Genomic DNA, 57,671 nt, shown 5'->3' with positions numbered 1-57,671 from the left:
AAGTGCGGCCGCATCGTTCAGCACCTGCGGCATGCCTCTCTCCCCGTTCCGGTCGAGCCTCTCAGAGCCCTCTCGCCAGCGCCTCCAATTGGCTCAGGCATGTCCCCAGCCCTCAAAGAAACCCATCTCCTCGTGCTTGACGCGGGCCGCATCATACTTATGCAGCACCAAGGCGCGGTAGAGCGTGCCGCCCGGCACAGCCTGCATCGTGAGGTCGGCGCTCATGAATGTTTCCGCATTTGGCCGGAATCCGGGCCCCAGCGCGTCGGTCCAGACAAGACGCCGCTCCGGCTCGGCCAGCAGGATGCAGCCGGGGTTTCGTCCATCTCCGCTCGCCTTGGGCGAAGCCATGACGAGCGGCCCCGTTCGGTTCGACCGGATTGAAAAGAGACAGAAGATGACCGCTTCCACCGTGCCGCAGCGCGCCGCCCTTTATCTGCGCGTTGTCCTCGACATGACGGCGCATTAGACGCCTACGGTACGGACCTATCTCGGGCGCATCCCAAGGCCCATATCCTCGCCGCCGTGCGCGACGCCGTGGGCGCCGAGGCAGCGGAGCGGATCGCGGACAAGAAGAAGCAGGAGTTGGCCGAAGCCGCCGAGCAGCTTCTTGCCGGAACCGGCTGGCTTCCGCCCGTGCTGCGCACCGAGCGGCCCGCGTGGTTGGCCGACGAACGGTCGGAGGCGCGGATCACCGAAGCTGAGGATGCGGACGATGCGGCTTTCGCCATCGCGGCGGAATGAGCGGAAGGCCGGGGCCGCGCAAGCGGTCCCGGCCTTCCATCGGAAAATCGCGGCCGCGCGGATGCCCGCGCGGCCGAATACCTCGGCAGTTCAACAACGGCCACGCCTGAAAGGTTCGACAGAACGGACAAGCATCTGCACCATGCCCAGGGTTCAGCCGTCACGACCATGACGGCACGAAAGGCGGTGCGGCAAGTAAAGGTGAGATCATGGCCGCGGTGATGTTCATGAGCATTGGCCAGACCGCCGCGCAGTTTGCTTATCAGACCGGCTCCGGCTTGATCGGCGCAGGGCTGGTCGAGCTGTTCTCCGCTGGTGTCGCCTTCGACATTTTGGCCGGACTTTTCGAGATAATCCGCTCGCCGCTACTGCGTCTGATCGTGGCGCTGATCTTCGCCGCGCCTGCCGCCGTCGCAGGCTATGCGCTGGTTCACGGAATCACTAAGGAGGCCGTGCCGTTCGACATCTGGCGGCAAATTTCTGCATCGTCGGCGGAGGATTCGTTGGCGTCGCTGCGTGGATGCGACTGGTAGCGGGCTCGGTCAGCCCGCGAGATAACGGGTTGCCCTACGGATGAGGGCGCGCCTAGCGATCTGATGGCACATTGTCTATATTGATAGCGTCGCTATCAGTAAGAGAAAGACGCCATCATATGCCCGCCGTCACCATTCGCAACCTGTCCGAAGAGGCCCATCGCGCCCTCAAGGTGCGCGCGGCCCATCATGGCCGCAGCGCGGAAGCCGAAATGCGCGACATTCTGGAAACGGCGGTTCGCCCCGCCAACCGCCTTCGCATCGGCTCAGCCCTGTCGGCATTGAGCCGGAAGGCCGGGCTGACCAATGCCGATTTTGAGGCGCTGGAACAGGACCGCGATCGGACACCCGCCATGCCCATGAGCTTTGAATGATCGTTCTGGATACGAATGTCGTCTCCGAGGCGATGAAGCCGGAGCCAGCTCCCGCCGTGCGTGACTGGCTCGACGAGCAGGCCGCCGAAACCCTCTACCTTGCCAGCGTGACCGTCGCGGAGCTGCTGTTCGGCATCGGCGCGCTGCCGGACGGGCGCCGCAAGCAAATGCTTGCCACCACGCTCGATGGGCAGCTTGCCCTGTTCGGCGGCAGAATCCTTCCCTTCGATACGGATGCTGCCCGCCGTTATGCTGACATCGCGGTTGCGGCGCGTAACGCGGGCAAGGGCTTTCCGACACCGGACGGCTATATCGCAGCCATCGCAGCCGCTCACGGCTTCGCCGTCGCCACGCGTGACACCAGCGCCTTCCACGCGGCGAACGTCCCTGTGATCGACCCGTGGAAAGCGGGACGCTGAGGACGCGTTCTGGCGATGGAAACCGCGATTATCTTGCTGCTGATCGGCTTCGGCGCCGGTTTGCGCAAGGGCATGGCCGTGACGCTGCGCGGTGGCCTGGCGCCACGCCTTCGGTGACGTCGATCCGAAGGCGACGCTCGCCTTCGCCGGATCCAGCACGTTCACCGTTGCGGGCCTGCCGATCGCGCGCGATGCAGCCATGGTCGAAGCCGGGCTCGATCTTGCCATCGCCCGTAATACGACCCTCGGCGTGAGCTATACCGGCCAGCTCGCCGAGGATGCCCAGGACCATTCCTTCAAAGGCGTGCTCGCCGTCAAGTTTTGAAGGCAATTCACACATTGTCTCGCGTCTGCACGGCAATGGAAACACACCGCCAGTCCGTCACAGCGCCCGCAAGGCCTTGTCACGACACCGCCTAAAACGAAAAAAGGCCTGGCACCGAGCGATTGGGCCGGGCAGAACGCGACCGATGATGCGCAGCGACGACGTGCCTGCCGCGTGGCTGAGCTGGGCTGCGTCTTCTCCGGATCAATCCCACCTTTTGGAAGCGAGCCAGGCAAGCACCACGACGGCCATCATACCGGCTGCGATCAAGAAGGGGTTTTCCATGTCGTCCATCTAGCGCAGGGGATCCTGCCGGCGTGTTAATTCTGGACCACCGGGTTCGTGGCAACACCTCTCATGAAGTTGACGTGCCTATCCGAATAAGCGGTAGCGAGGGCAACGTGATCTGAGCCCTTAAAACTGGATCGCTTCGGGTTAGAGTTTTCGGCGTCGTTTCCCATGGGCTGGGAGGAGCGGAAGGCGATGAAGGCTTCGAAGTTCTCGGACGCGCCGAAGGCGTTCATCCTGAAGCAAGGAGCGGACGGGATTCCGGTGGCGGAGATCTGCCGCCGGGCCGGGATCAGCCAGGCGACCTAATTCGCTTCGCGGACCTTCGGTTCAACTGGAAGAAGAAGTAAGACGGGCTACTGCCAGCCAAGATGCGCCGGCTGAAGCAGCTCGAGGACGAGAACGCGAAGCTGCGCAAGCTGGTCGCCGACCTCGCGCTGGACCGGGAGATGTTGCAGGACGTCATCCGCCGAAAGCTCTGAGGCCTGGTCGCAAGCGCGAGCTCGTCGGCAAGATGCGTGGCGAATGGCAGGTGTCGGTCCGGCGGGCAAATCGTGCCGGCCCGACCAGGCCCCCTTGGCCGCCCGGATCAAGGCGATCTGTGAGACCCGCGTTCGCTATGGCTATCGCCGCGTCGACGTGTTGCTGCGGCGCGAGGGCTGGCATGTCAATCAAAAGCGGATTCGAAGGATCTACAATGAGTTAGGTTTGCAGCTCAGGAACAAGACGCCTGGCGGAAATCGTTCTTGTCCTGCTGGCTCAAATCGGCCCCGCTCGTTCTTGGCGTAAAAGGTAGCGCCAACAGCGGCATGTTGGCTGGATCACCCCCGCTTGCCTCGCCCGTCCAGCGCCCAACGCACCTTGCGGATGTCGCCTGCTCCCTGAATGATCGCCCGCTGTTGGTTTGTGGGCTAGATGGTCACCAGCAAGACCCAATTAGCCATAAGGACCTGATCGGACCAGTCGATCTCAGCGCGGTCAGTAATGAGTTCCGGCTGCAGTAGATCGGCCATGTCGTTGCGAACCGACTCCGGTCCTCGCAAAGCCATGCTCTGCAGATCTTGAAGGCTCGGGCGGCGCTCCCTAACTCGACAGCGATGCGCGGGTGTTCCGCCCGCTCGCATCTTCATGACACCGCCAACGGAGGAGGTCCTGCCCCGCATGGCCGCTGTTTGGTTCGTCGCGGCCTTATGCCGGGCGAACCGAATTCGAGGATGCGGATCGGCCGCATCTCGATCAGGAAGCTGCGGCTCCAGTTGGGAGGTCCGGAACGACGGCCACGCCCATGCGGGTGGCCGGAGGACCTCTCCGGTAGGTGCTCATTGTCAACGCTTTGCTCGAATGAGGAGGTTTTGTCGATGAAGATTGCTCAGATCGCTCCGCTCGCGGAGTCCTGCCCGCCACGCCTCTACGGGGGCACCGAACGCATCGTGTCCTATCTGACCGATGAACTCGTCCGTCAGGGACATCAGGTCACGCTCTTTGCGAGCGCCGACTCGAAGACGAGGGCCGAGCTCGTCCCGTGCTGCGACATGGCCCTGCGCCTGAATCCGGCTGTTCGTGACCCGCTACCCTACCACATGCTCATGCTCGAACAGATCCGCCGCAGGGCAGAGGAATTCGACGTCCTGCATTTCCATATCGATTTCATGCATTACCCGCTCGCCGCCGCCTTCGGCGACCGGATGGTGACCACGCTGCACGGAAGGCTCGACTTGCCGGACCTGCCGCCATTCTACTCGGTCTTTCCCCACTATCCGCTGGTCTCGATCTCCGACGACCAGCGCCGGCCCCTGCCGAAGGTGAACTGGGTTGGCACGGTGCATCACGGCCTTCCGGAAGACCTTCTGCCTTTCAGCCCCGATCCGAAGGACGGCTACCTCGCCTTCCTCGGCCGCATCTCGCCCGAGAAGCGGCCCGACCGCGCCATCGAGATCGCCGCTCGCGCCGGCATGAAGCTGAAGATGGCGGCCAAGATCGACAAGGCCGACCAGGCCTACTGGGACACGACGATCGGGCCGATGGTGGCTTCGCATCCCAATGTCGAGTTCGTCGGGGAAATCAGCGAGCATGACAAGGCCGAATTCCTCGGCAATGCCCGCGCCCTGTTGTTCCCGATCGACTGGCCGGAGCCGTTCGGCCTCGTCATGATCGAGGCGATAGCCTGCGGCACACCGGTCATCGCCTTCCGAAACGGATCGGTACCCGAGGTGATCGAGGACGGCGTCACCGGCTTCATCGTGCGCGACCTCGACGAAGCCGTCGCCGCTGCCCGGCGCGTCCACCGGCTCGACCGCGCCGAAGTGCGCGCGACCTTCGAGGAGCGCTTCACCGCCGGGCGGATGGCGCAGGACTACCTCGCCATCTATCGCGACCTGCCGGGCCTGCGCCGCGCCGCCATGAGGCTTCCGGCCGAGATCGTCAGCGACATTGATCTGCGGGCGCTCGCCTGACGAATGGGAGGAAGCTGATGCACGGCAGCACCAGCGTGGAAGCGGTCGCCCACGCGCCGGCCCCGGCCGGCCCCGGCGCACCGCTGGCACAGTTCTTCATTCCGGCGGCCGCCTCGCTGCAGGAGCGGCGGCCACGCACCCTCAAGCACGGCGATACCTTCGCCGTGTTCGACCACAATGGTGATGCGCTCGCCGGGCCGGGTAGCCCCGAGGGCCTCTATCATCGCGACACCCGTTATCTCTCGCACCTCTACCTGACCGTTGACGGACAGCGGCCAATGCTTCTGTCCTCGACGCTGCGCGATGATAATGCGACGGCGACGTGCGACCTCACCAATCCGGACCTATTTAATGCCGAGGGCCGGCTAATCCTGGAACATGACCTTTTGCATCTGCGTCGGTCCCGCTTCCTGTGGAACGGCGCCTGCCATGAGCGTATCGCCATCCGCAATTTCGACAACCAGCTGCGGCGGGTGCGGATCGACATCGCCTTTGCCGCCGACTTCGCCGACCTGTTCGAGGTGCGCGGTACCGTGCGGGCACGCCGGGGGGTGCTGCAAGAGCCGGAGGTGGCACCAGACCGGGTCAGGCTCGCCTATCTGGGGCTCGACGGACGCCGGCGGGAGACGACGCTGCGTTTCGATCCGACGCCGCAGGAGCTCGCGGCGGACCGCGCGACATTCGTCTTTGATCTTGCTCCGCGCGAAGCGAGCACGCTCGTGCTGGAGATCGCCTGCGACAAAGTGTACGACGAGCCGGCGCGTCCCGCGTTCCTTCGCGCATTGAGGGATGCGCGCCGGGCGCTGCGTTCCTCCGCCTCACGGGCCACGGCGATCGTCAGCTCGAACGAGATCTTCAACGAGGCGGTGCGTCGCTCGGTCTCCGACCTCTACATGCTCGTCACCGACACGCCCGAGGGGCCTTATCCTTACGCGGGCATCCCGTGGTTCAGCACGGTGTTCGGACGCGACGCGCTGATCACCGCGCTGGAGACGCTGTGGCTGGATCCCGCCATCGCCCGCGGCGTGCTCCAGCATCTCGCCGCCAACCAAGCGAGGGAGTTCGACGCCGAGGCCGATGCCGAGCCCGGCAAGATCCTGCACGAGGTGCGCCACGGCGAGATGGCGGAATTGAGGGAGGTGCCGTTCCGACGCTACTACGGCAGCGTCGATTCCACCCCGCTCTTCGTCATGCTGGCGGGCGCCCATTTTGAGCGGACCGGCGATTTCGCGACGGCGCGCCGGCTCTGGCCTCATGTGCAGGCGGCGCTCGGCTGGATCGAAAAGCATGGCGATCGCGATGGCGACGGCTTCGTCGAATACGGACGGCGGACCGAAGAGGGGCTGATCAATCAAGGCTGGAAGGACAGTTACGATTCCGTCTTCCATGACGACGGTGCTCTGGCAGAGGGGCCGATCGCACTTGCCGAGGTGCAAGCCTATGTCTACGGCGCCTGGCGCGCCGCTGCCGAGATTGCCGGTGGACTCGGCCATGTGGCGGAAGCGACGCACTTCGAGCGCCGGGCGGAGCGCCTCCGGCAGAGTTTCGACGAGGCCTTCTTCGATGAAGCGCTCGGTACCTATGTGCTCGCGCTGGACGGGGAGAAGCGGCCTTGCCGGGTGCGGACGTCGAATGCCGGCCACGCACTGCTCACCGGCATCGCGCTGCCGGAGCGTGCTGCCGCGCTCACACGCACGCTGATGGGGCCGGGTCTGTTTTGCGGCTGGGGCGTGCGCACCCTGTCGAGCACGGAAGCGCGCTACAATCCGATGAGCTATCACAACGGCTCGGTCTGGCCGCACGACAATGCCCTGATTGCCGCAGGCCTCGCCCGCTACGGCTTCAAGCGCGAGGCGGCGCGAATCTTCGAAGGGCTCTTCGCCGCTTCAACCTATATCGATCTACGCCGCCTGCCGGAACTGTTCTGCGGTTTTCCCCGCCAGCATACGCGCGGGCCGACCTTCTATCCGGTGGCCTGCATGCCGCAGGCCTGGGCAGCAGCAGCGCCGCTCTTCATGCTGCAAAGCTGCCTCGGTCTTGGCTTTGACCCGGGGCGGCGGCACGTCACCTTCGATGAGCCGACGCTGCCGGAGTTCCTCGACGAGGTCACGCTGCGCAACCTCGTGCTCGACGGCGGCGGCGCCGACGTGACGCTGCGCCGCTCCGGGGCCAAGGTTGTCGTCGACGTGCTTGAGCGGCGCGGGGCCCTGCGGGTCCTAACAACGAGCTGAGCGTACCGGCGGCGACCGGTCGGGGCGCCACCGGTTTTCAATCCTCGGGGTTGATTTCCAGTGTTTCGAACAAGTCGACCAGCTCGGCGACCCGGCCGGAGGGCAAGGGGCGGCCATCATTGATCAGCGCCTCGTCCGCATTAAACCAGGCCCAGGCCTGGGCGAGCTCTTCACGCGTCGCGCCAATCTGACCGATCTCCGCGACCAGCGTCGCGTCGACCGGGCCGAGAATCGCGACGATGTCTTCGGCCGTCATGCCGGTCCTCCTCGCTTGATCCTGTTCAGGAGATAGGGGGCGAGGCGCGGCAGGTGAACCCTCCCGCCGACAAATGATATCACCGCGGCGATTTCCAGTTCTCCGGACCGGGTGGGTCGTTGCGGTTCGCAGCTCCGTCGATGGCGCGTCAGTAGCTGTTCTGAAGGTCCTTCAGCCCGAGTTTTCGCAGCGTCGCATCGGAGAAGGCATGGGCCGACCCGCCGTGCGCCGCCGGTCGCGCGCCGATCCGTTCCTCGATTGAATGACATAGAAAGGCCATTGTAATTCGGCGTAACGGACGGCCGAATGCCGCTTCGGAAAATCGAGTTCCACCTGGGTCAGCATATCCTCGCCGCTTGTCCAGCCCATCAACGGTTCGATGAAAGGCGCGCGGCACGGCACGAAGCGCAGACGCGAGCCCTTCGTCGGCGTTTTGCCCGACGTCATCACCGACCGCGACGGCCTGTAAATGCAGGCGACGGCGTCATCGGGAAAGCTCGAGCGCCCCGTCGCAAGCGGCTTTTGCCGGTTGTCGTTCGACGGCCGCCCGGCGAGGCATGCAGTTTCGTCGTTTTCTTAACCTGTCCTGTTGTCTCCATCTCATCCCTGCCGAGTCTGGCGAAGGATGCTGCCGGCGGCGGCGATCGGGCCCGCCGCCGACGCTTGCCATGCGTCAATTCTTGATGGTGATGCGCCTGACCTGAGACTGCGCTTTCTCGCTCTTGGGCAAGGTCACGGTCAGCACGCCGTTCCTGAAGCGCGCATCGACCATGTCTTCCTTGACCTCGGTGCCAAGCGGAATCCGGCGCTCGAAGCGGCCGTAGAAGCGCTCGGAGAACTGCCTGTCCTTGTCCTCCGTCTCAGAGCGCTTCTCGCCCTTCAGCGTTAGCACGCCGTCGTCGAGCAGGACCTCGATGTCCTTTTCCTCGAGCCCCGGCACCTCGGCCGTCACCTTGATCTCCTTCTCTCCATCGGAGATCTCGACGCTCGGCCAGCCCCCGCCGAAAGCAGAGGCGCCACTGAGCGACGGCAGGCCCGAACCGAAGCCGCGGAAAACGTCCTCGAACAGCCGGTTCATCTCGCGGTGCAGTGACAGGACCGGGTCGCGATCGCCGTCGCGGAAGACACTCGGAACCTGGTTGCCGTTGCCACGGCTCCAGGGGATCAGATCACGGACACTCATTGAATCACTCCTTTCCGTTCCTGTGCTGGACAATGCTGTCCCGTCGGCGCCGGACCCATCGTCCGGCGCCGCATGCGGGCACGTCGTCCGAAATGGCCTGGCCTCAGGCCGCCTGCTTCGCGGTCTCGACCGCCTTTGGTTCGACCTTGGGCAGCACCTTTCCGGTCCCGATCTCGATCCGGCGCGGCTTCATTTCCTCAGGAAGCTCGCGCCTGAGGTCGATGGTCAGCAGGCCGTTCACGAGGCTGGCATCGACGACCTTCACGTGGTCGGCGAGCTCGAAACGGCGCTGGAACGCCTGGCCAGGAATGCCGCGATGCAGATACCGCTCATCATCCACGCCGTCCTTCTGGCCCGACACGATGAGCATGTTCTGCTCCTGCGTGACGGTCAGATCGTCCTGCGAGAACCCGGCCACCGCCATCGTGATGCGATAATCGTCCTCGCCCATTTTGGCGATGTCGTAAGGCGGCCAGCTGTTGATCGGTTCAACGCGGCTCGCGGTCTCGAGAGCGTTCAGCATTCGGTCGAAGCCGATGCTCGACCGGAACAGGGAAGTTAAATCGAAAGTGGTTCCCATAGCCACATCCTCCTTTGAGCAACATGGATACAAGAGTAGGTTTACCCGGCCCCAACTGGCAGCCGGCACATTTCGATCTAGGAAAGAGCATCAAGGTTTCAAGAGGTTGAGATCTTGAGCCCGTCGCTCGCAACGGCCCTCCCCGCGATCGCAGAGCGCAGCAGGACAGGCGCTACAGCAATCCGCAAAAAATGCGACCGGCGTAGTGCGGAGACGGCGTTCAGGAGGCGGAGTTTCGATAGCCAATGTGCCCTTGAAGGCCGCCGTCAGATAACCAGATTGACAGACGCACGAGGCTTCGTACTCGCCAGAAGGAGATAGACAGGAGGCCCCGATGAGCCAAACCATGCTTTCGACCGCTCCGATCCGCGCCGGCAATGAGGACGACATCATTGACCGCCTTTTCCACCCAGCTTGCCACTACGGGCATCCCCGGGACGTGCTCACCGATGCTGCGCTTTCGTTGGCGGAGAAGCGCGCCGTGCTTTCGTCTTGGGCCTCGGACGCCTGCGCGATCGCCTCTTGCCCGCCACTGCGCCATCCGCCCTTCGCCGCTCGGGCCGTCAGCTTCGATGAGGTGATGGATGCGCTGGTCGAGCTCGATCGCGCTCCAGAGGATAGCTCCTGCCAAAAAGCTGCCGCATATGGTGGAGAGCACGAGTTCGGAAACAGGGCGATTTAGCGGTAGAATGGAGCTGCTGGGCTTCGCGACGTCTAGGCCGTTTTGGAGCCGGCTCGTCAGCTTGCCGGCTGCTGAAGAGCCGCGCTCCGGAGGTCGCCCCGATTCGAGCGTGCATCCAGCTTGTTCACCCATATCGCCCGGTGGTCTCAATGGCCAGCGCGCCGGTCGCGATCTTCATGGTTCGTCGAGCAAGGAGCACCAGCCACAGTTGCCGTGTCTGGTTCCGCTGCGCGCGCCACACAACGGCCTGCGCACCCCGACAAGCAGCTGCCGCTAGAGTCTCGTATGCTTAATCGGACGCATATCCGGCGTGTCTGAAGAGATTTCGGCACTCTGCCGGGGTGATGAGATCGCAGATGTTGCCGACGGTGAGCCAGAGGGCGTCGAAGATCGCTCTTGGCTCATCATTCGAGGAACGAGCCATCTAGCTGCGAGTATCGAATTCACGCTCAGCGAGGAGCCGGTAATGTGCCATCTGGCCTGCCGCCCAGGTCTCGAATTCCGACAAAAAGTCTGCTGAGACGGCAACGCTGCGACCACCGCGGTCGACGCTGAAACAGCCGCGTCGTTCCGCATTGGCAAAGATATTGCCGACGTGCTGCCTTGAGACGCGAAATCGCTCGGCCAGCCCGCCATAGGAGAGAGGCGCCGGCGCAGCGGCGTCCGCCAGCGCGGCATAGTGTGCGGCAAGAACGGCAGACAGAACCGGATAACCGCAGTCCTGCCCGGTGAACTCGACCACATTGCAAAAGGGCGCGAAGTAGAGATCCTCCTGCAGAAACATCTCGTAGGAGGCCCCAAGCCAATCCCCCAGCCCCGCAGGCTCCAATCGAAGCCTCGCAGCTATCGGCGACGCAGCTGGATCGAGGTGCTCGGAGGCGCCGAGAAAGGCCAGGGGTGATCGGCCGATTTCCTGAAGCAGCGTCATCGAGGGGCTCAACCGCAAAGCTCGACGGTCAGTCGGGAGCCGGCTCGCGACTAGGTAACCGCCCAGCTTGAGCGTGCCGACCAGCTCCGCGATCTGCCGGGCACTGGCTGGCGCGATACGCTGGAGCGCGGCCAGCGTCGGCGCGTCGCCGTCTCCCCGGCGCCAGCGCGCATCGAGACCGATCAGAACAAAGGAGACGAGATAGCGCAGCTTCTGGCCGAAGAATTTGTCCGCCGGCCAGGACGTTGCCAGCGGCTGGGTCATTGCGGCGCAGTACAAGCGCAAGGCATCGCGAAACCCGCTGCGGCCGATCAGGCTGGCGGCATAGGGCCACGGACCTTTGTCGATATGGAGCGCGATTGAACGATGGAGCATGCCGGCACGAGTGGCTGGTTCCGAAACATCATGCATGGCCGGATGCTTGCAGATTTTGGACTTTGCGACGTGAGGTCGGCATGGCCTTGATGCGTTTGCCCGACAACAGTTGATGAGCCAATTGATATCCCGCTATGCGAAAGATCGCTACCCGCTCAAAGGATTTAGGAGGAAGCCGGCGAGATATCGGCGGTAGCACCGTTTTGATTAAATCGGATCGCTCGACTTTCCGTGCGGCATTGATTTTGACGACGCTGCTTATACCTTTGAAGAATTTCGGGTGCGGAACTGCGCTTTCCCAGACTACTGGCAATATCGGCGGACTCGCTAACGTTTCGACTGACCAACCATTCCCTTACGACAGAGTAAAGTTCATCGGGACGGACGGACATATCCGCGCCCTGGACGATCTCAGTCTTGGTAGCCTCGTTATCATGGATACAGGTTCCATTGGTCGGCTGTCTGTCGTCTCTGGACGCTTGATGAATGTCTATTTTCACAGTTTCTTGACCGGGTCGACCGTGTATTTCGGATCGGCCTCGGATACCGGCAACATCAACTTCAATGGTTGGTACGGGACAGGTGGAATCAATCTCAATCTTGTCCTGGACGGCGGGACATTGACGGCTCTGACCGTTAAGCCTGGAAGTGCAAGCGTTCTGTCGCTCAATGCGGCGCTGAGCCTGGCCAAATCCCTTACGATCAACAATGATGCGACGCTTTATCTATCGGACGAGGCTGCCAGGATTTCCCGTCTTGAGGGCAACGGCCAGATCGGCATTGCCGGACAATCACTTACGATCGGCGGAGGAACATTTTCAACCAGCATAACGGGCGCGTCGCGCCTCATATTCACTGGCGACAGCACGTGGACCGGCACCGGCGCCAGCATCGGTACTCTCGAGGTTCGCCCCGATGCAACGTTGGCGACCAGCAACCCCGCGGCAGTGGAAAGCTCCACCAATCTGCAGATCGACGGGACGCACCAACTGAACTCTTCGCTGGCAGTGAACGGCCTCAGCGGCAGCGGGCTGATCGCACTCGGTACCGGGGCGGTTCTGACCGTTGGCTCGCAAAATGCGAACTCCTCCTTCAGCGGCGCGGTCTCGGGCAGCGACGGCGCGCTCACCAAGGAAGGCACGGGCAGGCAGACGCTGACGGGCACCAGCACCTATACAGGTGGCACGACGATTGCGGCCGGCACGCTCGCGCTGGACGGCGCCGGCAGCCTTGCCGCGAGCGGCAGCGTCCGCCTTGCCGCCGCAGGCGCCGGGTTCGACATCAGCGGGGCATCCGGCAACCGGACCATCGGTGCCTTGTCGGGTGTGGCCGGCACCGCCATCACGCTCGGCGCCAATGTGCTGACCTTCGGCAATGCGACAGATCAGACCTTCGCCGGCGCGATCGGCGGCACCGGGGGCATCGTCAAGCAGGGCTCCGGCAGGCAGACGCTGATGGACAGCACCATCTATACCGGCGGGACCACGATTGCGGCTGGCGCGCTGGCGTTGGCCGGCTCGGGCAGCCTTGCCACGAGCGGCAGCCTCCGCCTTGCCGCCGCAGGCGCTGAGTTCGACCTCGGCTTTGCCGCTTCCAACCAGACGATCGGCGCGCTCTCCGGCGTCGGCGGCAGCACCGTTACACTCGGCACGAACACGCTGACCTTCGGCAATGCGACGAACCAGGCCTTCGCCGGTTCGATCGGCGGCACGGGCGGCATCGTCAAGCAGGGCGCGGGCCGGCAGACGCTGAGCGGAACCAGCAGCTATGGCGGCACCACGACGGTTTCCGCCGGCGAGCTCCGCGTCGACGGCGCCCTGACAGGGCTCGGGGCGGTGACGGTCGCAGCCGGCGCGACCCTGTCCGGGACCGGCAGCATCGCCGGAGCCGTGACGGTGGACGGCACCATGTCGGCGGGCCACAGCCCCGGCACGCTGACGGTTGGATCGCTGACACTCAACAGCGGCTCGACCTCGGTCTTCGAGCTGAACACGCCGGGAGTGGTCGGCGGCAGCGATCCCGTCACCGGCAACGACCTCGTCGAAGTTGCCGGCAACCTGACGCTCGGCGGCGCGCTCGACGCGAGCGCTGCGGCGGCCGGCTATTATCGCCTGTTCGACTATGGCGGCACGCTCACCGGCAGCTTCGACAGCCAGAGCGTGACCTCGACCCAGGGCGGCTTCACCATCGCCAGCGCGCAAGTGGAGACGGCTGTCGCGGGACAAGTCAACTTCGCCGTGCTCGGAGCCGGCCAGAGCATGCAGTTCTGGGACGGATCCAATACCTCCGGCAACGGCACCGTCGACGGTGGCGCCGGCACCTGGTCCGGCTTCGGCAGCAATTGGACCAGCAGCACTGGCAGCGCCAATGCCGGTTGGGGCGGCTCGGTCGGCATCTTCGCCGGCAGCGCGGGCGGGGCAGTGAGCGTTGTCGGCCCGGTGGGCTTCGACACGCTGCAATTCTCGACAGACGGCTATGCGCTGAGCGGCGGCACGCTCTCGATCGCGCCGGCGAGCGGAGGAGCCGGCACCTTCAATGTCGACAATGGGGTCGTCGCCAGCATCGGCTCGACCATCGTCGATGGCAACGGCACGGCCATCGTCAAGGCGGGCGGTGGCAGGCTCATCCTCTCGGGTACCAACAGCTACACAGGCGGGACGACAATTGCCGGCGGCGTGCTCCAGGTTTCGGCCGATGCCAATCTTGGCGCGGCCGCCGGCGGCCTGAGCCTCGATGGCGGCACGCTGAGGACGACGGCGAGCTTCACCTCGGCCCGCAATGCCGTGCTCGATGCCGCAGGCGGCATAATCCAGACCGATGCGGACCTGTCCTGGTCGGGTGGCATCGGCGGCAGCGGCGCCCTGACGAAGACCGGCGGCGGCGCGCTGGTGCTGACCGGAACGAACAGCTATGCCGGCGGGACCATGATCGCCGACGGCGTCCTGCAGATCGGCGATGGCGGCACCTCGGGCTCGATCAGCGGCCCTGTCGTCGACAATCGGACGCTCGCCTTCAATCGCTCGGACGACTTTGCCTTCGCCGGTGCGATCTCGGGCACGGGCGACGTGCAGAAGCGCGGTGCCGGCTCGCTCACCTTGACCGGCGCCAACAGCTATTCCGGCGGCACATTGGTCGCGCAGGGCACGCTGATCGGCTCGGCCAGCAGCCTTGGCGTCAGCCAGATCGTGAACAATGGCGCACTCGTCATCGACCAGCCGGTGGACGCCAATTTCGCCAACGCGATCAATGGCTCCGGTTCCTTCGCCAAGCGCGGCGCGGGCAATCTCGACCTGACCGGCACGAGCGCGCTGGCCGGCGCAACCACGATCGAAGCCGGCAAGCTCTCGGTCAACGGTTCGCTCGGCTCCTCGGCGGTGACGGTGCTGAGCGGTGCGACGCTCGGTGGCTCCGGCGCGGTCGGCGGTATCGCCGCCGATGCCGGCGGCACGGTGGCACCGGGCAACTCGATCGGAACGTTGACCGTCTCGGGCAATGTCTCGTTCGCCTCGGGCTCGACCTATCAGGTCGAGGTCAACGCCTCCGGCAGCAGCGACAGGATCGCGGCCTCGGGCTCGGCGACGATCTCGGGCGGCACGGTGCAGGTACTGGCGCAGACCGGCAATTACGCGGCGGCGACCAACTACACCATCCTGACCGCCTCGGGCGGGGTCGGCGGTAGCTTCAGCGGCGTCAGCTCGAACCTCGCCTTCCTCACGCCGTCGCTGGCCTATGACAGCCAGAACGTCACGCTGACCATGACCCGCAACGCCACCGGCTTCGGCCCCGATGGCGGCGGCAGCACGGGCGGTGGGTCCGGCGGGCAGCGCCCTTACATCGCTCAGACGCGCAACCAGAGCTTCATCGCGACCGCGGCGGAGCGTCTGGGAGGCGGCAATCCGGTCTACGACACACTGATCTCGGCGACGGCGGCCGAGGCCCGTGCCGGCTTCGACCTCATTTCGGGCGAGGCACATGCTCAGGGCGTCTCGGTGATGATCGATGAGAGCCGGCTGGTGCGCGACACCATCCTTGGCCATCTGCGCAGCCCACTGCTGACGCAGGCGCCAGGCCAGGTCGCAGGCGCCTTCAGCGCCGACCTGCCGGGCAGGAAGGGTGTGATCACGATGCCGGCCCCGGTGCCACCGCCGCGTTATGCGCTCTGGGGGACGGCCTTCGGCAGCACCGGCGACAGCGATGGCGACGGCAATGCCGCGAGCCTCAACCACCGCAGCGGCGGGGCGCTGCTCGGGGCGGATCTCATGCTCTATGACGCGCCGGGCTCTTCGCTGAAGATCGGCGTAGCCGGCGGCTACAGCCAGTCGCGCTTCGACCTCAATGCACGTCTCTCCAGCGGCAGGCTCGAGAGCGGCCATGCCGCGCTCTATACCGGGGCCCGCTTCGGCAGCCTGCGCTTCGATGCCGGCGCGGCCTATTCGTGGAGCGAGAGCGACATCCGCCGTCAGGTCTCAATCCGCGGCTTCGGCGACCTCCTGCGCCTGCAGCGTCCGGGCCAGGTCGCGCAAGGCTTCGCCGAGCTCGGCTATGGCCTCGCCTTCAGCGGCTTCGCGCTCGAACCCTTCGCGCAGCTGGCGCTGATCCGGGTCAGCACGGATGCCGGCAGCGAGCGCGGCGGGGCAGCGGCCCTGCGCCTGCTCTCCAGCGACCAGACGCTGGGCTTCAGCACGCTGGGCCTGCGCGGCGAGGCACAGCTTGGGGCGGTGCCGCTGTTTGCCCGCGCCATGCTTGGCTGGCGCCACGGCTTTGGCGAGCTCATCCCGCAGGCACGCACCGCCTTCGTCGCCGGCACCACCCCGGCCACGGTCTTCGCCGCCAGGATCGACCGCGAGGCGCTCGTCGCCGAGGCCGGGCTCGACTGGCGGATATCGCAGGCCACCGTGCTCGGCTTGACCTACTCCGCCGCCATCGGTGAACGCTCCCGCGATCACGCCCTCAAGGGACGCGTCGAAATGCTGTTTTGAGGGCGGCCAAGCTCGACGTCCACTCTCGCTGACCTGTCAGATGTCGTGCGGGCTTGAGCTCACCCCGCAAGTTGCGGATGCTGGCCCGCCGCCCAGAAGCAGACCTTCGGATTGGCCGGCAACATACCGCTCAATTCCGGTGTAGTCGATCATGGAAGGTCGCTGATCTCGACCCCGTTTTGGTCTTGCCGAGCGCGATTCTCTGAAGCTCCTTTATCGCACCGGATTGCGGGTCGATGGCGTATAGCGTCGCAGAATTCGACTTCTGGCCCGCCGCGACTAGAGAGCGCCCCCGCAGGCCGATATTTAAGCCTCGCGGCTGCCTTTCGGTGGTGAAAGTGTCGGCTGGCGTCAGGAGGTCGGTCCGCGCACCCGACCGGAGTGCCGGCGTGCCTGCGCGTAGGGGTGGACAGGCCGGAACGGCAGTTGAGGACGGCGCGGCCTCGCCCGACCCGGCAGGACCGCCGTCCGGGGCGGGCCGCGCCAGCGCGCCATTCCCGGCCGCGCTCCCAGGCCGCGGTCTGGAAATTCGCAGAGCCGCGTGCTGTTTATCTGACTAGCTGGCTAGGCATGGATCGATGGGCAAACAGGCAGAGCGTGCAAGGACAGGCAAAGCATCCGGCGGCCGAGCGGCGGCCGGACGCTGGAAGCTCGAGGATGCGAAGGCCCGCTTCAGCGAGGTGGTGCGCCATGCCCGGGAGGACGGCCCGCAGCACGTGACGGTGCGGGGCCAGGACGCCGTCGTCGTCATGAGCGTCGAGGAGTTCGAGCGCCTCGCGCCAGCGAAGCCTCGCCCGCCCTTCGTCGCGTTCATGGAGAGCCTGCATCTCGGCGGCCTCGACCTGGAACGCGAGGCGGATCGCGGGCGGGATGTCGAGCTTTGAAGGGCTGGCTGCTCGATACCAATGTCGTCGCCGCTCTGATCAATCCGAAAGGCGCGCCATCGGTGAAGTCTTGGGCCGCCCGGCAGGACGAGGACACTTTCCATATTAGTGTGCTGACCCTGGCCGAGTACGATAAGGGCATCCACAACTTACCCGCGGACCACACCGCGCGGCCGCGTTACATCGCGGCGCGCGATGCGCTCGCCGAACGGTTCGGCCCCGCGTGTGCTTTCGCTTGGTGACGACGTTGTGCGGCGCTGGGGGCGAATCTCCGGTGAGGTGAAACGGGCCAGCGGACATGCGCCGCCGGTGATCGACAGGCTGCTCGCCGCATGCGCCATCGAGCATGATCTCTATCTGGTCACGCGCAATGTGAGGGACGCCAAGCCCTCCGGAGCAAGCGTGTTCGACCCGTGGAATGACGACGCAACGCATTTCCCATTGAGCCCGCGCACCAGCAGGACGCGAAGGCTCTCGGGATCCTTCAAGCGCTTCACCTGATCGCTCTTCAGGCCGCTGAACCCCTTGCGCCAACCATAACAGGTGAAGGCCATCACTCCGATCGTGCGGATCGCCTCGGCAACCGGCCGACCTTGCGACGACAACACGTCCACCTTCGCAGCTTCGCGACGATCTCTTCAGGCTTATGCTTCTTGCGCGCTATAGCGACATCCCCCAAGGCTCAAAAGCCTACTTCACAGAGGACCCCTTTTCAGCGGGCAGGCCGATCAGCTTAGAAGCAATATAAACTATTGTTATTGCACGATAATTTGATTCATCGTACTGGCGTAGCGGAAACGGGCGGCCAACCGAGCCAGTCGAAGTTCTAGGACCTTCTCCCTGGATGCAAACCCAAGCGCTCGATATCTCTGCTCTCTATCTCTCCCAGAGATTGCGGCTGCAGCGCATCATCAGACGGCTCGTCGGAAATGGCGAGGCGGCGGAAGACCTCGTGCATCAGTCGTTCGAGAAGCTGCTGGCCGCGCTCGACGCGAAGGATATCGAGAACCGTCCGGCCTATCTCACCAGCACCGCACGAAATCTAGCGCTCAATCACCTTAGGGATATCGGCCGACGCGGTGAGGTCGAGCTGGGGGACGAGCAGTTCCACGCCGTTCCCGACAGCCGGCCCTCGCCCGAACTCGTCGTGCTGCATCGTTCGGAGTTGCGGCGCGTCATGGAGGCTATCGCGGCTCTGCCGCCACGCCGGCGCGAGGTTTTCGTTCTCCATAAGTTCGAGGGCCTGAACTACGACGAGATCGCGGACCGGAAGGGCATTTCGCGCAATACGGTGATTTCCCACATCGTCCTCGCCTTGGCGGACCTCGACCGGCATTTCGTACGGTAGAGCGGAGCATCGTTCGTTCTTTCGAGCCCTCGGGTATTATAGACGTATGGGCTCCGGCTTTCTGAATCGCCAGGGCTCGCGAGGGAATCTTGGAAGGCGCATGAAGGGAGAGGCGACAGACCCGATCTTGATGGAAGCGCTCGAATGGTTCGTGCGCCTGCGCGACGAGAAGTCGACGACTGGCGATCGGCGGGCATTCGAAATCTGGCACGCCCAGAGCGCCAACCATGCTGAGGCCTGGACGCGGGCGGCCGAGATCTGGAGGCGGCTGGACGTGGTGCAGCCCGAATTCGATCGTGTGCGGCAGTCGCCCACGCGCCTCTCTCGCCGGAATATCGTCGCTGGCTCGCTCGTCCTGGCAAGCGGCCTCGCTGCCGTTTATATCGCCCAGGAATCTGGGCTATTGGCCGAGTTTAAGACGGGAGCAGGCGAACGCAAGAGCCTCAGGCTGTCGGATGGAAGTACGGTCGAGCTCGGCACCTATTCCGCCCTGTCGACACGCTTCACCGGCAGCGAACGCCGGGTTGACCTCCACCAGGGCGAGGCCTTCTTCGACGTGGCAACCGAGGGCGGTAGGCCGTTCGTGGTCGACGCCGGGCCCGGCTCGGCAAGGGCACTCGGCACGGCCTTCGACGTGAAGTTCGTGGAGGGGCAGGCCACCGTGACAGTGGCCCGGCACGCGGTCGCAGTCCGCAGCGGCGCGGCCGGTGCGTTGCGCATAGAGGAGGGCTGGCAGGTCAGCTACGATCGGGCGGGACTGCAGCAGCCGCGCAAGGCGGACCTCGCGTCGGTGGCGGCGTGGCGCCGTGACCGCATCGTCTTCGAGGACACGCCGCTGCGCCGCGTGCTCGCCGAGCTGGAGCGCTACCGGCGCGGGCGCATCATCCTGACCAGCGACAGGATCGGTTCGATCCCGGTCACTGCGGTTTTCGATACGCGCCAGACCGAGGCCGCGCTCCAGACCATCGCGGAGACGCTGCCGATCCGGATCTTCCATGCCACCGGCTACGTCGCCTTCGTATATCCGGCTTCCTGAAGTCGAATTTTTTCGGACCGAGGTTCATTGATTTGCTCCGGCCGGGTGTCTCCATCATCGGGGGCGCGTCCAGGCGCGCCTTATGAAACCGTCCCGGCAGGGGCGGCCAAGAGGCAGCCAGTTCATGCGTCGCGATTACTCCATCGATCCTTCCCGCTCCGGCCATTCGCGGTCGCTCGCCTTCGCGCTGGCCTTCGGCGCTTCGCTTGCAACGCTGTCCGTGATGACGGCATCGGCACAGCAGTCCGCTTCGGCGCGCGCGAGCTTCAACATCCGCCCGCAGCCGCTTGCACAGGCGCTGATCTCGTTCTCGAGCACGACCGGTGTGCAGCTCTTCTTCGACGCCAATCTGGTCCGCGGCAAGCAATCGCCCGGTGCCGAGGGCGCGATGAGCAGCGGCCAGGCGCTGGCGCGCATCCTTAGCGGGTCGGGTCTCAACTACCGCTTCAGCAACGCCAGCACCGTCACGATCACGGGCCCCGCGGCCGGCGGGGCGGCCGATGTCGGCGACGCGATCGCGCTCGACACCATCGACGTCCAGGGCGAGGTCGCCGGCGGCCCCGTCAATGGCTATGTCGCTCAGCAGAGCGCCACCGCGACTAAGACCGGCACGCCGCTCCTCGAGACGCCGCAGACGATCTCGGTCATCACGCGCGAGCAGATGACCGCACAGCAGGCGCAGAGCGTCCGCGACACCGTCCGCTACGCGCCGGGCGTCTATTTCAGCGACGATGCCGACTTCCGGTTCGAGCCGGTGAATGCCCGCGGATTTGCGCTCGATCCCTATGTCGACGGCCTGCGCCTCATGCCCGGCACCTGGTCGACGCCACGCGTCGACCCGTATTTTCTGGAGCGGGCCGAGGTTCTGGAAGGCCCGTCCTCGACACTGTACGGCCAGGCATCGCCCGGCGGCCTCCTCAACATGATCAGCAAGCGGCCGACCGCGACTCCACTTCACGAGGTCCAGATCCAGACCGGCAGTTTTAACCGCATCCAGGGGGCCTTCGACTTCAGCGGGCCGATAGACCCGGAAGGCAAGCTGCTCTACCGCCTCACCGGCATCGCCCGCGACACAGGCACGCAGGTGGACCATCTCGACCAGCAGCGTGTCGCCATTGCGCCGGCGCTGACCTGGAGGCCGACGGCGGACACGTCCTTCACGCTTCTCGCCAGCTATCTCCATGATCCCAAGGCAGGCTTCTGGAACATCCTGCCGCTGCGCGGCACGCTCTATCCCAATCGATATGGCTCGATCCCGCGCTCGTTCTTCGCTGGCGAGCCCAATTTCGAGAGTTTCGACTTTAACCAGGCGGCCGTCGGCTACGAACTCGAGCATCGGTTCAACGACACTCTCAAGTTCCGCCAGAACCTGCGCTTCAGCCATATCGACCTGAACTATCGGGAGGCTCAGGTTATCGGCGTAGCCGCCGACGACCGCACACTCCAGCGCCAGGCTTACATGGCCAAGGAAAACCTCAACACGGTCACGCTCGACAACCAACTGCAGGCCGATTTCGTGACCGGCCCGCTGCAGCACACGGCCATTCTCGGCCTCGATTATCAGTACAAGAAATGGGACAACTTCACCCGCTTTGGCGCGGCACCGGCGCTCGATCTGCTGAGCCCTGTCTACGGCCAGCTGATCCCGCTTCCGGGCGTCTTCCAGAATGCCGACCAGGTCCAGCGCCAGCTCGGCGTCTACGTACAGGATCAGATCAAATTCGGCGGCTTCGTCCTCTCGCTCGGCGGGCGGCAGGACTGGGTCAGCAGCAGTAACAGCAATCATGTCAACGGTATCGCGACGCAGCAGGCCAGCCACGCCTTCACTTGGCATACCGGGCTGCTCTACAAGTTCGACAACGGCCTGGCGCCCTATGTCAGCTATGCCACCTCGTTCCAGCCGACGGCGGGCACGGCTGCAACCGGCACCCCCTTCGATCCGACGAAGGGAGAGCAGTACGAGGCGGGCATCAAGTACCAGCCGGTCGGGTGGAATGCCCTACTGACGGCATCGGTGTTCAATCTTCGCCAGAAGAATGTCCTGACTGCGGATCTCGATCCGACACACCCTATCGGCAGCCAAGTGCAGACGGGCGAGGTCCGCTCGCGCGGCATCGAGTTCTCGGCTGTGGCCACCGTCGCCGAAAATTTGAGCGTCCGCGCTTCCTATACCTATCTCGACGCCGAGGTGGAGAAAGCCAATGACGGCACCGTCGGCAAGAAGCTGGCCGGCGCCCCACGCAATTTCGCCAGCCTGTGGGGCGACTACACCTTCCGCAGCGGGCCGCTCAACGGCTTCGGCTTGACGGCCGGCGCTCGCTATGTCGACTCGTTCTTCGCCACCAATGCCAACACGATCAAGATCCCGAACGTGACCTTGTTCGATGCCGGCGTGCACTACGATCTCGGCGCCGCGAGCCCGATACTCAAGGGGACTAAGCTCTCGGTCAGCGCGACCAATCTGTTCGACCGGAAATATGTCTCCACTTGCGCCGCTGTCGGCTGCCGCTGGGGCGTCGGGCGCACGGTCTACGCGACCCTGTCCTACCGGTGGTGAGGGCTTGAGCGAGAGATCAGCTCCGCAGGGCCTGACGCGCCGCGACAGCTTTCGGGTGGTGGCGGCGGCGGCCGCTCTGACGCCGCCAGCGGTGGCGTTTGCAGCGGAGACCAGAGAGCCCCGCGCCTGGGCGGCGCCGTCGCGCCTCGTCGTGCTCGATTGGGGGCTCGTCCAGACCGTGCTTGCGCTTGGCCGGGTTCCGGTCGGCGTGCCCGCGCCGGGCTGGTACGATCGTTACGCCGTCACGCCGCGGCTGCAAGCCGGTGTGACCGATGTCGGCCTATTGTTCGCCCCCAATTTTGAACTCATCCAGGAGCTGGCCCCGGACGCGATCCTGGCAACGCCGGCTCTGACACCGGCCCTGCCATTGCTCAGCCGCATTGCGCCTACGGAGCCTTTCGCGGTGTTCCAGCCCAGCCGCGAGCTGCTTGCCCGCTCGCAGCGCGAGACGGCCCGTCTGGCGGATTTTCTGGGCGTCCCGGCTGCCGCGGCCCAGCTATCACTTGCCCATGATGAAGCCATGCTCCGGGCACGCGCCAGGCTCGCGTCGTATGACGGCAGGCCGATCTACCTCGCGAGCCCGATCGACGACCGCTATGTGACGATCCATACCGCGAACGGCCTGTTCGACGCGATCCTGACAGCGCTCGGGCTCGTCAACGCCTGGAAGACGGCCTCACCCATTGGGTTCGCGCCGGTTCCACTAGCGCAGCTGACCGAAGCAGGGGCTCGTCTTCTCCTGCTTCGTACACCGCTCTTGGCAGATCCCGGCGCGCGACTGGCCAGAAGCGTCTTCTGGCAAGCACTGCGTTTCGTGCGGGAGGGGCGCATCCGCGTTGTCGAACAGGTGCTAAATAACGGCGGCCTGCCGTCCGCCACTCGCTTTGTAACCCTGCTCGCCGACGCGCTGACAGCGCCGGACGGTGCTTTATGACGGCGAACCCCGTGCGTGCCCTGCCCCGCCGCGCCATCTTGCTCGTGCTGCTGGCAGCGCCAGCCCTGTTCCTGTTCTGGTTCGATCTCACGCGGCTGGCGCCGCCGGAAGCCTGGCTGCGGATCATTCGCGCACCGGATCGGAATGCGATGGCGGAGCTGTTGTTGCGAGACGCGCTGCTTCCGCGCGCTCTCATCGCCATGCTGTGCGGCGCGGCCCTGTCGCTGGCCGGTGTCCTTTTCCAGCAGATCCTGCGCAATCCCCTGGCGGAGCCGGCAACGCTGGGCGTTTCTAGTGGAGCCTATTTGGCGATCGCAAGCGCGACCTTCTATGCCCCGACCCTGCTTGCGACGTCGCGCGAGGCCGTTGCCTTCGCCGGCGCCGCTACAGCGGGGACGCTCGTCTTCCTGCTCGGCTGGAGCCGCACGCTCTCACCAGTTCGGCTTGTTCTGGCTGGGCTCGTCGTCAACATCACCTGCGGAGCGGTGGCTACGGCGCTCGCCCTGTTCAACGATCAATCCGTGGCGGGCCTTTATCTATGGGCCAGTGGGAACCTGTCCCAGAGCGGCTGGGACGGGACGGCCTATCTGCTGCCGCGTTTCTTTGCCGCGATTCTTGCCACGGCCCTGCTGCTGAGGCCGCTGACGCTGCTGGGGCTCGATGAGGGTATGACAGCTGCTCTCGGCCTCTCTCCGGGGCTGGCCCGGTTGGCCGGGCTCGTCGTCGCCATCGCATTAACGGCCTTCGTCGTCAGCGCGGTCGGCAATATCGGCTTCGTCGGTCTCGCAGCGCCGGCCGTCACCAGGCTGGCCGGCGCGCGGCGCCTGCGCGACCAGTTCGTCTGGGCACCGCCTGTCGGGGCGGCGCTGCTCTGGCTGGCGGACGAGCTCGCATCCCGAATCGGGATCGGCGCGCAGCAACTCCCAGCGGGCACGGCGACGGCCCTCATCGGCGTGCCGCTGCTCCTGCTACTTTTGCCGCGGCTGAGCCACTCTGGTGAGTTGCCCCGCGACGGCGCCGGGCGAAATGCGCGCGCCTCCCGTCCTCTGGTTATTCTCGCGACGCTCCTTGGCCTGTGCCTGCTTGTCTTTTGCGTCGCAATCAGCTTCGCGCCGGGAGTTCGGGGCTGGCAGTGGGCGAGCGGTGCGCAACTCCACGCGCTCCTGCCCTGGCGGTGGCCTCGCGTGGCGGGCGCGCTCTCGGCCGGCGCGATGCTGGCCGGCGCAGGTTGTCTAATCCAGCGCCTGACCGGCAACCCACTCGCCAGCCCCGAGGTCCTCGGCATCGGTGCCGGCGGCATGCTGGCAATGATCGGCGCGCTGCTGCTCGACCTCCCGCTGGATCCGCTCTTTCAGACGGGTGCCTTGTTCGCGGGCGCAGTGGCAACCTTCCTGTTACTCCTGCTGCTTTCCAACCGGTCCTCTATGTCCGCTGCCCGGATGCTGCTGGCAGGGATTGCGATCAACACCGCCTTCGCGGTCGTCGTCGCTCTCTTCGTCGGCAGCGGCGACCCGCGCGGACTCGTGCTGCTTCGGCTCATCTCGGGCTCGATGTCGTTGGTACGCGAGACGATCGCTGCCGCAATGCTCGTCGCGACACCGGTCCTCTTCGTTTCGTTGCTGGCACTGGCTCGCTGGCTTGCGCTGCTGCCGCTCGGCATGCCTACGGCCAAAGCTGTGGGTGTATCGCCGGCAAGCCGCCTGCTGGTGCTGTGCGCGGCTGCCCTGCTGACGGCCTGCGGTACACTGATCGCGGGCCCGATGAGCTTCGTCGGGCTGATGGCACCGCATATGGCGAGCATGCTCGGGCTGACGCGCCCCGTGCAGCATTTAGCAGGCGCGATGCTGATGGGCGCAGGGCTGCTGATGGCGGCGGACTGGCTGGGGCGTGTCGCACTTTTTCCCAACGAGCTGCCGGCCGGCATCGTGGTGACGCTGCTGGGAAGCCCCTATTTTCTCTGGCTCCTGCGCCGGCAAAGCGTTTGACAGGCGCATGCCGTGATGGCGGGATTTTGCAGGCAGTCGCGATCAAGGGAAAATCTCTGGCTAGTAAAGGCCGTCCTCAGGTGCATGGCTTGCCGGCTTCGCGAAGTCCCTCTGAATGGCACGCGCCGTGCGCCCCCCGTGAAGGGCACGGCTGGCCTACTTGGCACGGCACGCTGGACCATCAACCGCGACGATCCAGTTGATGCCGGCTTCTTGGTCGCATGCGCGATCCACAGTGCTGGGACAGCCAGCTTGGCTGGCCCGGCGCGTTCGCAAGAATGTGCTGGATATGCGCCATAAACGTAGCTTGGGGCTTTGCCTAAACTGGACATTTGGACGCTGAGCAACGGAAGTCTCTCGCGCACGGCGCTTCACGAGCAACTTCAGGACTGTTTCGGTGTGATTTGGCTGGAAGTAACAAGCGGACGTTGAAGGACCGCCCGGCAGCAGAGGGTCTCGCCGGCGATATTTTCGAACGTGATCGATGAACGCACGTAGTGGGCCCAGCACTCCGCAACGAACCGACTCGCAAACGAGCTGGCCAAATCGCTCCTGGCGGAACTCCCTGGGCGCAGATCGGTTTGATGACAGCGGCAGGAACCGGAGCGCCAACGATGGTTTCGAGACAACCCAAGGAGCCGGAGCTACAATCGACGTTTCGACATCGCGAGCTTTACAGGGAGCGATGTCGCGACGACGACGGCAACATCTACACGGTCATAGTCTGGCAAGGCTACCCTGGCCTCGGGACCACATTCTACTCGCTGGACGATGGCACCCCGGTGCATTTCGAAGACGATTGCGTCTTCACTATCGTTCCCACCGGCGAGCAGCTAACCCGCAGCGAAGACTGACGGCGATTTCAGTAATGCGTGCCGACCCAAGATGCGGACGACGGAACACCGCAGCAACGCCGTTGCAGTACGTGCCGGAGCGTGCGGCTCGTGGCAACATTATAGACACCTCTGGGCGGTCATGATGGCCATCTCGCGCCAGTGTGTCGTTCGTCCCATCGGGAGCGCTGCCGAGTTCCGGCGTACCCTTGAACGAATTCGCGCGCTGGAAGGGACCTCGTCGGATTCAGATGCGACTGCTCGCGAGAGGGAGGCTCTTCAGAGATCCCTCGTCGAGTATCTCCAGCGGCGAGCGAAGCAGCGATCTCTCATCAATAGCGGTTGATCAACTGCTGCGGTGCCTGCCGTGCTGCCTTTTTTATCGACTGGCCGCGTTTCGGGGTCCGAGCGGAAGCTCATCAACCGCTGCGACGACTAGCCCAAAATAAAAGGCCCGGCACCGAGCGATTGGGCCGGGCAGAACGCGAACGAAGGCTCGCAGCGACCGCGTTGCCTGCCGCGTGGCTAAGCTGAGGCTGGATTTCATCTAGCCCCACCTCTTGGACGCGAGCCAGGCAAGCACCACCACGGCTATCATACCGGCTGCGATCAAGAACGGGTTTTCCATGTCGTCCATCTACCGCAAGGGTCCTGCCGCGGTGTTAATTCGCGGCAACACCGCCCACGAAGTCACGTGCCTATCCGAATAAGCGGTAGCGGGGCAACGAGCTCTTCCCCCTCGTAGAGCACGAGCCTGAAGCTATTACCGAAGCTTCCCGGGTCAACCGAGCGGATATTTCCGATAAGCGTGCCCTGACACCCCGGGCCGGACTCGTTCTGGGCGAAGCAATAACCAATAGAGAGGTCCGTGCCGTCTCGCAGGATCGACCTGCCATGGCCGGATTTCATGATGATCTCGATTTCGATTGCCGGCCGAACCGCACTCGGGCGGTGTGCCAGCGCGCAAAGGCAGCGCTGAGAATCATAGGGCGCTTCTATCACGCCGATAGCAAGGCTTCCTGCGGGACCCGCGGCCTGCGACTGCGGCTTGTCGCGACAAGTCGTTCCCAGAAGCGATGAGGAGACAACCGACAAACCGTTACCTGCCCGCTGGCCCAAGGCAAATCACGGTCAAGTTCGGCTGCCCATGATAACCACGAAACGAAAATGGCCCGGCTTCCTTTCGGAGGCCGGACCTAATCGTCGCGCGCAGGCGAACGGTCACTACTGAAATCAGTAATCTACCAGCCGATCGGACGCCGGTACATTCGCAGCTATTTGCTCGCGGTTGATCGGCAGCGTATCGACTCCCTCGGCGCACTCTCGGCATCGGGAGCGGAACGCAGATCTTGAACTTGCGACCTCGTGAACGGTTCCCACGGCGAAAAGTGCTAAGCCTATTTTTCCAGCGACCTTCATACTTGAATTCAGGCGCCGCCTTAAGCGCATCCTTTGTGGTCTCCATCCCCGCTGGCCGAAGCCAGCGGAGCCGTTGATCGATGACTGGCATCAGGGGTCGACGTGCTCCGGCATCGCCTTCAGCTCGTCCTTCGTCCAGTTCGTCACCGCGTGCACGTTTCCGTCCTCATCGCGCATGAATTCGAGCTGGTTGACCGGCACCGCGACCGGCTTGGCTCCGATCCCGAGGAAGCCGCCAACATCGATGACGGCCTGCGCCATTGGGCCGGAGCCATGGAGATGCGAGACCGAGCCGATTTTCTCGTCGCCCGGGCCATAGATGGTCGCGCCATCGAGAATGTCCGGCGTCAGGTCGGTCGTTGAAAGGCGGATATGCTGAGAATGATCCATTGTTTCCTCCGAGGGCTGTTACTCTACCAAACGGGCGGAAAGCGATCGCGTTCCTCGCAGCGCCGGCTCAAAACAAAAGGACCGCCGCTCCCGAACGACGACGATCGAAGTTAGGAAGGAGACGCCCAAGGAGGGCCGCCCCTTATGAGGGCGTGGCGACGGCGAGGATTACCGGCGATGGCGGGACGCCCACCACGGGGAGCTAGAGTCAGACTGTGCAGAGCCCATGTGGCATGCGGCAAATGATCGGCCCCCGAATGGTCACGCCATAATCCGCAGCGCGAGATTCTGACCGGAGCAACCGCTCTGACGAAAGCACCGTGCCTCCCGTACTCTCCGAAAAGAAAAAAAACCACCGGGTATCCGGCGAGGCCATACGCTCAAGCAGCCTTGCGATAGATGCCCTTGATAGCGAACTTTCCGAGTTGCTCGTCGGTCGCAGCTCTCGTCGAGGTTGCTCCAGAAGCGATGCGCGGCCATTGTGACCGAGTTGCTTCGCCCAAGCCACTAATGTGGCCGTAACGCGTGATCTCGTAACGTTCGACCGCCTGAGCTCGGATGTTTAAACACTCCTTCTCGTTTTCGGCCGGCCGCTAACCTGACGACGAAAAAGCTCTTCCATCCCAGAGCAAGGGCAGAACGTCAGACCAAGAGCGATTGACCCCGCGCCGACAGCGCGGGGTCGGAAGGCATTATTCGATGACCTGGATGATCTTGCGTGTCTTCGGCTCGACGATCACCGTTCGATCATTGACAACGGTGTAGCGATAGCCCTTCGCACCGAACTCGGCCGGGACTTCACGATAGGTCACGCCCGTCTCCGGGAGCACGGCGCCGACACGCACATCCTCTTGATAGGTATACGATGGAACTTCGTGAGCCCTGACATAGGTCTTGAAGCGCGGCGTGGCGTCGCCCGCAATACCACCGACGACGGCGCCGCCGACGCCGCCCACGACGGCCCCGACAGGCCCGCCTACGATCGCGCCACCGACGGCGCCGGTCGCCGCACCGGCGGCAGCGCCCCCACGCGCGCCTTCGGGATTCTGGGCGAACGCCAGCATCGGAGCCATCGCGACGGCGGTAACGAGAATGATCTTCTTCATCGGTCCATCTCCTGGTTATCCCCCAGATGGAGGCCCTAACTTAGAAGTCTTATAAACGGTTCCCTGAAGCATCCTCGTAATGACTTCGGAAGCTCCAGCGCGCGTCGGATCGGCTCTTGGCTCCTGAAAGAATAGTCAGTAACTTTCGCAGCAGCAGAGTTTTTCGGTGCATTTCAGAACCCCGCGCGCCAACGGCCATGATGTCTCGTCAAACGGCCAGTGACAGCTCGCGCGATCCCGCGGAAGTAGACGCGCTGTTTTGCCCCAGGTTCGGCGAGCCTGCCAGGCGATCCTCGCGCAAGGCTGGACGGAGGCGTTGCGCGAGATGCATCCCGAGGAGCGCATCTACACGTTCTGCGAGTATTTCAGGAACGCATGCGGGCGCGATGGCGGCATGCGCCTCGACCACGTGCTCCTCGGTACAAATCTGGCGGAGCAGCTGATGGCGGCCGAGGTTGACCGCCCTGTCCGCGGCTGGAACGAGGCTAGCGACCATGCACCCACCTGCATACGCCTCGCGGGAACCATGCCGAAGTAGAAGGCCGCCCGCACTCTATCGGCGTCGCGATCTCGTTTCGGCGTCGATCCCGCCTGCCTCGGACCGCTCCCAGCCAAAAACGCTTCGCCCGCCATAAGCAGGCGAACGGCGCCGTTCTTCGGCGACATATTCGCCGAGCGTCGGGCCTGTCGCGCTCCGCTCCAGCCGGCGGCTCTCGCTGTCCAGCCGCGCGATCGCGGCAAGACGGTCATCCTGACCGAGCTTCGCTTGATTGACGGCCGAGCGCAGGACGGCGATCGTCTGATCATAGACTTTGATCGGCACGGCGAAAGGCTGCCGGTCCTTGCCGCCATGGGCCAGCGAAAAACGCGCCGGATCGCTGAAACGGCAGGGCGCACCGTGCAGCACTTCGGCGACCATCGCCAAGGAACGTACCGTGCGGGCGCCGATCCCGGGCACGAGCAGGAGCTCGGAAAAATCGGCCGGGCCGCGGTCGGCCGCAGCAGCCAAAGCGCCATGGAGGCGTCGCACCATCACGTCTTGGGGCCTGACATCGTGATGCGCCGGCATCACGAGATGCGGGAGGGTCAATTGCGGAGCGCTCCGATCAGTGCTGGGGTGAGCCGGCTGCAACGCCGCCAATTCCCGAACGATCCCGTCGGGCCCCTGTTCGCGCAGCAGCGCGACCTGGGCCTCGCGCGCGTGATCTGCGCATGCATCGGTGAGGTTGATGATATTGCCTGCACTTCGCCCTTCGATCGCAGCGTGGGGCGCCTCGACAAAGCTGCCGAGCTCCTCGGAATGCCAGTGATAGCGCCGCGCCAGGCCGCTATCGCCGTTCATGCCCTGCTGCACGACTGTCCAATGGCCGTCATCGGTTACGAAGAAGCCGTGCAGATAAAGGTCAAAGCCATCCTGCACTGCCGCGCTGTCGACCTTGGCGACGAGCCGGCTTGCCTGCGCCAGGGCCGTTCCGTCGAAGCCGACCTTGGCGCCGATCTGTTCGAGCTCCGCAGGTGTGCGGCGGGATTGGTTGCCCCGTCCGCCGCAGACATGAAGCCCCAGCTCGCCGGCAAGAGGCGTCAGGCCGCGTTTCAACGCCCCGATGACGCTGGTCGTGATTCCGGAAGAATGCCAGTCCATACCCATGATCGCGCCGAAGGATTGGAACCAGAAAGGGTGCGCAAAGCGCCGTAGCAGCTCGTCCCTGCCATAGTGCTGGATGATCGCTTCGCAAATGACGCTGCCCAATCTAGCCATGCGTTCGCCGAGCCAGAGCGGAACCCGTCCGTAATGCAAAGGGAGATCGGCGCTGCCTGATCGACGTGTCATGAGACCTGGGAACGAAAAAGGAACAACCCTTATAGTCTCGCCCAGCCCGGGCGTCCATCGAGCGACCAAACATCTGAAGTCGGGATTTGAAGCAGCGATTGCAAGGCGACCTCTGGCTCTCGTGCAAATCTCCGTTGCCGACGGAACCGCAGAGCCTCTGGAGCGTCCTGATTCTGGGATCCTAGAGGTCTGACAGCATTCCAACCGGAGACGTCGAGCATGGCCAATGGCAATCATGATGCACTCAACGACCAGATCGCTCTCCTGCGCCGGCAAGTCTCGGATCTGACCGAGTTGGCGGCAGCCGCCTCAGGCTCGGCTCGCGAAGAAAATTTGCAGGAGCAGATCAACGCGAAACAGGAACGCTTGAACGAACTTCTGAAGGAGCGTGGCGACGCCACCTAGACGTCAGACCAGTTGGGCGCCACGAGAGCCGTCTTGTTGTCGGCGGGTTCGCGACGCAATCGATGTCCGCTACCCCGTCGTACGCGCGGTGGCACCACTCCCAGATCAGTTCCCGCGGCTTGAGCGGCCTGAACCGACACGCCATCTCCAGCCGCTCGCTTGCCTTGCCCGAGCTCACGACACCGGGCACCGGAGCCGCCAAAACTGCTTCTGCTATATTTGCGAGCGCGTCAGGCTTGCAAGCCAGTCGGAGAACTTTTCATTCGCCGTTCGACGTTGCCAGTCAGCCAGGGTGTAGGGTCTGGAGGCTGCGAGATCCTTGTTGAAGATTTCCACCTGGGATGCAGCGACGCCTCTGTCAAAGAAATTGACGTTGGCTTCGTCGTTGAGGCGAAGCGCGCGATCATCGATGTTTGTCGATCCGATCGACGTCCAGATATCGTCCACGATCACGAGCTTGCAGTGATAGAAGGTCGGCTGATATTCGCTGATTTTAACTCCCGCTTCCAAAAGCTCCCCCCAAAAGTGCCGTGACGCCTTCCTGACGATCCGAGCGTCGGTCTGACTGCCGGGAATTAGGATTTCGACCTGCACTCCGCGGCGGCGAGCTTCCAGAAGCTGGGCTCTCGTCATCTCGTCCGGCACGAAATAAGGGGTGGCGATACGTATACTTCGCCCTGCGGATGCCAGCGCCGTCATCAACGTCAGGTGCATCACGTTGCGCTGATGCGGTGAACTCACCACAATCTGCGCTGCGTTTTCGCCCTGTGGCACAAGCTCCGGAAAGTAGCGATTCCCCAACAGCAATTCGCCTGTGGCTTCGAGCCAATGTTCGGCAAACGCCGCCTGTAACTCGGCCGCAGCCGGTCCTTCGATCCGATAGTGATTGTCTCGCCACTCGCTTGGCGAGCGGGCATCCCCGTCCCATTCGTCCCCGATTCCGACCCCTCCAGTGAATCCCAGACGACCATCCGCGATCAGAAGTTTGCGATGAGTGCGGTTGTTGAGACGATCGACCGTGTACCAACTGACGGGCCGGAAGCGGACGACTTGCACGCCGGCTTCATGCATCCGCGTGATGAGCGCCTGATCCATGGGAATGCTTCCGACCCAATCGAGCAGGACCTTAACGCTCAAGCCCTCGCGGGCCTTGGCCGACAGAGCGTCGGCAAACTCATTTGCAACGTTGCCGCGCCAATAAATGTACGTTTCAAAGCTGATCGTTTGCTGCGCCTCGCGGATGGCCCGCAACATCGAAGGAAAGATCTGATTGCCGTTAACGAGCGTCTCCACGGAATTTCCGGGAATATAGTTCGATCCGAAAAGCGCTCCCATGGAGGTTTTGAGCTGACGATCGTCTGAAGCGAGGCTGTGCGCCAGCGGCTGACGCAGTTCCTGCGGGTCGGGCAACAGGTTCCCGATAAGGACGCTCCCCGCCACGCCAAGTGCAGCAGATACGGTGCCAATGACCATCTGACGGAGTCGGGAATTCATTTGGCCCGCAAGTTAGAGAATTGCCGCTGGAACGAGCGCAAGGCTTGCGCTCTCGAAAACTCAACGCGCGAATTCGGCCGCGAGTTTCATCGCAGTGAGCTGGGCCGCGCAGCACATCGCGGATGGCTATTCCACGCGCATATGGTTGGGCGGAACCGAGCGCGCCGTGGCGCCGGAGCAGCCACGTTTGTCCTTAACAACCAGAGGCCGTTCTCGTCCGGAAATTGTTCGAGATCCTTGCCGCCCGAGGCTGGCCCATCAGGAAAAGCTCGACCAGGCAGCGAGCGCGCAACATGATCTAAGCCTGTCGATCGATAATTTGGCTTGGAGGGGAATACGATCCAGCGGGAGTTCACTGCGGCATGTCAGACGACGATACAGCCCCGCAAAACAGTTCGTCAGTTGTGGAACTGATCATCATCCGGTAGTCCAAACGCCAAACCCGCAGAGTTAAAAGGGCCGGTTTGGCAATATGTCCCGCGAGGCCGGTTCAAAATCCTGATCTCTGCGAATAAGCTTCACAGCGTTGAAACACGCGCGGTTACATGGACTGGGCGGCAAGTGCCGTTTGCGCCTGAAGGCGGCATGATGGCCTGGACATGGGAGATTAAAGCGAAACGACTGCGGCGGAGCCGTTGGCTTCGAGGGAAAGCTGGTCCTGGAGCTGAAGGGTGAGAGACGATGTCGAGTTGGCAATGACTTGCATGTCTTGCAAATAAGATCACGTGTTCCGTTCCGCGTTTTCTCCTTTGGGTAAGAGACAGATTAGCCAGCAATTTTCCGCGGACTATCATCAGGTGCTTATATCGGGTATGATAGCGGGGTTTTCAGCGGCATTTACTTTGATCGTTGGCTTGTGAAGCGCCTCGCGCTCAGGAAGTGGAAATGCGCGCATTTCACTTCTCTATCGCTCCTCTGAGCTCCGGAGAGCAAACGGTCTACCAGTATAACCTGATGCTGCTTCGCCTTCAGGAGGCTACAACTTGGCGGATGGGCCATGACGAGAGGAACAAATTCGACCAATTGGGAATCTGCTTGCGAGCCTACGAGGCCACGCTGTGGCGAGGTGGTATGGAGGGGTACCCACTCAAATGCGCCTGAAAGGTGTTAAATAATCCGATTTCGCCGGACGTTATTCGTGCATCGACGTGAAGACGCGCATCTCCGACGCCGCCGGCCCTGGCAGCGACAGCAAGCGCGGCTACGCCGAAGCATCAAAACCTTAACGCCTTACGGTCGATATGCCCAAGAGCGGCAAGACAATCGAGCGGTGGCCGAAGGCTGAAGTGGGTCGGGATCACACCCGACTTCACATGTGGCCGCAGCTTGGTCCTGCGCCAGCTTCATGGCGAACCTATCGCCCCTCACCTGGGGAGGAAAGAAAGCAACTCTTTGCAGACTGATTCGACCGCCCGTGGAATGGGGCCAAGTCTCGACGAACTGCCCGAAGACGTCGATGAACGTCTCGGCTCGAAACGCGCTTGCAGCATTCGAGGCGACCGCTTGCGTTCGATCAATTCGAGGTCGCGCGTGCCGGCGCCTGCGTCAGCCTCCGGGCCGCTGCACGGGTGTTGACGCAATAGGCATAGAGCGAGGTCTGCGCGTAGATGATGGGCCGGCTGCGCCTGGGCATCAATCCGGATCTCGGTGATCGAGCTCCCATCCGGCGCGAAACAATGGATCGGGCGCCCGGCAAAGGTCCAGATGTTGCTGGCGGCATCGACCCAAAGCCCGTCATGAGACCGTTCGGACAGGTCGCGAACTTTGAGTTTTTCATTTGAGGTGCTTGGCCCGCGCGCACGTGACGAGGTCGTTCGTTCACACGAGAACAGGGCGCCGGGATAAGACGTTTCCCAAGTTGGACGCAAGGAGCAGGACGTGTTCAAGGGCGTCGAAATTCGTCGCCTGCGAGTAAAAGAGTACATCTTGCGTGTGACACCGACGGCATCCGCCCGCAGCTGCTGCGACATCCGCTCACGCACACGAACTGGCATCGCGTCGCCATCGCCGCGCGTCTCGGTTGATGGTTTCTCGATCATTCTGCCCCGATCTGTCGGGTGTGGCCATCATCGAAGCCGACCGATCAACCCGATCTGGTAAACTCCCGCAGACGGCAGCTGCACATCGGGGAATGCTCACGATCCACACGGAACAGATCACGATCGCGGCAGTTGCAGGGGAACGAGCGGCAACGGGCCGCCCGTTCGCCCTGGCGACTTCATCGCGATAATCATGGTGCGCCGACATTTCCGCAACGCCTGTCGGCCGCGCCCACGAGAAGTCCGACGCCTAATCGCCACGCCTGAATTCCGATCAAACCAGGAGACCAACATGGCCACCACTGCACCCAAAGTCCTCGGCGACATGTTCCACGACATGCTCAAGGACGTCTATTATGCCGAGAAGCAGATCCTGAAGGCTCTGCCGAAGATGGCCAAGGCGGCTAAGTCGCCCGAGCTCAAGAAAGCTTTCGAGACTCATAAGGCCGAGACCGAGGGGCATGTCGAGCGCCTCAGCGACGTCTTCGAGGCGATCGGCAAGGCACCCCGGGCCAAGACCTGCGATGCGATCCTTGGGATTCTAGAAGAAGGAAAGGCGGTTATGGAGGACTACGCCGATAGCCCCGCTCTCGACGCCGGCCTGGTCGCCTCCGCGCAGGCGGTCGAGCACTATGAGATGACCCGGTATGGCACTCTTAAGGCTTGGGCCCAGCAGCTCGGTCACAAGGACGCGGTCGCCCTGCTCAACGAGACGCTTGCCGAGGAGACTAAGACCGACAAGCTGCTGACGCAGCTGGGCGGGCCGGCGAACATGGCGGCCGTTGCTAAGGCCGAAGCGGCCTAACCGTAGTCCTCTAACGGAAGGCCTGTCGAGCAGCACTCGGCGGGCCTTTTGTATTCCGCTGGCCGAATCTCGGAGTATTGCTCACGATCGCGCGGGCATTTCAGGCCCGCCTTATTCGCTAAGCTGATGAACATCGCGATCAGAAGGCGCCGCGGCCTGATGTTCGATCCGTCCGCGAAGATATCCAGGACAACAACCTGGGCCAGCGCCTCCTTCAATCGATGGTCACCCACCAAACGAAGACGAAAGCGCTCTTGGGTAAAAGCGCGTCCGCCATTGGGTAACTGTCAGGTGGCCTAAGAGGCGAAAGGGTGCGATTTCGCCATTGACGTCTGCAAATTTTCTGGCGTCCGCGGCTGCGGCGAGCTGTCGAGATGTGGTGTCCCCATCTAAGCGAAATAAGGTCCGCGTCAGCGGGTCGGCGAGCAAGCCATAATATTCGTTCACGGGTATGGCTGTGACCAGAGCATGTGGCGGTTTGTCGTGCCATACTTTGAGGCCACCCATCGCATCGTGCTGCTCGATCCGGTCGGCGCCGGCCAGTCTGATTCCGTCGCCTATGACCCGGTAAAATATTCGAACCTCGCGGGTTACGCCGACAACTTGGCAGAGGTCGCGGATGAACTGGCCCTCTCCGAAGCCATCCTTGTCGGACACTCGCTGAGCGCGATGATTGGTGCGCTGGCTTCGATCGAGGCGCAGGGTCGCTTCGGGAAGCTCGTGATGGTCTGCCCATCACCTCGCTACATCGATGACGGGAACTACCGCGGGGGCTTTTCGCGGAAGCAGATCGAAGCGCTGCTCGATTTTCTCGCGCTAAATTACCAGGGCTGTGGCGACCGCGATCATGGGCAATCCTGCGCGGCCGGAGCTAGCAGCCGAGCTGAGGGCAAGTTTCTGCCGGGCGGACCCTGACATTGCGAGAGACTTCGCTCGCGTGACTTTCATGTCCGATAATCGCGCGGATCTCAGGAAAATTACGATTCCAACACTGGTGTTGCAATGCAGCGAGGATGTGATCGCTCCGTCTGAGGTCGGAGAATTTGTCCGCGATCAGATTAGCGACAGCCGATTGATCGCGCTCAAAGCGACCGGCCACTGCCCAAATCTCAGCGCGCCCGAGGAAGTGGCCGCGGCGATCCGCAGCCTTGTCTGATCTTTCGGCCCACGGCGTGCATGCAAATCCATTTGAGGACATCTATCAGAACGCGCCCAGCGGATATTTGGTTATCGCGCCAAATGGTCGGATCGCCATGGCGAATCGCACGGCGGCAGCGTGGCTAGCCTACGAGCCTGAAGGACTGATTGGACGAGGCCTGTTCGACGTCCTCACTCTAGTGGATTGAGGCGGACGCTTGGTACCCGCCGGAGGGCGCCCATACGGCTGGGGTAAGAGCGGCGGGGCCGTGCCCATTTGCAGACGTTCTGGAAAGTCGCAGGATGGGTGGGACGCTGAAGTGTGACTACGGCTGCTGAGAGCCCGCGTCCGTCTTTCCTGGCAGTGTATCGGTCCGAGATTTGGGAACGCTACGGTCAGGACCGAAGCATTTTTCACTTCGATGCTGCCATAACCGCCTGACCCGCGTCAGGAGCTAATATTGTGTCGTCTCTTTCAGTGAAGCTGCCGTTCTTCGGCTGGTATACGGTCGCAGCGACCTTTGTTCTGGCGATATTTGGGTGGGGCGTCGGTTTCTACGGGCCACCCATATACCTGCAAGTTGTCGTCGAGCGCACCGGTTGGTCGGTGGCACTGGTCTCTGCGGCTGTAACCCTGCATTTTTTGATCGGCGCGGTGGTGATCGCTAATCTGCCGCGCCTTTATCGAAGGCTGGGTGTTCCCGTGGTGACGAGTCTTGGAGCAGCCCTGCTCGCTGCCGGGGTCCTCGGCTGGGCGATTGCTGGCGAGCCGTGGCAACTGTTCTCTGCTGCTCTGTTGAGTGGCGTGGGGTGGGTCGCGATGGGAGCCGCAGCTGTCAATGCGATCATTTCTCCCTGGTTCGTGAGCTCTCGCCCTGCGGCTCTATCGATGGCCTATAACGGGGCCAGTATCGGCGGTGTGATTTTCTCCCCATTATGGGTTGCCCTCATCCTCGCCATAGGTTTTCTCAAGGCGGCGATCGTGGTCGGCACCGTAATGGCTGTCGCGATCTTTACACTTTCGATCTTTGTTTTTTCGAAATCCCCGGCACAACTAAACCAGTTCCCCGATGGCATTCGGCCGAGCGAAGTTCCGGCTGCAGTCCCCCCTTCGGCTGCGGCGGCATTGCCCAAAGGGTCGCTTTGGCGGGACCGCCGTTTCCTGACACTAGCCGCAGGGATGGCGTTTGGCTTGTTCGCCCAAATTGGCCTTCTTGCACATCTGTTTTCCTTGCTCGTCCCGGCAATCGGGCCTCAAAATGCCGGGCTGGCAATGGGGGGCGCAACAGTCGCTGCGATCGTAGGTAGGACTGTGGTCGGGCTTGTCATGCCTGCCTCAGCGGACCGTCGTCTCGTCGCTTGCGCGAGCTATGCGGTGCAGATCGGCGGATCATTGACCTTTTTGATTGCGGGCGATGCCAACGTAACCCTGATGATCATTGGCGTCGTTCTGTTTGGTGCAGGTATTGGCAATGCCACATCCCTACCGCCGCTCATCGCGCAGGCCGAATTTGCGAAGGCCGACGTTGCCAGAGTCGTCCCGCTGATCGTTGCTATCGGACAGGCGAGCTACTCTTTTGCGCCGGCAGCGTTTGGCGCTCTACGAACGATGTCGCCATCTGGAACTTCGGACTTCGACGGCACAATGCTGTTTGCGGCCGCTTCCGTGGTGCAAGGAGCCGCCATTGCGAGTTTCCTATTGGGGCGGCAAACGCGCTAGTGGATTGTGTCAAACGCCTGATGCCCTCTGGCCGCTGCCGCGATGATTTCGTCGGGGTTGGCCTTCCAGCGGAAGGGCATCGGTTCGCAGTGATGCTCGGCGAGATGCGCAACGGCTTTCCGTTCGGCAGCGGGCGTCACCACTTCTTTCCCAGGAGGTCCTTCAGCGCCACATTGTCGAGCGTGGCGTCGGCCAGAATGCGCTTGAGCTTGGCGTTTTTCGAGCGCCCGCAGCCGCACAGCTTCGGACACTTGCATGCCTTCAAGCGCAGCTTTCCACTTGACGGGGCAGCCATCGCAGACACCGTGCTTCGGCAAAGTTCCGCGACCGGAATACCGGCCTCGTGCTCCGACAGTATCCCGATGATCTGCTCGTCCGAAAAGCGGCTGCGCTTCATGCTTTGGTCCTCATCTCTGGCCAGAGCGAAATTCATGGGTTGGAGGAGCAACGTCACGCAGCTTCGTGCCCGTGGCCGTCGCAACAAGAGCTCCTGGAGCACTCTGCCGATCTCAGTCCTGCGTGGCCTAGCGCATGAGCCCTGCCGCCCGCAGCGCATGCTCGATCGCCTTTCCGACGTCTGCCGTATGATCCCGAACACGCAACTCTGGCGCCGAGATCGTACTGGCGGCTTGCTCACACATCGGGGCCGATGTCAGCCTCTCAACCGGACCGGAAAAGGAGGGCTCCGATATCGAGTCGGTCAACGTCCAAAACCGGGCGATGTGATGCGTTGACGAGATTCCTGCGTCAAGCATAAAGGCCCCGGGAGTTCCAATTTCGTCCGAGCCATCAAGTGGAGTTCCGTGCCCCATCCCCGCGATCGTGAACGCCTCGATCTTTGGAACACCGGCCTCATTGCACCAGACTCGCTGGACATGTCCGCCGAAGGCGTTCTCTTTTGGACTGACTCCTTGGGCGCCGTGGAGCCCTCGCCATTGTGCGACAATGGCATCCATGTTCGCGGGAGCTACGGTCACATCGGCAGTGCCATGCCAAACCGAGAGTGTCGGCCAAGGCCCTTGATGGCTGGAGGCGCCACGCACCATCGCCTCAAGTTGCCGTTTCGACGGAAGATTGTGGCCCCTCATCCGCTCGAACGCCTCGGGTACCGTTGTCGCGCAAGCAAAGGGCAGACCCGCAATGATTGCGCCGCTCGCGAAGAGCTCGGGATAAGTCGCGAGCATCACCGACGTCATCGCGCCGCCAGCAGACAGCCCGGTGATGAAGACCCGCTGGCTGTCAAGGCTGTGGACCTCAAGCATTCTTTTGACCATTTGCGCGATCGAGAGAGCCTCTCCGGACTCTCGCCTGATGTCTTCCGGCACGAACCAGTTGAAGCAGAGGTTCGGATTATTTGCCCGCTGCTGTTCAGGGTAGAGCAGCGCGAAGCCACGTCGGTCCGCAAGCTGAGACCAACCAGCACCGTGATCGTAGCGTGCTGCCGTCTGCGTGCAGCCATGCAGCACGACGACCAGGGGCGCGTGATCCGGCATATTTTTGGGTAAATAGCTGTACGCTCGAAGCGCGCCCGGGTTGGTACCGAACTCATTGAACTGCGATAGCCGCGATGGTGTTGCCGGGCCTGCTGCGTAACCCCTCCTCTGGTTCGATCTCAGGCTTGCAATCGTGTCGGATAGGTTGCGCATCGTGACCGTCCTAAGCAGTCATGCCGGGGTGACATGACAACAAGTCAAACTGCTGCGCACTCATAATGTTGCGTCGCACAATAAATGATCTGAACGCCAGCCGTCATCAGCTCACCCAGCGGTCGGCTGTCCTGGCGTCTAGGCGTCCACGCGGATGCGAAACGATGCTGTCGTCGGAGAGGCTGGCGGTCGTTAGCGTCACCGCCGCAGTTCTCCATTGCCATTCATGGAGCGTCCCGTTGCGATCTCGTCGGTCTACGATCAGTCAACCATGATGCCGAATGCCCCAAGGGCGATTCCCTTCTTCTTCGCGCCGGGATACTCCTTGCGGTCGGCCTGATTAGTTCATGTCGCCGTGGGCGTGAACGGGCGACGCCGGGTCCAATTGGTCTGCTGCATGGAGCTGCGAGCGACGTCATGACGGCATCCGACGCGATGAAAGGCAATGCGAAGACGGCGGGCGATCGGAGGAGTGTCGCAGCCGGAGGATTGTCATCCACGGGACGGCCGACGCGATAGTCCATCCCTTAAATGGCGAACCGGTTTTCGACGCCACACGGTCTGACGTGAGAGGTCATGGGGAGCTCGCATCCTATATCAGGTCAACGGGCGAGCGAGTGACCCACACATCGGTAGCTGCGGCCCGAGGTCGCTGCGTGCTGACAGTTCAAGGGAGCGGTTGCTCCTGGTGGACCGCTCCGGCACGTTCATTGTCCCATCGGCACCAGTGGCTTCCCGCGAGATGATCCGCTTTTTTGGAGATGCAAAGCTGACGACGGACGGAGTCCAATGCTGCTTGGCTGCAAAAGAGGAAGTCGGGGCTCGAGCGAGCCCCGACCTTCTTGATTTACCGGCCGCCGAAAAGCGATCCGAGGTCGATTTCCTCGTCGCGATGTTTGCCGCCGAGCTGAGCGGCCGTCCACGCTGCAGCGGCGCCCAGCAGCAAGACCGCCGCTGTCATGAATGCCGTAATCAAGGCAATCTTGCGGGCACGCTCGGCGGCTTGCTTGGCTGTCTCCTTCGCCTGCTCCAACTTGGCAAAGGCATCATCGACCCGCTTTTGAGCTTCGGGCTGAGGGATGTTCAACCGGGCCGCGACGCGCGAGGCGAGGTAGTCCCTATCGGCCTGCTCAAGCTTTCCCGACGTCAGGCCGGTCATGAAAATCCGTGAGGCTTCCTCGCGCTCTCCGGCGGTCGGGGGCGTCGTGCCCGTCGATCGCATGACCGAGTCCAGCGCCGATCCCAGCGGGTCGGACTGCTGAGTGATCAAAGCGGCCGCACCGCTTGAAGCGGCGGCTCCACCAGTTGCCGCGGTTTTCGCCGCGCCAAAGAGCGAGGAGCTTGCCACCATCGTGATGATCAGCGCTCCAGCCGCCCAGACCACAAGGCCGTGCGCACCATCGCGAACATTCCGTTCATGATCGCTGGCGTCAGCCGCCGGTCGACGCATCCTGCCGGCTAGGTAGCCGCCAGCACCACAAGCCGAGACAGTTATCCAGATGGCCCACAGGCCAGCTGCGATGGCGAGGGCCGTCATGCTTGAAGACCGGGTGGTGTCGGCTGAGACCAGGGACAGGCCGAGCGCGGAGCCGAACGCGGCCATGACGGTTGTGATGGCAGCCGACAAAACCGCGCCGCCGAAAATGGCACTCCACTCGAGATAGGAACCGTTCGAAGCGTTTGTCGAACCAGGAGGAGAAACAGCGATGCGTTCAGGGGTAATGGACATGGCTCAGCCCCCTATCGCAGACCGAGAAAGGACAGGATCGCCAGTACGACCACGATGAGGCCGATGATGTAAATGATGCCGTTCATGATGCCCTCCAACCCATCGCCACACATGTGACATCGACTGAACAACGGGCAGCGCATGATAGTTCCGCCCCCTAATTGAGCTCGTCGGAACCCTCGATCATTTGGCGGGTTAAGTGCGGCGGGTTGAGCAATCAAGGAGATCGTCATGGGCCGCGGAATATTGCTTTGGATGTTGGGAATTCCCCTGCCGATAATTCTTCTCCTCGCGTTTTTCCGCTGAAGCGCGACGGAGCGTAGAAGTCCTTGGTAAAATGACGCCGGCTTGACCGTGACTGGTTGAGCCGGCTCCAATGTCCTGTTGGGTGGTTCTTCGTCGATCCATCGAAAATGTAGGACATCGTCGATCATTTATCTTTTCCGGAGCAGGTCGAATTCTGACACCTTCAGTGAGCATTTTACGACCCCGAGCCCTAGTCGTTTAGAGCGGTGCTGCCTCATCCAATGCCCAGCGCAGAAGCTGGGACCTCAGCGACCATTTTGCGTTGATCGCCTTAAGAGCAAGGGTCTGCTGGCGCCAGACGACAGAAGGAGCCTTGTAAATCCGCCGCGCGATTGACGTATCCTAATCGCAACGCACCGGGAAACCCCGCGCCGTTTGCATGCAGCTCTCGATCGGTCGAAGCAACGATACAATAGCGAGAAATTGCGCGCGACGCCCCAGTCAGTTGGCCCGCCGCTTCGATTTTTGGACCTGGTCAGGTTCCCGCTCGCTCTCCAACCGCCCCTCAACTGCCTCAACGACACGACGTTCAAGTGTACGGTCGAGTTCGAGCAGGTCGGTGTTGGCGTGCTCTGCGGACGATGCGCTTCAAAAAACTCCCGCTCATAGCGGCCGTCGGAGGCATTCAAAAACGAAACGCGGATAAATCGCAGATTGCCCGCTTCGTCCGCCGCTCTGCTCATTGACCAGGATAGGAAGTGTCGATCCGTCCACTACGGCCAGCGCGACTTCTATCGAACCGCAACAGTATGCGGCGATAGATATCCAGACAGATGCCGTTGACGGCGAAGGCCTCGAGCCGCTCGATCGATGGGTCGTTGGGAACCAATCGGAGCCAGCGGCGTTTTGAAGCTTGGCGTATCTGCCGGGCGGGGAGTTGCCAGTTTCCATTTCGGCGTCGATCTTTCGGCCGGATTGAACTGTGACCCGCCGTCCATGGAAAGGTCTAAGGATGTCGAACGTTGAGGAATTCCCGTTACACCGCCAGCTCACGGAATTCGAAGCTCTCGTGGCGGCGGCTCCAACGGCGCTCGACGCGATCCCTGGGGCTGTTTATCTTTGCGATAAGGACGGATGGCTCGTCCGCTACAATTCGGAGGCGTCTGGTCTATGGGGGCGGACTCCGAGCCTCGATAGTCCGAAAGAACGCTTCTGCGGATCCTACCGCCTATTCCTTCCCGACGGCACGCCGCTTCCTGCCGACGACTGCCCGATGGCCGATGCGGTCCGCGTGGGGACCGCGACCCGGAATGCTGACGTCATCATGGAGCGCCCGGACGGCACGCAGTTCACTGCCTTGGTCAATATCCGTGCCTTGAAGGATCACAACGGCAATATTCAGGGTGCAATCAATTGTTTTCAGGATATCTCCGCGCACAAGGCAATGGAAGAAGAGGTCCGGTGCAAAACCAGCGACCTTGAAGATTTTTTCGAGAACAGCGCTGTCGGCCTTCATATCGTCAGTGGCGAAGGCATTATTTTGCGGGCCAACAAGGCAGAGCTCAATCTCCTAGGATACACAGCCGAGGAGTATGTCGGGCGCCATATTGCGGAGTTCCATGCCGATGCGCCGGTTATCGGCGACATCCTCCAAAAGCTCACGTGCGGGGAAAGGCTCGAGCGTTATCCTGCGCGTCTCCGAGCAAAGGATGGTTCGATCAAGTATGTCCTCATCACGTCGAACAGCCGGTTCAGCGATGGTAAGTTCGTCAGCACCCGCTGCTTCACGATGGATGTCACGCATATGCGGGCAGCGGAACGTGCTCGCCGCGAAAGTGAAGAGCGCTTGGCGGCGACTTATGAAGCGGCGACGGTCGGTATCGCGGAGGCCGATGAGAACGGTCGCTTGCTTCGGGTCAACGATGCTCTTTGCAAGATGCTCGGCCGTTCGCGCGATCAGCTTTTGGCCATGAGATTTTTTGATTACACGGACGAAGACGACCGCGCCGAAGATGCCGCAAACTACGGCCGCCAGGTCAGGGGCGAACTGGACAGCTACTCGATCAGAAAGCGAGCCCGCAAGCCCGACGGTGCCACGGTATTCCTGGACGTTTACGGATCCGCCGTTCGAGATGAAGAAGGACATTTCCTGTACGGCGTACGTGTGCTGCGCGACGTGACGGATGCCAAGCGTATGGAGGATCGCATTCGCGAGAGCGAGCAACATATGCGCGATCTTCTGGAGGGCTTGCCGGCCGCCGTCTATACCACCGATGCAAATGGCCGGATCACGTTCTTCAACAAGGCCTGCATCGACATGGCGGGGCGAACACCGCAACTCGGCGACGAGTGGTGCGTGACATGGCGGCTCTACACGCCGCACGGCGCGCCGCTGCCGCACGATCAATGCCCCATGGCGGTTGCCCTTAAAGAAGATCGGGCCGTTCGTGGCGTCGAGGCCATCGCGGAGCGACCTGATGGCACCTTTGTGCCCTTCATTCCGTATCCGACGCCGCTGCATGATGCGGATGGCAGGCTGATCGGCGCAATCAACATGCTCGTGGATATCACGGAGCGCAAGCAAGCGGAAAACCGCCAGAAGACGCTGATCGATGAACTGAATCACAGGGTCAAGAATACATTGGCGACCGTGCAATCCTTGGCAGCTCAGACGGCACGACATTCCGACAGCCTTCAGGATTTCAGCCAGCGATACGAAAAGCGATTGCTGGGGTTGGCCCGCGCACACGACCTGTTGACGACGCGCCATTGGGAGGATGCTCCTCTCGACTTTCTGGCCCGTGAGGTCCTTGCCCCTTTGTCGGCGAGCTTCGGCGAGAGGATCAGGATCGATGGGCCCTCGATACCCCTGAATCCGAGGGCGGCCCTCAGCCTGACTATGGTGCTGACAGAGCTGGCTACTAACGCGACGAAGTACGGCGCTCTTTCTTCAGAAACGGGTATGCTGGCGCTTGCTTGGCAGATGAGAGAAGCCACAACGCCCACACTCGATTTGCTTTGGCAGGAGAGCAAGGGACCTCTGGTTCAGGCGCCTACTCGACGCGGCTTCGGCAGTCGGCTGATTGAAAGGTGCATCGAACGCGATCTGAACGGTGAGCTCGACATGATCTTTGATCCACAAGGGTTGCGTTGCCGGATTTCTGTTCCGCTGGAATCTACCGGGAATGGATAGTCTTACTGGGTTGCGGGTTCTTGTCGTCGAGGACGAGGGCAGCGTGGCGCTCCTCATTGAGAGTATGCTCGAAGATCTGGGATGTGAAGTTGCCGTTTCAGTTGCGAGTTTGACAAAGGCGTTGAAGGCCGCCCAGACTGAAACGCTGGACTTCGCGGTTCTCGACGTCAACCTCGGTGGCGAACTTGTCTTTCCTGTCGCTGAAGTTTTACGCGGACGGCAGTTGCCCTTTATCTTCAGCACGGGATACGGCCGCGTCGGCGTGCCGGAGACCTTCAAAGACTATGAAGTTCTGAACAAGCCGTACACGATTGAAGACCTGAGAGCGACGTTGTTGTCGATGTTCAACAACGGCCGTTCCCTCAGCGACGCGTGAACTGCGCTGATCATAGCGGTTGGAGGTGCTCATGGAATTGCAAGGACTGCGTGTTTTCCTCGTTGAAGACGAAGGCCTGGTGGCTATGTCTGTCGAGGATATGTTGTCCGATCTGGGCTGTGTCGTGGCGACGCAAGCCAGTAGCTTGCCGGAAGCCATTGAAATGGCGCGAGCAGGAGGCTTTGACGTTGCGCTGCTCGACGTGAGCCTGCATGGGAAGCAGGTTTTCCCCGTCGCCGAGTTTCTTTCAGAGCAAGATATTCCGTTCGCTTTTGCGAGCGGATATGGGCGCACAGGTTTGCCCGAAGGATTTCGCAATCGACCGGTCGTCCCCAAGCCATTTGAGATCGACGAACTTTCGGCGGCGCTCACGGCAGCATTAGCACGATAGCTGGAAATCCCATCCCAGACAAAATGGCCCGCGAGCGGCGCGCACCATTCGTCTAGCTAGTGAGAAGGGCGTTCATTTGCCAGGAGGCGCTCAACCGCCCGCGCTGCTAGCGGTGGGTCCGGATCCTCGCGCCATAGCTCCAGTATGATCTCGGCCAACTGAATCCGCGCCCTGTTCCGCGACTGGGCGCCGATCGTCTCCACGCTGCTTGCGCCCATCCAGGCCGCAAAGCGGCGGCCAGCTTCGCAAGTTGCTCAGACCCGGCGATGATCGAGCAAAAGGGCATGCAGCCTTATCGCACACCGCCCTGCGCTACTGCAATCAGCAGATTGGAACGGTCACCTCCGCATTGTCAGCGCAAAACCGGTGAAAGCTGCTGCTCGATAACGGAGCGGGCAGCGGAAAAGGTGGCCATTGCGTGCGGGAGTGCCGCCTGTTGCTCTTCTAACAGAAGCAGCGCGGTCTCATACACTTCACGGATTTCGGCGGGTTGCAGGACGCCCTTCTGAACGAGGCAGCGCAGCAAAGTATGCGATGATCGCCGAGGCAACGAGGTTCCCTGCGGCCATTCCGTTCGATAGATCCGACGGCATAGCGCTCACTGTGCCGCATGCTGCGACGGCTCCGGCACTTCGTGGCCTTCCACCATGTAAAGATTGATCTTGTTGCGCAACGTGCGGACGGCAATGCCAAGCAGATCCGCGGCCTGGGTGCGATTACCCCCTGTCTCCCGCAACGTCGCGAGGATCAGATCACGTTCGACATCAGCAATAGGCAGCCCAACGAGCTGCTCCATGGCAGCCTGATCCGGGTAGAGGTCGTGCATGGCACGGTCCTTTCTGAGCCCCCCTGAGACAGGGGGCGCCTCCTCGGTTAACAAATGGTAAATTGCCTTCCGCGGCGCCGACTCTCGGGAGTCAATAGACCAGCGGCGGCGGGGCAATCAGATCTGGACTGAGGCGCTCAATGAAGGCCGCGCCCCTGTGGAGGCCATTTTGGCTAGCCCCCGAAAAACTGTTTAGAGTCCGTTTGAGAATGCTCAAGGATGGACGATCCGCCGCAGCATGAGGCTTCCGAGCGCGACATGGATCATGGCTTCGGAGACGTCGAGGCGCTGTTCATAGTCTCGGACGAGGGGTCATCCAGGCGAAGGTGCGCTCAACCACGCATCGCCTTGGCAGCACCTTGGAAGCCTGGTTCCTTGTCGGTTCGGCAGACGATCTCGATGACGAAGTCGCGATAGGCGGCGGCGTTCATGAGGGTGCGATCATAGGTGCCGTCGGCGAACAAATACTTGAGCCGGGGCCAGCGTTTGCGGATGGCGGCGACGATGTGCTGGGCGCCGGCGCTGTCGGAGATGTCGGCGGTGGTGAGATTGATCATGAGCAGCCTGCCATCTGTATCGACGGCGAAATGGCACTTGCGGCGACCACTTTCTTGCCGGCGTCAAACCCCGCTTTTCCGCCGCCGGCGCCTTGATCAACTGGCTGTCGACCACGGCCGCGGTCGGGCTCTGCTCCCGGCTCTCACGCTCGCGATCGAGCATCAGCGCGACGTCATGGATCGTTCCGAACAGCAGGCGGCGAACGAACCACCGGAACCACCAGTAGACCGTCTGCCAGGGTGGGAAATCGTTCGGCAGCCGCGAGCCGCCACCAGTTCGGGCCAGATTGCGCAGCGCCTCGAGCACCTCGCGAAGGTCCGTCGTCGGCTTGCGCCCGCGCTTCGCACGGTCGGCGGAAACGGCTCGATGAAGCGTCACTCCTCATCCGTCAGATCAGTCGGGTAGCGCTTCGCGCGCTTCTCACATCCAGCCATCCGGCCACGTCTCGCTCAGATCCACATCCCAAGCTTGAATCACGCCGCCGCTAACGCCTCAACCCATTCTCAAACGGTCCCTTAGTGGATCAAACAACGCCGCCAGACCGAAGGCCAAATTACCCGGTTCAAGCTCGTCAAGAGGCAGATGTATAGCCGAGGAAAGATCGATCTCCTCCAGGAGCGCCTATCGGCGCGAAATGACTGAAAACGTCAGCGGGATTGCGTCAGAGCCAAACTTGCACGCCGAAACACAATGAGGATTTCGCCGCTCGACCTGTTTGCAGCGTCGTGCGAGGCGAAGATGCTTAGGCGGAACGCCGGGAGGCGAGGTTCTGCGAAGCGCGCGATCGATCCAGAATCACCGCGATCTCTAACTCCGCCGTCGGCCGAAGCGGCCGGCGGCATAGGCTCATATCCTAGCGGGTTCGTTTGCGGCCGAGCGACTCAGAAAGGCCAGGGTGACCTGCTCCATGTGCTCCGCAAGCCAGTTACCCATGACCATTTCCTGCTGCAGGATGCGCTGGCAGACCGCGCTCGTCTCGGGATCACCGCAGTGATCGGCGGCTGCGATCAGGACCTTATAAGCAGCGACTTCCACATGCTCGAACGCATAGCCGGCCATGGCGCCCTTGATGACCTCGTCGGAGGCCATCATGCCGCAGACGCCCTGACCCATGGCCGCAAACCGACCGATCAAATCCTTCATGGTCGAGCTGTCGCCACCGCGCCGCTCGATGCAGGAGATCAGCATGTCCGACTGTACGCGCGTTTCCTGCAAATGCGCTTCAATCCGCGCTTTGAGCTCCGGGTAATGCTCCAGCCGGCCCGCTATGGCGGAGAGCATCGTCTCCGCCTGCTTTTCCATGGCGTGCGCGTCACGCAGCCAGTTCATGAGGTGTTCTTCGGGCGATGTCATGCCGGAACCCCTAACGCGAAGCTTTGTAGAGCTTGGTCGCGATCTCGAACATCTCTTCTGGCGCGTAATTCGGCGTGAACGCGGATGGAACACCCGTTAGCTGATGGATCTTGCCACCGTCCGGCATGCCGTCGACCACCTCGAGCTCGCCCGGCGGGTCGCCGGCCAGTGCCATTTCGCCATTGCCCCAGATGCCGGCCATCTCAGTGTAGTCGCCAGGGCTGAAGGTATAGAGACGCCGGTGCGAGCCTTCCTGCAGATACTTTTGGCATTCGGGGATCTTGTCGAGATTGATGTTGGGCGTGGGCAGCATCTTCTCGATTTCAATGCCGGTAATCTGTTTCAGAGCCAGTGCATAGGCATGGGCATGCACGGAGCCCCGAACCAAGAGGTAGCCGCAGACCTCGCGGCCGGTCGGGTCGGTCAGGGTCTCGTAGACGCGCAGCTTGTGGAGCCGGGCGCCGCATTCGAGATGAAAATTGTGGAGCAGGTCGAACACGACATTGCCCGTGGTCGTGATGAAGTCGGTGTTCCATGAAACGCCATTACTGTTGACGGGTGTCGCGCCGCCGGCATTCGACAGAAACGCTGCAGCCAACCGCATATCCGACATGTCTGCGAAAGGCGCGCCGGAGAGGTCTCCACCGTCGCCCATATCGCCGTCCTTCTTGTCGGGGCCGTTGGCGATCATGGCGACGCCGTTGCTGACCAGCTCGACATGGCCGAGTTCTTCGGCGGTGATGCTGGCGACAAGGCTGTAGAACGGCCGCAGCTTCTCCTTGCTGCGGAAATTGAAGCTCTGGAACATATAGTTTCCAAGCGTCGACATCTCACCGTATTTTCCGCCCAGCAACTCCTGCAGGGCGGCGGCGGCATTGGGGTCGGCCTTCTTGGGAGCAGGCAGTTCTGCCTGAAGCTTGTCGACGCGCATGAACATGGTTGAACCTCCGTTGCTTCCGGCAAGAACGGAAGGGACAGGCCGATGTTCCGTAAAAAAGTACTTGTTTTTCAGATATCTAAAAACGCTGCCAGCGGCGACTAGAGGTGAAGGCAAACGAAACCGTGGCCGGCAGAGCGTGTGATGCACGCCGCCGGATCATCGTCTTTAATGACGCTTTATGCGGCCTGCCTATCCGTATCAAGGCTTCAGTTCAGCTCCAGCACGCGGAGAGCCTCCGAGGAGCGTTTCACTCGCTCCTCAACACTGGTCAACGCCTAGAACACCGGCGCTTCCACGCATTTCAATCGTTTCGGACTGCCTTACGGAATGAATCCGGCACGGCGACCGTCCGGGTTGACCCGATTTTGGTCAGGACGCGACCGCGCGACTTCAAGAACATGCGCAGCTCTGTGCGCTCACCCGCTGGCAAGTGAATGGCGGCGCTGCCCATGCGCAGGACATCCCGTGCGGGGCGAAGTGGCTCCAGTCGAACTCGTCCTGCCACCGCTCGCCGCACTTGTCCTCGTTCAAAATGACGGCGGATGACTTACCGCTTCGCTCAAGAAACGAGACCGGCTGGGCCCGTGCCGCGCAGAACCATGACTGGGAGCTCGCCGAGGATGTCGTCGAGTGCACGCTCGCGATCGAAAGTCCGTTCGCCGCCGGCGAGGATGTCGCGCCACGTTCCTTCCAGATTCGCCAGCCACAACGCGTTCCGCGACCCGAGAGTATTTCGCGCTCCATCCGCGCCATTGCCCCCATGTCGCGCGACAACGACAAGCAGGCGTTCCGAGCGAAGGCGCCGTTCGAAGGCCAGCGCCGCCTGCCCAAGAGGACCTTCGACGGCTAGCGGGCGGTAATCGCCATCGGCGTACAGTCGCGGAGCTGCGCGGCGGTCTGCAAGCAATGCCTCGATAAGGCGTTGCTTGACGCGGCCGTCTTGCCAGGTAGCCATCAGATCCGGAAGGTCGGTTCGATCGTTGATCATACGATGCGCCGCGTCGTAATCGACCGGGTGGCGATTGTCGGGGTCGACAAGCGACAGGTCCCAGAGCTCGGTTCCCTGGTAGAAATCGGGCACGCCGGGCAAGGTCAGCTTGAGAACGGTACGGGCAAGGCTTTTCAGCGCACCGCGGCGCGCCAGTTGCTGCGCCAACGGACGAAAATGCTCAAAGAACGCGCTGCCGGGCACCAACGCCCTCGCAATCAGATCCTTAGTGGCCGCTTCGTATCCTTCTTGAGGATTGACCCAGCTGGTATGGCTCTTGGCCTCGCGAAGCGCCTTCTCCGCCCATCCCTGCATCCGCTGCCGAAAGGCTTCCAGCTCGTCCGTCCTGTCGCAGTCTAGCAAACTCATTGGCCAGCCGGCGAGAATCTGCTGGAGGATCAGGTGCCGATCATTTGCATCGGGAATGTCTGACGCTGCAATCTCGCGGGAAAGCCTCTGCCAGTCCTGGGCTGCGTTCGCCCATTCGGATGGCATTTCGCTCAGTGCCAGCAGGCGGGCCCGCGCATCCTCGCCTCGTTTCGTGTCATGGGTCGCGGTGGCGACCATCGCGTGGGGCCAGGACCGTGAACGTTCGATATTTGAGGCATGAAAAGCGTCAAGCGAGACCCCAAAGGCGCTTGGTTCGCCGCCGACCTCGTTCAGCGCAAGCAGCGGACAGCGGCGATAGAAGAGCGTGTCCTCGATACTCTTGGCCGCTACCGGACCGGTTAGTTGCTGGAATCGACGTCGGAAACGGCCAATATGGGCCGCCAGCAGGCTCTCCGCTTCGACTTGACGGTCGCCGAGGAGCGTCTCGGCAATGAAAGTGTGGATGGTATTGTCGGGCAGCGCGCTGCGGGCGATCGAGGCAGCGACGACCTTCTCGACCAAGGCCCTGTCTTCGGGTGCGGCTTCTTCCGAGACATAGCTGCGGTAGACCGGAAACTCCACGACAATCTCCGTAAGCGCGCGGCGCATGGCATTGACCGTATAGTCTCGCGTACGCCTGTCGGCCGCGGCGATACGGGCAAGGTCCGAGACGACCACTTCGAGCTCGCTCGCAAAGCTGCTTTCGAGGACCTCGCGCTTCGCCCGCCGCAAAGCATCTTCGTACGTCTCCTGCCGGCCGGCGGCTTGCGCATACGCCTCTTCGATCGCCTTTGCGGCGGAGCGGTCGAGCAAGACCCCGTCGATCAGGTTGAGCGCATCGTAGCCGGTCGTACCCGATATCGGCCAGCCTCGCAGCGTTTCGCCATGTCCGAGGATCTTCTCTACCAGGATGTAAAAGCCCGGCCCGACCCGCGCCTGCAACGCGCGTAGGTAGCCCTCTGGATCCGCGAGCCCGTCAACATGGTCGATGCGGAGGCCTTGCACGCGTCCGGTCTTGACGAGATCGAAGATCAGGCCGTGCGTCCTGTCGAAGACGGAAGGCTCCTCTATACGAATGCCAGCCAACGTGTTGATGTCAAAGAAGCGGCGGTAGTTGATCTCGCTTGCCGCGACCCGCCAATAGGCCAGCCGATAGCTCTGCATCTCCAGCAATCGATGCAGGGTGTCGAAGCTTTCCGGGATATCGCGCGTCCCGTTGATCAGCTCGACCGCTCGCACAGCAGCCTTCCCAAACGCGTCGGATGTGGCGAACGCTGCCGAGAGGCGGCGTTTTAGAGCTTCGCACTCCGCAATGAGCGCCACGCCCGGCATCGCTGTGACAAGCTCGGATAGGGCCCTGAGCCGCACCGAAACTGTCAGCACCTCGCGGAAGGAAGGCTCTGAGGCATCGACTAGCATGAGGATCCGGTCCAGAACGACCGGATATGTCAGAGGATTGACCGGGAAGCGATGCTCGAAGTGGTGGATGCAGAAACCGCCTTCCTCTCCATCGAAGGTCAACTTGAGCTCACCTGCCTCCAACGCTTCGCTATAACGTCTTCCGAGAAATGGCAGGACCAGTTTTCCATTGGCACCTAGCCTCTCCCAGTCGATGTCGAAGGCGATCGCGTCGGGAGAAAGCCGACCCCATTCGATCACCGACTGCCACCAGGCGTTGTCCGCACCGCCGACTCCCATGTGGTTGGGAACGATGTCGAGCAACAGACCGAGGCCATGGCTCTTCAGCGCGTCGGAGAAGCGTAGGAAGCCATCCATGCCGCCAAGTTCAGGGTTGATCTCGGCATGATCGATGATGTCGTAGCCATGTGTCGAGCCAGGCCAGGCTTTCTGAAGCGGGGAGGCGTAGATATGGCTGATGCCCAGCTTCTCCAGGTAGGGCAAGATCGGTATCGCGTCGTCGAAGGTGAAACTGGCATGGAACTGCAGACGGTAGGTGGCTCGCGGCGGCGGAGCAGCCAGTGCCATCGCGCCATGTTGCCGGCTGCTACGGCCTTCATCGGCCAGCAATGCGCCCAACCGAGCTAGGCTGCCGCCTGGCGCGACGACTTCTCGCACGTCGTGCGAGAGCTTGCGTTGCCAGTTAGGGTGCCACGTGCTCGGGCCTGGCAGATTGGCTTGATTGAGTTCGCCAACAGCATCCTCTAGCTGAATCCCGGTCAAGGCCGAGCAGGCGCGCCCGAGATAGACGGCCGCAGCCTCGACCGGAGGATCCACCGGCGGATCACCGGCCGGCAGGAGGGACTGGGAGACAAGCGCCTCCGTCAGTCTGGCCCGGTCCAGAGCCCTCTCCTCATGCATCCTTTCCGCCTCTGATGCCGACGCGCGTCCGGCCGCGTGCCGCATGTCGAGATCCAGGCCTCGCCACCAACCTCTAAACGTGGGGAGATCGTGAGTGGAGAGCACGGCGAGCGCGCGTTCGGGATAAGCCTCCGGCGCCTTGAAATACCCATTCGCCTCGCGCTCGAAAGTCAGCACGCGGTAGCTGTAGAGACCCGATGCCATGATCGCGTCCGAAAACCCCTCTGGGCTCGTCCCGAGATCCTCGGCAACGACCATGCATCGGGCGCGATGGCTTTCTAGCTTCAGCACCGCAAGCAAAGCTTCGAACGGCATCGAGACGTAGGCGCCGTCAACGGCCCGCGCGCCCTCAGGGATGAGATAAAGTCGCTGCAGCTGGAATGCGTGATCGATGCGTACCGCTCCCGCATGGCGCATATTGGCGGAAACCATTCCCCGGAAGGCCGCAAGACCAGTCTTCTCCATAACGAACGGGTCGAACGGCGGCAGGCCCCAGTTCTGCCCTTCGGGACCGAGAAGGTCGGGTGGCGCGCCGATCGATAGCCCGGTCGCAAAATGCTCAGAGGTCGACCAGACGTCGGAGCCGTCGCGATCGACGCCGACCGCGAGGTCGCGGAAAAGCCCTATGCCCATGTCGGCATTCCTGGCGGTTTGATGCGCCTCGCCCAGTTGGCGGTCCGCCTGCCATTGCAGCCAGGCATGGAAATCAATGCGGTCGCGGTGAGAGGTGATGAACTGCTTCACGGCTTGGCCGTCCGCCCGGCGGAAGGCGTCGGGCCATTCGCCTACACTGCGCGCGCCTTCTGCGGAAAAATGTTCGGACAGCGCCTCGAAGACAGCGTGCATCACGAGAGGCTGCCCAGCGGCAGAGGAGAAGTCTTCGAAGCCTCGGTCTCCGTCTCTGCGGGATGCTTGCCAGACTGCCTGCAGTATCGGAAGCTTGGCTCGCCAGCTTGCGGCACGATCGACGAGTGCTGTGTCGCGTAGTGCGGCGAGCGAGGCTTGCATCTCGGCGTCTTCAAACATCGCCTGCGCACCGCTTTCGGTGAACCCGGCAAGTCGTCTCGGATCGATCAATTGTGCGTCTAGGAAGCGTCGCGACGAGGGCGAGTAAGGTGAGTTCTTCGTCAGGTCCGCGCAAAATAACGAATGCACGGGATTGAGGCCGAGAAAATCGGCGCCTAACTCTGCCGCACCCTCCGCTAGGTCGGCCAGATCTCCATAGTCGCCGATCCCGAAATTGCCCTGCGAGCGCAGTGAATAAACCTGCGCCGTCACGCCCCAGCGCCTTGTACCTCGCGCGACCGATGCGGGCTCGAAACATCGTCGCGGTGAGCTGATCAGCAGACTCTCGCATTCGATGCCTTTCGGCGCGAGACGCAGTTGCCAGTAACCGGCCGCGAGCGCCGGCAGGACGAGGAGCCGGCCGGAACGATCCGACTGGATTCGTCCCCTACCCTCGCGCGTGGCACCAGTCTCGTCGGTCAGCACGTAATCGAGTACGTCCATGTCCTGCGAGCCGGATAACGGCACCCGCGCGATTTGACCTGCCCTAGCAAAGCAGAACGGCGACACCGGCGACGCCCGGCGTTGCTCGATGAGAGCCAGGGCTTCACGCGCATGCGCTTCTGTATCGACCTCGATGCCGAGGCCGCGCAGCACGGCGCGCCGCGCCTCAAATGAAATCTCGACTCGGACGCCCGCAGCGTCAGCGTAGAATGCCCCGATGCCGACCAGATCAGCCAGTTTCCGTACCAACGCGTCGTGGGATTTCATAACGGCCTCGCCAGCATCATGCCGGTCCAAGGCGCCAGTCGGATAGATCCCGGTTGAATTGGCTTTTTGGCCGGCCAAATCGGTTGCTCGCCCTCCGCACCGCTGAATCCGAAGGTTTCGTTACCGAAATTGGCGATGAACCTTAAGGTGCCCGCGTCAAAGCGCCAGATCACGTCGAGCACATCCGGCGCGGGCCTTGACCAACGCGCGCCGCCGAAGCCGCTTTTCGTCAGCGGCACGACCTTCTCGCGGCGGACGCGCAGAAGCTCCCGTGTCTCGGCGAGGATTTGGCTGTGGGGCGGACGATCGGGCTCGCTCCAATCGAGCAATGAGACCGAGAAAGTCTCCGATACGGTCGGGTCGGGAATGCGCTCCCGCACCAGCTCGTCCTTGAAACGGCCGAAGCTTTCGAATTCCCGCCGGCGACCCTCTCTAACGGCCTTAGTAAGTTCCGCATCCGGGAAATCCACGAAGAACTGGAAGGGAGTGCTCGCTCCCCACTCCTCGCCCATGAAGACGAGCGGGATTTGCGGGCTGAGCAGCAAACCAGCACGCGCCAACGCGAGCCTGTTCGGCTCGGCGAGATGCCCTAGTCGTTCTCCGAATGCCCGGTTGCCGATCTGGTCGTGGTTCTGGAGAAACGCGACAAAGGCCGATGGCGGGAGGTGAGCGGAAGGCTCGCCACGAGCTTTCCGCTCATGAGCCGAGATTTCGCCCTGATAGGCGAACCCCTCCGCAAGGCAACGTCCCAGATGGGCGACCGGATCGGCGTAGTCGACATAGTAGCCATCGTCCTCGCCGGTCAGCAAGCGATGCCATGCATGGTGGACGTCATCAGACCATTGTGCCGTATGTAGGCTCGGAACCCCTTTGGTTCGCTCGAGCCAGCGCGCTGAATTGTCGGCATTTTCCAAAATGAGATGGACCGGCCGTCCAACAATAGCGGACCTGATCCTCTCCGCGAGCTCGGCGACGAAATGTCTCTCGCTGTCGTCCGCAATGGCATGAACCGCGTCGAAGCGGAGTCCATCGAAATGGTATTCTTCCAGCCAGTAGAGCGCGTTGTGGATGAAGAAGTCACGGACGGCTTGTGCGCCGACCCCATCGTAGTTGATTCCCGCGCCCCAAAGAGTCCGGTGTCTGCTCGTAAAGAATTCACCGGCATAGGCTGGCAGATAGTTTCCGGACGGTCCGAAATGGTTGTAGACGACGTCGAGGATGGTCATGAGTCCCAGGCCATGGGCTCGATCCACCAGCGCCTTGAGATCGTCCGGTGTTCCGTATGTGTGATCCGGTGCGTAGGGGAGCACCCCGTCGTAACCCCAGTTGCGTTTGCCAGGAAAATCGGCGAGCGGCATTAACTCGATCGCGGTAAAGCCGAGATCGCGCAGACCTTCGAGCTTGTCTGCAAAGGCGGCGAAGGTACCTTCGGGCGTTGCGCTGCCCAGGTGAGTCTCGTAGATCACCGCCTCTTCCCAAGAACGCCCTTTCCACTCCCCGTCCGCCCAAACGTAGGCTTCCGGGTCGACGACCAGGCTTGGCCCCTCGACATCTTCGGGTTGGAAGCGGGACGCCGGATCGGGAACAAGGAGATCGTCCCGCACCCGGAATCGATATGCCTGCCCAGCCCTCGCGCCCTCTAGAACGTGGCGATGCCACCCTTCTTGGAATTCCATATCGAATTCGCCCTGCGGCGTCCAAAGGCCAACACTGGGCGTCGATGGCGCCCAAAGGCGGAATTCGACCCCGTGTGGCAGAGCGCGAGTGCCGAAGGGCATTTCATGAGATCGTCGCATGTCGCGTTCCAGGCCGAAGGCGACGGCTGAACGATCTCGGGAGCGAAAGAGTTTCCGCCGTTCGCAAAAAATGCCGTGACCGCACAATTCGGAACCTAGATGGAGCGAGCAGTTGGCCCACCGCTAGGGCCGATCCCTGGCCCCGAACCGATGTGATTCGCCATGAGCCGAAGAGCCACCGCTTTTGTCGTTCCTGGGCGGACCAGGCCGTACAGGCAACGGACTTCGCAGCAACGGCTGTAAGCGCATCGGACTTGGCGCGAAGTTGCATTGTGGCGGCACTTCACGAAGGTATCGACGTGGAAGAAATCGAGGCGGAATTTCCCAGATAGACCGAATTTTTCGCGGACGGCCTACAGGCCGAAGCCGACAGGCAGGCGAGCGACCGAGCTTTAGACGATCCCTAGCAAGTGAATCGTTAGACTTCTGGAATAACTCGCGTCACATGGCCCATCTTACGCCCCGGCCGAGCCTGTGAATTCGACGACCTTTCCGACCTTGGTCGGCGACTGGTCCGTGGCTTCCGTCACAAACATCAGCGCCGGATCGGCGTCTCGACCCGCTCGCTTTCATGTTGCCGCGCATCCTGACCACGGCTCCGACCGACCGTGTTACCCTCGTAGGGGCCGCATGGGCGTTTCCTCCCTGAACTTGCATTTCAGGCCTTTTGCAGCAGCGCGTAAAACTCGTGTCCTAGTGGATTGAGACCGGACGCTTGGTACCCGCCGGAGGGCGTCCTCAGGCCTCGGGCAAGAGCGGCGCGGTCCTGCCCGTTTGCAGACGTTCGGAAGGCCGCGGGGTGGCAAGCTGACCTTTGCCGGCCTTCCCGAAAGAGCCGCTGGCAGGCTCGCGTCGTACCGGCGTCTCGCCGTCAGAACCTGACGGCGAGGTT

Annotated in this window: 44 protein-coding genes and 7 pseudogenes (1 of these 51 running past the window's edge); 26 read left to right on the top strand and 25 right to left on the bottom strand. The window is 62.6% G+C overall.

Features of this window, described 5'->3' with window-relative positions:
- Both GGC47_RS26525 and GGC47_RS26520 read right to left on the bottom strand, forming a co-directional pair.
- Positions 1-33 carry the beginning of a uridine kinase family protein gene (locus GGC47_RS26525; protein ID WP_429069704.1) on the bottom strand. It extends 579 nt beyond the left edge of the window, so the window shows 33 of its 612 coding nt (coding positions 1-33); the start codon lies at positions 31-33; its stop codon lies beyond the left edge, outside the window.
- Between the two features lie 60 nt (positions 34-93).
- Complete coding sequence (locus GGC47_RS26520) at positions 94-351, bottom strand: SRPBCC domain-containing protein (RefSeq protein ID WP_429069703.1); 258 nt, start codon at positions 349-351, stop codon at positions 94-96.
- Positions 352-525: 174 nt separating this feature from the next.
- Between GGC47_RS26520 and GGC47_RS26515 the strand changes: the two genes are divergently transcribed.
- The 8 genes and pseudogenes from GGC47_RS26515 to GGC47_RS26480 all read left to right on the top strand — a co-directional run bounded on the left by GGC47_RS26515 (position 526) and on the right by GGC47_RS26480 (position 7,367).
- A complete protein-coding gene (locus GGC47_RS26515; RefSeq protein ID WP_429069702.1) occupies positions 526-744 on the top strand; it encodes a hypothetical protein in 219 nt (72 codons plus the stop codon).
- Positions 745-953: 209 nt separating this feature from the next.
- Complete coding sequence (locus tag GGC47_RS26510) at positions 954-1,277, top strand: hypothetical protein (protein WP_429069701.1); 324 nt, start codon at positions 954-956, stop codon at positions 1,275-1,277.
- A gap of 119 nt (positions 1,278-1,396) precedes the next feature.
- On the top strand, positions 1,397-1,651 hold the full coding sequence (locus GGC47_RS26505; RefSeq protein ID WP_038358212.1) for a FitA-like ribbon-helix-helix domain-containing protein: 255 nt from the start codon (positions 1,397-1,399) through the stop codon (positions 1,649-1,651).
- The gene (locus tag GGC47_RS26500) at positions 1,648-2,070 is read left to right on the top strand and encodes a type II toxin-antitoxin system VapC family toxin (protein ID WP_038358210.1); all 423 of its coding nucleotides are present in this window, start codon (positions 1,648-1,650) and stop codon (positions 2,068-2,070) included. The genes GGC47_RS26505 and GGC47_RS26500 overlap by 4 nt, the downstream gene beginning before the upstream one ends.
- Positions 2,071-2,161: 91 nt before the next feature.
- Positions 2,162-2,395 carry an autotransporter domain-containing protein gene (locus tag GGC47_RS26495; RefSeq protein WP_429069700.1) on the top strand — a complete coding sequence of 78 codons (234 nt, stop codon included), beginning with the start codon at positions 2,162-2,164 and terminating at the stop codon, positions 2,393-2,395.
- Positions 2,396-2,878: 483 nt separating this feature from the next.
- Positions 2,879-3,415 (top strand): annotated as a pseudogene (locus GGC47_RS26490) (IS3 family transposase); the annotation flags it as partial.
- 626 nt (positions 3,416-4,041) lie between these two features.
- Positions 4,042-5,136 carry a glycosyltransferase family 4 protein gene (locus GGC47_RS26485; protein WP_429069699.1) on the top strand — a complete coding sequence of 365 codons (1,095 nt, stop codon included), beginning with the start codon at positions 4,042-4,044 and terminating at the stop codon, positions 5,134-5,136.
- Positions 5,137-5,153: 17 nt separating this feature from the next.
- Positions 5,154-7,367, top strand: a complete 2,214-nt coding sequence (locus GGC47_RS26480; RefSeq protein WP_429069698.1) for an amylo-alpha-1,6-glucosidase — start codon at positions 5,154-5,156, stop codon at positions 7,365-7,367.
- A gap of 37 nt (positions 7,368-7,404) precedes the next feature.
- Here the strand turns inward: GGC47_RS26480 and GGC47_RS26475 are convergent, their stop codons facing one another.
- The 4 genes from GGC47_RS26475 to GGC47_RS26460 all read right to left on the bottom strand — a co-directional run bounded on the left by GGC47_RS26475 (position 7,405) and on the right by GGC47_RS26460 (position 9,386).
- Positions 7,405-7,623, bottom strand: coding sequence for a hypothetical protein (locus tag GGC47_RS26475; protein WP_112764277.1), 219 nt, complete (start codon positions 7,621-7,623; stop codon positions 7,405-7,407).
- 171 nt (positions 7,624-7,794) lie between these two features.
- Entirely contained in the window at positions 7,795-8,070 is a 276-nt protein-coding gene (locus tag GGC47_RS26470) for an NADH dehydrogenase ubiquinone Fe-S protein 4 (RefSeq protein WP_429069697.1), read from the bottom strand.
- Between the two features lie 226 nt (positions 8,071-8,296).
- A complete protein-coding gene (locus GGC47_RS26465) occupies positions 8,297-8,806 on the bottom strand; it encodes an Hsp20/alpha crystallin family protein (RefSeq protein WP_429069696.1) in 510 nt (169 codons plus the stop codon).
- A gap of 103 nt (positions 8,807-8,909) precedes the next feature.
- Positions 8,910-9,386 (bottom strand): Hsp20 family protein, encoded by a 477-nt coding sequence (locus GGC47_RS26460; protein WP_429069717.1) that lies wholly within the window; start codon positions 9,384-9,386, stop codon positions 8,910-8,912.
- A gap of 334 nt (positions 9,387-9,720) precedes the next feature.
- Here GGC47_RS26460 and GGC47_RS26455 point away from each other — a divergent pair, with 334 nt between their 5' ends.
- Positions 9,721-10,068: a hypothetical protein gene (locus tag GGC47_RS26455; RefSeq protein ID WP_429069695.1), complete on the top strand. Its 348-nt coding sequence runs from the start codon at positions 9,721-9,723 to the stop codon at positions 10,066-10,068.
- Between the two features lie 424 nt (positions 10,069-10,492).
- Here GGC47_RS26455 and GGC47_RS26450 read toward each other — a convergent pair whose 3' ends face one another.
- Positions 10,493-11,407 (bottom strand): MarR family transcriptional regulator, encoded by a 915-nt coding sequence (locus GGC47_RS26450; RefSeq protein WP_429069694.1) that lies wholly within the window; start codon positions 11,405-11,407, stop codon positions 10,493-10,495.
- Positions 11,408-12,294: 887 nt separating this feature from the next.
- Between GGC47_RS26450 and GGC47_RS26445 the strand changes: the two genes are divergently transcribed.
- Complete coding sequence (locus tag GGC47_RS26445) at positions 12,295-16,350, top strand: autotransporter outer membrane beta-barrel domain-containing protein (protein ID WP_429069693.1); 4,056 nt, start codon at positions 12,295-12,297, stop codon at positions 16,348-16,350.
- A 130-nt stretch (positions 16,351-16,480) separates the two neighbouring features.
- Here GGC47_RS26445 and GGC47_RS26440 read toward each other — a convergent pair whose 3' ends face one another.
- Positions 16,481-16,705 (bottom strand): beta-propeller fold lactonase family protein, encoded by a 225-nt coding sequence (locus GGC47_RS26440; protein WP_429069716.1) that lies wholly within the window; start codon positions 16,703-16,705, stop codon positions 16,481-16,483.
- Positions 16,706-16,928: 223 nt separating this feature from the next.
- Between GGC47_RS26440 and GGC47_RS26435 the strand changes: the two genes are divergently transcribed.
- On the top strand, positions 16,929-17,234 hold the full coding sequence (locus tag GGC47_RS26435; protein ID WP_112764270.1) for a type II toxin-antitoxin system Phd/YefM family antitoxin: 306 nt from the start codon (positions 16,929-16,931) through the stop codon (positions 17,232-17,234).
- Positions 17,231-17,735: pseudogene (locus tag GGC47_RS26430) on the top strand (PIN domain-containing protein). The gene GGC47_RS26435 and the pseudogene GGC47_RS26430 overlap by 4 nt, the downstream one beginning before the upstream one ends.
- On the opposite strand, the pseudogene GGC47_RS26425 reads toward GGC47_RS26430, so the two are convergent.
- Positions 17,708-17,898, bottom strand: a pseudogene (locus GGC47_RS26425) (IS3 family transposase); the annotation flags it as partial. The pseudogenes GGC47_RS26430 and GGC47_RS26425 sit on opposite strands and share 28 nt — an antisense overlap.
- Positions 17,899-18,078: 180 nt before the next feature.
- Here GGC47_RS26425 and GGC47_RS26420 point away from each other — a divergent pair.
- From GGC47_RS26420 to fhuB, 5 genes are all read left to right on the top strand, one after another.
- Positions 18,079-18,582 (top strand): RNA polymerase sigma factor, encoded by a 504-nt coding sequence (locus tag GGC47_RS26420; RefSeq protein WP_370955450.1) that lies wholly within the window; start codon positions 18,079-18,081, stop codon positions 18,580-18,582.
- 100 nt (positions 18,583-18,682) lie between these two features.
- On the top strand, positions 18,683-19,618 hold the full coding sequence (locus tag GGC47_RS26415) for a FecR family protein (RefSeq protein WP_429069692.1): 936 nt from the start codon (positions 18,683-18,685) through the stop codon (positions 19,616-19,618).
- Positions 19,619-19,742: 124 nt separating this feature from the next.
- Complete coding sequence (locus tag GGC47_RS26410) at positions 19,743-22,175, top strand: TonB-dependent siderophore receptor (protein WP_429069690.1); 2,433 nt, start codon at positions 19,743-19,745, stop codon at positions 22,173-22,175.
- 4 nt (positions 22,176-22,179) lie between these two features.
- The gene (locus GGC47_RS26405) at positions 22,180-23,109 is read left to right on the top strand and encodes an ABC transporter substrate-binding protein (protein WP_429069689.1); all 930 of its coding nucleotides are present in this window, start codon (positions 22,180-22,182) and stop codon (positions 23,107-23,109) included.
- Positions 23,106-25,094 (top strand): Fe(3+)-hydroxamate ABC transporter permease FhuB, encoded by a 1,989-nt coding sequence (gene fhuB / locus GGC47_RS26400; protein WP_429069687.1) that lies wholly within the window; start codon positions 23,106-23,108, stop codon positions 25,092-25,094. Before GGC47_RS26405 ends, fhuB begins: the two co-directional genes overlap by 4 nt.
- Positions 25,095-27,436: 2,342 nt before the next feature.
- On the opposite strand, the gene GGC47_RS26395 is transcribed toward fhuB, so the two are convergent.
- Positions 27,437-27,736, bottom strand: coding sequence for a PRC-barrel domain-containing protein (locus GGC47_RS26395; RefSeq protein ID WP_429069685.1), 300 nt, complete (start codon positions 27,734-27,736; stop codon positions 27,437-27,439).
- A 692-nt stretch (positions 27,737-28,428) separates the two neighbouring features.
- Positions 28,429-28,842: a DUF1236 domain-containing protein gene (locus GGC47_RS26390; protein ID WP_429069682.1), complete on the bottom strand. Its 414-nt coding sequence runs from the start codon at positions 28,840-28,842 to the stop codon at positions 28,429-28,431.
- Positions 28,843-29,158: 316 nt separating this feature from the next.
- Between GGC47_RS26390 and GGC47_RS26385 the strand changes: the two genes are divergently transcribed.
- Complete coding sequence (locus GGC47_RS26385; RefSeq protein ID WP_429069680.1) at positions 29,159-29,380, top strand: exonuclease/endonuclease/phosphatase family protein; 222 nt, start codon at positions 29,159-29,161, stop codon at positions 29,378-29,380.
- 15 nt (positions 29,381-29,395) lie between these two features.
- On the opposite strand, the gene GGC47_RS26380 is transcribed toward GGC47_RS26385, so the two are convergent.
- Complete coding sequence (locus tag GGC47_RS26380) at positions 29,396-30,673, bottom strand: DUF763 domain-containing protein (protein WP_429069677.1); 1,278 nt, start codon at positions 30,671-30,673, stop codon at positions 29,396-29,398.
- 219 nt (positions 30,674-30,892) lie between these two features.
- On the opposite strand from GGC47_RS26380, the gene GGC47_RS26375 reads away from it, so the two are divergent.
- Positions 30,893-31,078, top strand: coding sequence for a hypothetical protein (locus GGC47_RS26375; protein ID WP_429069674.1), 186 nt, complete (start codon positions 30,893-30,895; stop codon positions 31,076-31,078).
- 213 nt (positions 31,079-31,291) lie between these two features.
- Here the strand turns inward: GGC47_RS26375 and GGC47_RS26370 are convergent, their stop codons facing one another.
- On the bottom strand, positions 31,292-32,551 hold the full coding sequence (locus GGC47_RS26370; protein ID WP_429069672.1) for a phospholipase D-like domain-containing protein: 1,260 nt from the start codon (positions 32,549-32,551) through the stop codon (positions 31,292-31,294).
- 1,385 nt (positions 32,552-33,936) lie between these two features.
- Entirely contained in the window at positions 33,937-34,611 is a 675-nt protein-coding gene (locus GGC47_RS26365; RefSeq protein ID WP_429069669.1) for a hypothetical protein, read from the bottom strand.
- 292 nt (positions 34,612-34,903) lie between these two features.
- Here GGC47_RS26365 and GGC47_RS26360 point away from each other — a divergent pair, with 292 nt between their 5' ends.
- The 4 genes and pseudogenes from GGC47_RS26360 (at position 34,904) to GGC47_RS26345 (ending at position 38,273) form a co-directional block, all read left to right on the top strand.
- A complete protein-coding gene (locus GGC47_RS26360) occupies positions 34,904-35,416 on the top strand; it encodes a YciE/YciF ferroxidase family protein (protein ID WP_429069667.1) in 513 nt (170 codons plus the stop codon).
- Positions 35,417-35,795: 379 nt separating this feature from the next.
- Positions 35,796-36,572 (top strand): annotated as a pseudogene (locus GGC47_RS26355) (alpha/beta fold hydrolase).
- Positions 36,573-36,588: 16 nt separating this feature from the next.
- Entirely contained in the window at positions 36,589-36,762 is a 174-nt protein-coding gene (locus tag GGC47_RS26350; RefSeq protein ID WP_429069715.1) for a PAS domain-containing protein, read from the top strand.
- 254 nt (positions 36,763-37,016) lie between these two features.
- Positions 37,017-38,273, top strand: coding sequence for an MFS transporter (locus tag GGC47_RS26345; protein WP_429069665.1), 1,257 nt, complete (start codon positions 37,017-37,019; stop codon positions 38,271-38,273).
- 89 nt (positions 38,274-38,362) lie between these two features.
- Here GGC47_RS26345 and GGC47_RS26340 read toward each other — a convergent pair.
- The 4 genes and pseudogenes from GGC47_RS26340 to GGC47_RS26325 form a co-directional block, all read right to left on the bottom strand.
- A pseudogene (locus tag GGC47_RS26340) lies at positions 38,363-38,670 on the bottom strand (transposase); the annotation flags it as partial.
- Positions 38,671-38,797: 127 nt separating this feature from the next.
- On the bottom strand, positions 38,798-39,919 hold the full coding sequence (locus GGC47_RS26335) for an extracellular catalytic domain type 1 short-chain-length polyhydroxyalkanoate depolymerase (protein WP_429069663.1): 1,122 nt from the start codon (positions 39,917-39,919) through the stop codon (positions 38,798-38,800).
- 847 nt (positions 39,920-40,766) lie between these two features.
- On the bottom strand, positions 40,767-41,648 hold the full coding sequence (locus tag GGC47_RS26330) for a hypothetical protein (RefSeq protein ID WP_429069661.1): 882 nt from the start codon (positions 41,646-41,648) through the stop codon (positions 40,767-40,769).
- A gap of 11 nt (positions 41,649-41,659) precedes the next feature.
- On the bottom strand, positions 41,660-42,082 hold the full coding sequence (locus tag GGC47_RS26325) for a hypothetical protein (RefSeq protein WP_429069659.1): 423 nt from the start codon (positions 42,080-42,082) through the stop codon (positions 41,660-41,662).
- Positions 42,083-42,906: 824 nt separating this feature from the next.
- Between GGC47_RS26325 and GGC47_RS26320 the strand changes: the two genes are divergently transcribed.
- From GGC47_RS26320 to GGC47_RS26310, 3 genes are read left to right on the top strand one after another with little or no spacing between them, the layout of a single operon-like run.
- The gene (locus GGC47_RS26320) at positions 42,907-45,087 is read left to right on the top strand and encodes a PAS domain-containing sensor histidine kinase (RefSeq protein WP_429069656.1); all 2,181 of its coding nucleotides are present in this window, start codon (positions 42,907-42,909) and stop codon (positions 45,085-45,087) included.
- Entirely contained in the window at positions 45,080-45,463 is a 384-nt protein-coding gene (locus tag GGC47_RS26315) for a response regulator (RefSeq protein WP_429069654.1), read from the top strand. The genes GGC47_RS26320 and GGC47_RS26315 overlap by 8 nt, the downstream gene beginning before the upstream one ends.
- A 31-nt stretch (positions 45,464-45,494) precedes the next feature.
- A complete protein-coding gene (locus tag GGC47_RS26310; protein WP_429069651.1) occupies positions 45,495-45,854 on the top strand; it encodes a response regulator in 360 nt (119 codons plus the stop codon).
- A 598-nt stretch (positions 45,855-46,452) separates the two neighbouring features.
- Here the strand turns inward: GGC47_RS26310 and GGC47_RS26305 are convergent.
- The 7 genes and pseudogenes from GGC47_RS26305 to GGC47_RS26275 all read right to left on the bottom strand — a co-directional run.
- Positions 46,453-46,680 carry a helix-turn-helix domain-containing protein gene (locus tag GGC47_RS26305; RefSeq protein ID WP_429069649.1) on the bottom strand — a complete coding sequence of 76 codons (228 nt, stop codon included), beginning with the start codon at positions 46,678-46,680 and terminating at the stop codon, positions 46,453-46,455.
- A gap of 213 nt (positions 46,681-46,893) precedes the next feature.
- Positions 46,894-47,672 (bottom strand): annotated as a pseudogene (locus tag GGC47_RS26300) (IS5 family transposase).
- A 412-nt stretch (positions 47,673-48,084) separates the two neighbouring features.
- Positions 48,085-48,591, bottom strand: coding sequence for a ferritin-like domain-containing protein (locus tag GGC47_RS26295; RefSeq protein ID WP_429069646.1), 507 nt, complete (start codon positions 48,589-48,591; stop codon positions 48,085-48,087).
- A gap of 10 nt (positions 48,592-48,601) precedes the next feature.
- The gene (locus GGC47_RS26290) at positions 48,602-49,528 is read right to left on the bottom strand and encodes a manganese catalase family protein (protein WP_429069644.1); all 927 of its coding nucleotides are present in this window, start codon (positions 49,526-49,528) and stop codon (positions 48,602-48,604) included.
- 562 nt (positions 49,529-50,090) lie between these two features.
- Complete coding sequence (gene treY / locus GGC47_RS26285; RefSeq protein WP_429069642.1) at positions 50,091-54,983, bottom strand: malto-oligosyltrehalose synthase; 4,893 nt, start codon at positions 54,981-54,983, stop codon at positions 50,091-50,093.
- Positions 54,980-56,779, bottom strand: a complete 1,800-nt coding sequence (gene treZ, locus GGC47_RS26280; protein WP_429069639.1) for a malto-oligosyltrehalose trehalohydrolase — start codon at positions 56,777-56,779, stop codon at positions 54,980-54,982. Before treZ ends, treY begins: the two co-directional genes overlap by 4 nt.
- A 418-nt stretch (positions 56,780-57,197) precedes the next feature.
- Positions 57,198-57,254 (bottom strand): annotated as a pseudogene (locus GGC47_RS26275) (hypothetical protein); the annotation flags it as partial.
- Positions 57,255-57,671 lie beyond the last annotated feature (417 nt).

Source organism: Allobosea sp. OAE752 (genome assembly GCF_050433265.1).
Taxonomy (GTDB): Bacteria; Pseudomonadota; Alphaproteobacteria; order Rhizobiales; family Beijerinckiaceae; genus Allobosea; species Allobosea spartocytisi.
The sequence above is the reverse complement of the archived record's forward strand: the minus strand, read 5'-3'. Positions and strand labels throughout refer to the sequence as shown.

Excerpts from the sequence above, each read along its gene's own strand:
- GGC47_RS26520 (WP_429069703.1), bottom strand. The coding sequence starts at position 351 with ATGGCTTCGCCCAAGGCGAGCGGAGATGGACGAAACCCCGGCTGCATC.
- GGC47_RS26510 (WP_429069701.1), top strand. The coding sequence starts at position 954 with ATGGCCGCGGTGATGTTCATGAGCATTGGCCAGACCGCCGCGCAGTTT.
- GGC47_RS26505 (WP_038358212.1), top strand. The coding sequence starts at position 1,397 with ATGCCCGCCGTCACCATTCGCAACCTGTCCGAAGAGGCCCATCGCGCC.
- GGC47_RS26500 (WP_038358210.1), top strand. The coding sequence starts at position 1,648 with ATGATCGTTCTGGATACGAATGTCGTCTCCGAGGCGATGAAGCCGGAG.
- GGC47_RS26485 (WP_429069699.1), top strand. The coding sequence starts at position 4,042 with ATGAAGATTGCTCAGATCGCTCCGCTCGCGGAGTCCTGCCCGCCACGC.
- GGC47_RS26480 (WP_429069698.1), top strand. The coding sequence starts at position 5,154 with ATGCACGGCAGCACCAGCGTGGAAGCGGTCGCCCACGCGCCGGCCCCG.
- GGC47_RS26475 (WP_112764277.1), bottom strand. The coding sequence starts at position 7,623 with ATGACGGCCGAAGACATCGTCGCGATTCTCGGCCCGGTCGACGCGACG.
- GGC47_RS26470 (WP_429069697.1), bottom strand. The coding sequence starts at position 8,070 with ATGACGTCGGGCAAAACGCCGACGAAGGGCTCGCGTCTGCGCTTCGTG.
- GGC47_RS26465 (WP_429069696.1), bottom strand. The coding sequence starts at position 8,806 with ATGAGTGTCCGTGATCTGATCCCCTGGAGCCGTGGCAACGGCAACCAG.
- GGC47_RS26460 (WP_429069717.1), bottom strand. The coding sequence starts at position 9,386 with ATGGGAACCACTTTCGATTTAACTTCCCTGTTCCGGTCGAGCATCGGC.
- GGC47_RS26455 (WP_429069695.1), top strand. The coding sequence starts at position 9,721 with ATGAGCCAAACCATGCTTTCGACCGCTCCGATCCGCGCCGGCAATGAG.
- GGC47_RS26450 (WP_429069694.1), bottom strand. The coding sequence starts at position 11,407 with ATGCATGATGTTTCGGAACCAGCCACTCGTGCCGGCATGCTCCATCGT.
- GGC47_RS26435 (WP_112764270.1), top strand. The coding sequence starts at position 16,929 with ATGGGCAAACAGGCAGAGCGTGCAAGGACAGGCAAAGCATCCGGCGGC.
- GGC47_RS26420 (WP_370955450.1), top strand. The coding sequence starts at position 18,079 with ATGCAAACCCAAGCGCTCGATATCTCTGCTCTCTATCTCTCCCAGAGA.
- GGC47_RS26415 (WP_429069692.1), top strand. The coding sequence starts at position 18,683 with ATGAAGGGAGAGGCGACAGACCCGATCTTGATGGAAGCGCTCGAATGG.
- GGC47_RS26410 (WP_429069690.1), top strand. The coding sequence starts at position 19,743 with ATGCGTCGCGATTACTCCATCGATCCTTCCCGCTCCGGCCATTCGCGG.
- fhuB (WP_429069687.1), top strand. The coding sequence starts at position 23,106 with ATGACGGCGAACCCCGTGCGTGCCCTGCCCCGCCGCGCCATCTTGCTC.
- GGC47_RS26395 (WP_429069685.1), bottom strand. The coding sequence starts at position 27,736 with ATGGATCATTCTCAGCATATCCGCCTTTCAACGACCGACCTGACGCCG.
- GGC47_RS26390 (WP_429069682.1), bottom strand. The coding sequence starts at position 28,842 with ATGAAGAAGATCATTCTCGTTACCGCCGTCGCGATGGCTCCGATGCTG.
- GGC47_RS26380 (WP_429069677.1), bottom strand. The coding sequence starts at position 30,673 with ATGACACGTCGATCAGGCAGCGCCGATCTCCCTTTGCATTACGGACGG.
- GGC47_RS26375 (WP_429069674.1), top strand. The coding sequence starts at position 30,893 with ATGGCCAATGGCAATCATGATGCACTCAACGACCAGATCGCTCTCCTG.
- GGC47_RS26370 (WP_429069672.1), bottom strand. The coding sequence starts at position 32,551 with ATGGTCATTGGCACCGTATCTGCTGCACTTGGCGTGGCGGGGAGCGTC.
- GGC47_RS26365 (WP_429069669.1), bottom strand. The coding sequence starts at position 34,611 with ATGATCGAGAAACCATCAACCGAGACGCGCGGCGATGGCGACGCGATG.
- GGC47_RS26360 (WP_429069667.1), top strand. The coding sequence starts at position 34,904 with ATGGCCACCACTGCACCCAAAGTCCTCGGCGACATGTTCCACGACATG.
- GGC47_RS26335 (WP_429069663.1), bottom strand. The coding sequence starts at position 39,919 with ATGCGCAACCTATCCGACACGATTGCAAGCCTGAGATCGAACCAGAGG.
- GGC47_RS26330 (WP_429069661.1), bottom strand. The coding sequence starts at position 41,648 with ATGTCCATTACCCCTGAACGCATCGCTGTTTCTCCTCCTGGTTCGACA.
- GGC47_RS26325 (WP_429069659.1), bottom strand. The coding sequence starts at position 42,082 with ATGATCGACGATGTCCTACATTTTCGATGGATCGACGAAGAACCACCC.
- GGC47_RS26320 (WP_429069656.1), top strand. The coding sequence starts at position 42,907 with ATGTCGAACGTTGAGGAATTCCCGTTACACCGCCAGCTCACGGAATTC.
- GGC47_RS26315 (WP_429069654.1), top strand. The coding sequence starts at position 45,080 with ATGGATAGTCTTACTGGGTTGCGGGTTCTTGTCGTCGAGGACGAGGGC.
- GGC47_RS26310 (WP_429069651.1), top strand. The coding sequence starts at position 45,495 with ATGGAATTGCAAGGACTGCGTGTTTTCCTCGTTGAAGACGAAGGCCTG.
- GGC47_RS26305 (WP_429069649.1), bottom strand. The coding sequence starts at position 46,680 with ATGCACGACCTCTACCCGGATCAGGCTGCCATGGAGCAGCTCGTTGGG.
- GGC47_RS26295 (WP_429069646.1), bottom strand. The coding sequence starts at position 48,591 with ATGACATCGCCCGAAGAACACCTCATGAACTGGCTGCGTGACGCGCAC.
- GGC47_RS26290 (WP_429069644.1), bottom strand. The coding sequence starts at position 49,528 with ATGTTCATGCGCGTCGACAAGCTTCAGGCAGAACTGCCTGCTCCCAAG.
- treY (WP_429069642.1), bottom strand. The coding sequence starts at position 54,983 with ATGAAATCCCACGACGCGTTGGTACGGAAACTGGCTGATCTGGTCGGC.
- treZ (WP_429069639.1), bottom strand. The coding sequence starts at position 56,779 with ATGCGACGATCTCATGAAATGCCCTTCGGCACTCGCGCTCTGCCACAC.